Source organism: Rhodopseudomonas sp. (assembly GCF_013377015.1).
Classification (GTDB): domain Bacteria; phylum Pseudomonadota; class Alphaproteobacteria; order Rhizobiales; family Xanthobacteraceae; genus JARJEH01.
Genome location: NZ_JACABA010000004.1, coordinates 138,336 through 195,405, shown reverse-complemented (window position 1 = coordinate 195,405; position 57,070 = coordinate 138,336). Strand labels below are relative to the sequence as shown.

53 protein-coding genes (1 of these 53 running past the window's edge) are annotated in these 57,070 nt (G+C 65.0%); 21 read left to right on the top strand and 32 right to left on the bottom strand.

What is annotated here, in order from left to right; translation table 11 throughout:
- Nucleotides 1–307 carry the end of a malate synthase G gene (locus HXX15_RS18355; RefSeq protein ID WP_296517816.1) on the top strand. It extends 1,871 nt beyond the left edge of the window, so the window shows 307 of its 2,178 coding nt (coding positions 1,872–2,178); its start codon lies beyond the left edge, outside the window; it ends in the stop codon at nucleotides 305–307.
- Nucleotides 308–385: 78 nt separating this feature from the next.
- On the opposite strand, the gene HXX15_RS18350 is transcribed toward HXX15_RS18355, so the two are convergent.
- A complete protein-coding gene (locus HXX15_RS18350; protein ID WP_296517815.1) occupies nucleotides 386–541 on the bottom strand; it encodes a Thivi_2564 family membrane protein in 156 nt (51 codons plus the stop codon).
- A gap of 201 nt (nucleotides 542–742) precedes the next feature.
- Here HXX15_RS18350 and HXX15_RS18345 point away from each other — a divergent pair, with 201 nt between their 5' ends.
- Entirely contained in the window at nucleotides 743–2,836 is a 2,094-nt protein-coding gene (locus HXX15_RS18345) for a HAMP domain-containing methyl-accepting chemotaxis protein (protein WP_296517814.1), read from the top strand.
- Nucleotide 2,837: 1 nt separating this feature from the next.
- Here HXX15_RS18345 and HXX15_RS18340 read toward each other — a convergent pair whose 3' ends face one another.
- Nucleotides 2,838–3,497, bottom strand: coding sequence for a DUF2865 domain-containing protein (locus tag HXX15_RS18340; RefSeq protein ID WP_296517813.1), 660 nt, complete (start codon nucleotides 3,495–3,497; stop codon nucleotides 2,838–2,840).
- A 24-nt stretch (nucleotides 3,498–3,521) separates the two neighbouring features.
- A complete protein-coding gene (locus HXX15_RS18335) occupies nucleotides 3,522–4,277 on the bottom strand; it encodes a L,D-transpeptidase (RefSeq protein WP_296517812.1) in 756 nt (251 codons plus the stop codon).
- A gap of 192 nt (nucleotides 4,278–4,469) precedes the next feature.
- On the opposite strand from HXX15_RS18335, the gene HXX15_RS18330 reads away from it, so the two are divergent.
- Nucleotides 4,470–5,558: an AI-2E family transporter gene (locus tag HXX15_RS18330; protein ID WP_296517811.1), complete on the top strand. Its 1,089-nt coding sequence runs from the start codon at nucleotides 4,470–4,472 to the stop codon at nucleotides 5,556–5,558.
- 48 nt (nucleotides 5,559–5,606) lie between these two features.
- On the opposite strand, the gene HXX15_RS18325 is transcribed toward HXX15_RS18330, so the two are convergent.
- Both HXX15_RS18325 and HXX15_RS18320 read right to left on the bottom strand, forming a co-directional pair.
- A complete protein-coding gene (locus tag HXX15_RS18325) occupies nucleotides 5,607–5,984 on the bottom strand; it encodes a hypothetical protein (RefSeq protein WP_296517809.1) in 378 nt (125 codons plus the stop codon).
- A gap of 304 nt (nucleotides 5,985–6,288) precedes the next feature.
- Entirely contained in the window at nucleotides 6,289–7,095 is an 807-nt protein-coding gene (locus tag HXX15_RS18320; RefSeq protein WP_296517808.1) for a response regulator, read from the bottom strand.
- A 216-nt stretch (nucleotides 7,096–7,311) separates the two neighbouring features.
- Here HXX15_RS18320 and HXX15_RS18315 point away from each other — a divergent pair, with 216 nt between their 5' ends.
- Together HXX15_RS18315 and HXX15_RS18310 are read left to right on the top strand one after the other, a co-directional pair.
- Complete coding sequence (locus tag HXX15_RS18315; protein ID WP_296517807.1) at nucleotides 7,312–7,533, top strand: NepR family anti-sigma factor; 222 nt, start codon at nucleotides 7,312–7,314, stop codon at nucleotides 7,531–7,533.
- Between the two features lie 3 nt (nucleotides 7,534–7,536).
- A complete protein-coding gene (locus HXX15_RS18310) occupies nucleotides 7,537–8,082 on the top strand; it encodes a sigma-70 family RNA polymerase sigma factor (RefSeq protein WP_296517806.1) in 546 nt (181 codons plus the stop codon).
- A 117-nt stretch (nucleotides 8,083–8,199) separates the two neighbouring features.
- Here the strand turns inward: HXX15_RS18310 and HXX15_RS18305 are convergent, their stop codons facing one another.
- From HXX15_RS18305 to HXX15_RS18295, 3 genes are all read right to left on the bottom strand, one after another.
- Nucleotides 8,200–9,855, bottom strand: coding sequence for an HWE histidine kinase domain-containing protein (locus HXX15_RS18305; protein WP_296517805.1), 1,656 nt, complete (start codon nucleotides 9,853–9,855; stop codon nucleotides 8,200–8,202).
- A 256-nt stretch (nucleotides 9,856–10,111) separates the two neighbouring features.
- Complete coding sequence (gene ureG / locus HXX15_RS18300; RefSeq protein ID WP_296517804.1) at nucleotides 10,112–10,744, bottom strand: urease accessory protein UreG; 633 nt, start codon at nucleotides 10,742–10,744, stop codon at nucleotides 10,112–10,114.
- Nucleotides 10,745–10,904: 160 nt separating this feature from the next.
- Nucleotides 10,905–11,249, bottom strand: a complete 345-nt coding sequence (locus HXX15_RS18295) for a hypothetical protein (RefSeq protein ID WP_296517803.1) — start codon at nucleotides 11,247–11,249, stop codon at nucleotides 10,905–10,907.
- Between the two features lie 76 nt (nucleotides 11,250–11,325).
- Here HXX15_RS18295 and HXX15_RS18290 point away from each other — a divergent pair, with 76 nt between their 5' ends.
- Both HXX15_RS18290 and HXX15_RS18285 read left to right on the top strand, forming a co-directional pair.
- Complete coding sequence (locus HXX15_RS18290; protein WP_296517802.1) at nucleotides 11,326–11,724, top strand: hypothetical protein; 399 nt, start codon at nucleotides 11,326–11,328, stop codon at nucleotides 11,722–11,724.
- A gap of 390 nt (nucleotides 11,725–12,114) precedes the next feature.
- Complete coding sequence (locus HXX15_RS18285) at nucleotides 12,115–12,348, top strand: hypothetical protein (RefSeq protein WP_296517801.1); 234 nt, start codon at nucleotides 12,115–12,117, stop codon at nucleotides 12,346–12,348.
- Nucleotides 12,349–12,421: 73 nt separating this feature from the next.
- Here HXX15_RS18285 and HXX15_RS18280 read toward each other — a convergent pair whose 3' ends face one another.
- The gene (locus HXX15_RS18280) at nucleotides 12,422–14,533 is read right to left on the bottom strand and encodes a molybdopterin oxidoreductase family protein (protein WP_296517800.1); all 2,112 of its coding nucleotides are present in this window, start codon (nucleotides 14,531–14,533) and stop codon (nucleotides 12,422–12,424) included.
- A gap of 149 nt (nucleotides 14,534–14,682) precedes the next feature.
- On the opposite strand from HXX15_RS18280, the gene HXX15_RS18275 reads away from it, so the two are divergent.
- Nucleotides 14,683–15,000, top strand: coding sequence for a hypothetical protein (locus HXX15_RS18275; RefSeq protein ID WP_296517799.1), 318 nt, complete (start codon nucleotides 14,683–14,685; stop codon nucleotides 14,998–15,000).
- A gap of 45 nt (nucleotides 15,001–15,045) precedes the next feature.
- On the opposite strand, the gene HXX15_RS18270 is transcribed toward HXX15_RS18275, so the two are convergent.
- The 3 genes from HXX15_RS18270 to aadR form a co-directional block, all read right to left on the bottom strand.
- Entirely contained in the window at nucleotides 15,046–15,189 is a 144-nt protein-coding gene (locus tag HXX15_RS18270) for a hypothetical protein (RefSeq protein ID WP_296517798.1), read from the bottom strand.
- A gap of 118 nt (nucleotides 15,190–15,307) precedes the next feature.
- Nucleotides 15,308–16,543, bottom strand: a complete 1,236-nt coding sequence (locus HXX15_RS18265) for a cyclic nucleotide-gated ion channel (protein WP_296517796.1) — start codon at nucleotides 16,541–16,543, stop codon at nucleotides 15,308–15,310.
- Nucleotides 16,544–16,590: 47 nt separating this feature from the next.
- Nucleotides 16,591–17,307, bottom strand: coding sequence for a transcriptional activatory protein AadR (gene aadR, locus HXX15_RS18260; protein ID WP_296517794.1), 717 nt, complete (start codon nucleotides 17,305–17,307; stop codon nucleotides 16,591–16,593).
- A gap of 231 nt (nucleotides 17,308–17,538) precedes the next feature.
- On the opposite strand from aadR, the gene HXX15_RS18255 reads away from it, so the two are divergent.
- Entirely contained in the window at nucleotides 17,539–17,853 is a 315-nt protein-coding gene (locus HXX15_RS18255) for a cytochrome c (RefSeq protein WP_296517793.1), read from the top strand.
- Here HXX15_RS18255 and HXX15_RS18250 read toward each other — a convergent pair.
- The 3 genes from HXX15_RS18250 to HXX15_RS18240 are packed head-to-tail and all read right to left on the bottom strand — an operon-like array spanning nucleotide 17,816 to nucleotide 20,916.
- Complete coding sequence (locus tag HXX15_RS18250; RefSeq protein WP_296517792.1) at nucleotides 17,816–18,994, bottom strand: MlaD family protein; 1,179 nt, start codon at nucleotides 18,992–18,994, stop codon at nucleotides 17,816–17,818. The two genes, HXX15_RS18255 and HXX15_RS18250, sit on opposite strands and share 38 nt — an antisense overlap.
- A 3-nt stretch (nucleotides 18,995–18,997) precedes the next feature.
- A complete protein-coding gene (locus HXX15_RS18245; protein WP_296517791.1) occupies nucleotides 18,998–19,777 on the bottom strand; it encodes an ATP-binding cassette domain-containing protein in 780 nt (259 codons plus the stop codon).
- 2 nt (nucleotides 19,778–19,779) lie between these two features.
- Nucleotides 19,780–20,916: an MlaE family lipid ABC transporter permease subunit gene (locus tag HXX15_RS18240; RefSeq protein ID WP_296517790.1), complete on the bottom strand. Its 1,137-nt coding sequence runs from the start codon at nucleotides 20,914–20,916 to the stop codon at nucleotides 19,780–19,782.
- 179 nt (nucleotides 20,917–21,095) lie between these two features.
- Here HXX15_RS18240 and HXX15_RS18235 point away from each other — a divergent pair, with 179 nt between their 5' ends.
- Nucleotides 21,096–21,500: a hypothetical protein gene (locus HXX15_RS18235; RefSeq protein WP_296517788.1), complete on the top strand. Its 405-nt coding sequence runs from the start codon at nucleotides 21,096–21,098 to the stop codon at nucleotides 21,498–21,500.
- A gap of 35 nt (nucleotides 21,501–21,535) precedes the next feature.
- Here the strand turns inward: HXX15_RS18235 and HXX15_RS18230 are convergent, their stop codons facing one another.
- Together HXX15_RS18230 and HXX15_RS18225 are read right to left on the bottom strand one after the other, a co-directional pair.
- The gene (locus tag HXX15_RS18230; protein WP_296517787.1) at nucleotides 21,536–24,250 is read right to left on the bottom strand and encodes a bifunctional acetate--CoA ligase family protein/GNAT family N-acetyltransferase; all 2,715 of its coding nucleotides are present in this window, start codon (nucleotides 24,248–24,250) and stop codon (nucleotides 21,536–21,538) included.
- 155 nt (nucleotides 24,251–24,405) lie between these two features.
- Complete coding sequence (locus tag HXX15_RS18225) at nucleotides 24,406–24,837, bottom strand: CBS domain-containing protein (RefSeq protein ID WP_296517786.1); 432 nt, start codon at nucleotides 24,835–24,837, stop codon at nucleotides 24,406–24,408.
- A gap of 260 nt (nucleotides 24,838–25,097) precedes the next feature.
- On the opposite strand from HXX15_RS18225, the gene HXX15_RS18220 reads away from it, so the two are divergent.
- Nucleotides 25,098–26,666, top strand: a complete 1,569-nt coding sequence (locus HXX15_RS18220) for a bifunctional aminoglycoside phosphotransferase/ATP-binding protein (RefSeq protein ID WP_296517785.1) — start codon at nucleotides 25,098–25,100, stop codon at nucleotides 26,664–26,666.
- Here HXX15_RS18220 and HXX15_RS18215 read toward each other — a convergent pair.
- Nucleotides 26,648–28,426 carry an alpha/beta fold hydrolase gene (locus HXX15_RS18215; protein WP_296517784.1) on the bottom strand — a complete coding sequence of 593 codons (1,779 nt, stop codon included), beginning with the start codon at nucleotides 28,424–28,426 and terminating at the stop codon, nucleotides 26,648–26,650. The genes HXX15_RS18220 and HXX15_RS18215 overlap by 19 nt on opposite strands.
- A gap of 213 nt (nucleotides 28,427–28,639) precedes the next feature.
- Between HXX15_RS18215 and mgtA the strand changes: the two genes are divergently transcribed.
- The gene (mgtA, locus tag HXX15_RS18210) at nucleotides 28,640–31,165 is read left to right on the top strand and encodes a magnesium-translocating P-type ATPase (RefSeq protein ID WP_296517783.1); all 2,526 of its coding nucleotides are present in this window, start codon (nucleotides 28,640–28,642) and stop codon (nucleotides 31,163–31,165) included.
- 4 nt (nucleotides 31,166–31,169) lie between these two features.
- Here mgtA and HXX15_RS18205 read toward each other — a convergent pair whose 3' ends face one another.
- Entirely contained in the window at nucleotides 31,170–32,000 is an 831-nt protein-coding gene (locus HXX15_RS18205; RefSeq protein WP_296517782.1) for a universal stress protein, read from the bottom strand.
- A 177-nt stretch (nucleotides 32,001–32,177) separates the two neighbouring features.
- Here HXX15_RS18205 and HXX15_RS18200 point away from each other — a divergent pair, with 177 nt between their 5' ends.
- The 7 genes from HXX15_RS18200 (at nucleotide 32,178) to HXX15_RS18170 (ending at nucleotide 39,073) form a co-directional block, all read left to right on the top strand.
- Nucleotides 32,178–33,011, top strand: coding sequence for a universal stress protein (locus HXX15_RS18200; protein WP_296517781.1), 834 nt, complete (start codon nucleotides 32,178–32,180; stop codon nucleotides 33,009–33,011).
- A gap of 97 nt (nucleotides 33,012–33,108) precedes the next feature.
- Entirely contained in the window at nucleotides 33,109–33,840 is a 732-nt protein-coding gene (locus HXX15_RS18195) for a CBS domain-containing protein (protein WP_296517780.1), read from the top strand.
- Between the two features lie 176 nt (nucleotides 33,841–34,016).
- The gene (fixL, locus tag HXX15_RS18190; protein ID WP_296517779.1) at nucleotides 34,017–35,552 is read left to right on the top strand and encodes a sensor protein FixL; all 1,536 of its coding nucleotides are present in this window, start codon (nucleotides 34,017–34,019) and stop codon (nucleotides 35,550–35,552) included.
- A complete protein-coding gene (fixJ, locus tag HXX15_RS18185) occupies nucleotides 35,542–36,159 on the top strand; it encodes a response regulator FixJ (RefSeq protein ID WP_296517778.1) in 618 nt (205 codons plus the stop codon). The genes fixL and fixJ overlap by 11 nt, the downstream gene beginning before the upstream one ends.
- A gap of 84 nt (nucleotides 36,160–36,243) precedes the next feature.
- On the top strand, nucleotides 36,244–36,636 hold the full coding sequence (locus HXX15_RS18180; RefSeq protein ID WP_296517777.1) for a response regulator: 393 nt from the start codon (nucleotides 36,244–36,246) through the stop codon (nucleotides 36,634–36,636).
- A gap of 209 nt (nucleotides 36,637–36,845) precedes the next feature.
- The gene (locus HXX15_RS18175) at nucleotides 36,846–37,535 is read left to right on the top strand and encodes a helix-turn-helix domain-containing protein (RefSeq protein ID WP_296517775.1); all 690 of its coding nucleotides are present in this window, start codon (nucleotides 36,846–36,848) and stop codon (nucleotides 37,533–37,535) included.
- A 230-nt stretch (nucleotides 37,536–37,765) separates the two neighbouring features.
- Nucleotides 37,766–39,073 (top strand): PLP-dependent transferase, encoded by a 1,308-nt coding sequence (locus HXX15_RS18170; RefSeq protein WP_296517774.1) that lies wholly within the window; start codon nucleotides 37,766–37,768, stop codon nucleotides 39,071–39,073.
- Between the two features lie 24 nt (nucleotides 39,074–39,097).
- Here HXX15_RS18170 and HXX15_RS18165 read toward each other — a convergent pair whose 3' ends face one another.
- From HXX15_RS18165 to HXX15_RS18105, 13 genes are read right to left on the bottom strand one after another with little or no spacing between them, the layout of a single operon-like run.
- The gene (locus HXX15_RS18165; RefSeq protein ID WP_296517773.1) at nucleotides 39,098–40,465 is read right to left on the bottom strand and encodes a proton-conducting transporter membrane subunit; all 1,368 of its coding nucleotides are present in this window, start codon (nucleotides 40,463–40,465) and stop codon (nucleotides 39,098–39,100) included.
- Nucleotides 40,462–41,904, bottom strand: coding sequence for an NADH-quinone oxidoreductase subunit M (locus HXX15_RS18160; RefSeq protein ID WP_296517772.1), 1,443 nt, complete (start codon nucleotides 41,902–41,904; stop codon nucleotides 40,462–40,464). The genes HXX15_RS18165 and HXX15_RS18160 overlap by 4 nt, the downstream gene beginning before the upstream one ends.
- Nucleotides 41,895–43,952, bottom strand: coding sequence for a proton-conducting transporter membrane subunit (locus HXX15_RS18155; RefSeq protein ID WP_296517770.1), 2,058 nt, complete (start codon nucleotides 43,950–43,952; stop codon nucleotides 41,895–41,897). Before HXX15_RS18155 ends, HXX15_RS18160 begins: the two co-directional genes overlap by 10 nt.
- 2 nt (nucleotides 43,953–43,954) lie before the next feature.
- On the bottom strand, nucleotides 43,955–44,263 hold the full coding sequence (gene nuoK / locus HXX15_RS18150) for an NADH-quinone oxidoreductase subunit NuoK (RefSeq protein WP_296517769.1): 309 nt from the start codon (nucleotides 44,261–44,263) through the stop codon (nucleotides 43,955–43,957).
- On the bottom strand, nucleotides 44,260–44,763 hold the full coding sequence (locus HXX15_RS18145) for an NADH-quinone oxidoreductase subunit J (protein WP_296517907.1): 504 nt from the start codon (nucleotides 44,761–44,763) through the stop codon (nucleotides 44,260–44,262). The genes nuoK and HXX15_RS18145 overlap by 4 nt, the downstream gene beginning before the upstream one ends.
- A complete protein-coding gene (gene nuoI, locus HXX15_RS18140) occupies nucleotides 44,760–45,275 on the bottom strand; it encodes an NADH-quinone oxidoreductase subunit NuoI (protein WP_296517767.1) in 516 nt (171 codons plus the stop codon). Before nuoI ends, HXX15_RS18145 begins: the two co-directional genes overlap by 4 nt.
- A complete protein-coding gene (nuoH, locus tag HXX15_RS18135; protein ID WP_296517765.1) occupies nucleotides 45,272–46,231 on the bottom strand; it encodes an NADH-quinone oxidoreductase subunit NuoH in 960 nt (319 codons plus the stop codon). The genes nuoI and nuoH overlap by 4 nt, the downstream gene beginning before the upstream one ends.
- Nucleotides 46,228–48,858 (bottom strand): NADH-quinone oxidoreductase subunit NuoG, encoded by a 2,631-nt coding sequence (gene nuoG, locus HXX15_RS18130; RefSeq protein ID WP_296517764.1) that lies wholly within the window; start codon nucleotides 48,856–48,858, stop codon nucleotides 46,228–46,230. Before nuoG ends, nuoH begins: the two co-directional genes overlap by 4 nt.
- Nucleotides 48,855–50,141 carry an NADH-ubiquinone oxidoreductase-F iron-sulfur binding region domain-containing protein gene (locus HXX15_RS18125; protein ID WP_296517762.1) on the bottom strand — a complete coding sequence of 429 codons (1,287 nt, stop codon included), beginning with the start codon at nucleotides 50,139–50,141 and terminating at the stop codon, nucleotides 48,855–48,857. The genes nuoG and HXX15_RS18125 overlap by 4 nt, the downstream gene beginning before the upstream one ends.
- Entirely contained in the window at nucleotides 50,138–50,611 is a 474-nt protein-coding gene (nuoE, locus tag HXX15_RS18120; RefSeq protein WP_296517761.1) for an NADH-quinone oxidoreductase subunit NuoE, read from the bottom strand. Before nuoE ends, HXX15_RS18125 begins: the two co-directional genes overlap by 4 nt.
- Complete coding sequence (gene nuoC, locus HXX15_RS18115; protein WP_296517760.1) at nucleotides 50,608–52,353, bottom strand: NADH-quinone oxidoreductase subunit C/D; 1,746 nt, start codon at nucleotides 52,351–52,353, stop codon at nucleotides 50,608–50,610. Before nuoC ends, nuoE begins: the two co-directional genes overlap by 4 nt.
- Nucleotides 52,350–52,967, bottom strand: a complete 618-nt coding sequence (locus HXX15_RS18110) for an NADH-quinone oxidoreductase subunit B family protein (protein ID WP_296517758.1) — start codon at nucleotides 52,965–52,967, stop codon at nucleotides 52,350–52,352. Before HXX15_RS18110 ends, nuoC begins: the two co-directional genes overlap by 4 nt.
- Nucleotides 52,964–53,353 carry an NADH-quinone oxidoreductase subunit A gene (locus HXX15_RS18105; RefSeq protein WP_296517756.1) on the bottom strand — a complete coding sequence of 130 codons (390 nt, stop codon included), beginning with the start codon at nucleotides 53,351–53,353 and terminating at the stop codon, nucleotides 52,964–52,966. The genes HXX15_RS18110 and HXX15_RS18105 overlap by 4 nt, the downstream gene beginning before the upstream one ends.
- A gap of 369 nt (nucleotides 53,354–53,722) precedes the next feature.
- On the opposite strand from HXX15_RS18105, the gene HXX15_RS18100 reads away from it, so the two are divergent.
- Both HXX15_RS18100 and HXX15_RS18095 read left to right on the top strand, forming a co-directional pair.
- Nucleotides 53,723–55,531, top strand: coding sequence for a glucan ABC transporter ATP-binding protein/ permease (locus HXX15_RS18100; protein WP_296517755.1), 1,809 nt, complete (start codon nucleotides 53,723–53,725; stop codon nucleotides 55,529–55,531).
- Nucleotides 55,532–55,766: 235 nt separating this feature from the next.
- A partial coding sequence (locus HXX15_RS18095) for a D-alanyl-D-alanine carboxypeptidase family protein (RefSeq protein WP_296517906.1) occupies nucleotides 55,767–57,070 on the top strand: 1,304 nt, incomplete at its 3' end.

Here is a 57,070-nt window from a genome sequence, read left to right as displayed (position 1 = left end):
CGGGCTGATGGAAGACCGCGCCACGCTGCGCATTTCCAGCCAGCATCTGGCGAACTGGCTGCACCACGGCGTGGTCACCCACGACCAGGTCCTGGAATCGCTGAAGCGGATGGCGGTGGTGGTCGACAAGCAGAACGCCGACGATCCGTTGTACCGGCCGATGGCGCCGGATTTCGACGGCGTGGCGTTCGAGGCGGCCTGCGACCTGATCTTCAAGGGCCGCGAGCAGCCGAACGGCTATACCGAGTTCATCCTGCACATCCGCCGCCGCGAGGCCAAGGCGGCGCATCTGCAGGACCTGAAGTAGGCGATCAATGCGGTTTCGCTGCTAATCACGGGGCCCCGGCAATTTGCCGGGGCCTTTTTCTTGAGCGTCAGGAAGGGCTCAGAACACCGCGAGATATTTCAACAGCGAAATGATGCCGATCACGATCACAATGGCGCGCGCGATCTGTTTGGCGCGGCCATCCATCGGCAACAGGCCGATCAAATAGAGCACCAGGATAACGACAAGAAACGTAATCAGAATACCAATCAGCATGGGGGAATCCCTCGGAGATGTGAGTTCGGTTAGGGCAACAAGAGCACCGGCTGCGTCATATTGAACGCACGATGGAACATTAGGTTCCGTATTCGGAACTCGCTCATTCCGGATTTCAGGTAGAAATACCGGGCCGGCCACCCACAGCTGAAATGTTTACCAATAATCCCTTACCCTCAACGAAACCATTGAGGAAATCCCATGCTGAACCGCCTGACCGTCGCCACGCTGCTCAAAACCGTGATCGCGATCATGTCCAGTTGCGTGGTGCTGATCCTACTCTCGAGCGCCTGGGACTCCTGGAGCCGGCTCGGCGAGGCAAAGCGCATCTTGGTGGTGGCGGAAGCCTCGTCGAACCTGTTCAAGGCGATGAACAATCTGCGCACCGACAGGTCGACCACGTCGCGCCTGCTCAATTCCGACCAGCCGATGGACGCCGCGATCGAGACATACCTCCGCGGCCTGCGCGACGTCGAAATGCCGGCGATGGCTACGGCGCTCACGCAGCTGGGCGATTTCGACTTCCCGGAACAGAAAACCCTGGTGCCCGAGCTGGCTCGCCTGTTCAGCACCCTGACCGCGCAACAGAAGGAATTCTGGAACGAGGTCGGCAAGCCGAAGGCTTCACGCCGCGCGTCGCTGAGCACCGAATATATGGACACCACAACGGCGCTGGTGGCGACGCTCGATAAACTGTCCGGGCGGCTGGCCGCCAACGTCAATCATGCCGATGCGGAGATCGACCAATTGCTGGCGATCAAGCAAACCGCCTGGCTGCTTCGCAGCACCGCCGGCGAAGGTTCGCTGCTGATCTCGAACGGCCTCGCCGCGGGCAAAGTCGCGCCGGAAGCCAAGCAGGCCTACACCAGATTGTTGGGCGGCACCGAAACCGCATGGAATGCGCTGGAATTGGCGCAATCCGGCATGCGGCTGCCGGCTCCGCTGGTCGAAGCGATGGCTGCGACCAAGGCGGCCTATTTCGATCCGTCCTACCTCGCGCTGCGCGATCGACTGCTGGACGCGTTGATGACGGGCGCAAAACCGGAACTGACCGCGAACCAGTGGAGCCCGCTGACGGTGGAGCGGATGTCAAAGGCGGTCAACGTCGCGGACGCGGCACTCGATGCAGCCAAGGCGCACGCCGGCGCCCAGAGTTCCGACGCCTGGCGCGCGCTGATCCTTCGGGTGATCTTTCTCGCCGTCGCAATAGCGCTGGCCGTCGGAAGCGTGATCGCCATCAGCCGCCGCGTCATCACCCCGCTGCACAAGATTCGCGACGCGATGTTGAAAGTGGCGTCGGGCGACCTCGCGGTGACGATCGGCTATGTCGAGCGAAGCGATGAAATCGGCTCGCTCGCCGGGGCGCTCGGCACCTTCAAGCAGCAGGCCGAAGCCAAGGAGCAAACCGAGCAGCTGGAGCGCGTGCGCAACGTCGAGGCCGCCAAGCGGCAACAGTCGGTCGATGGCTACATCGGCGCGTTTGAAGGCCAGGTCCGGCAAACGCTCGAACTGCTCGGAGACGCCGCCAGCCAGATGCGCACCACGTCGGAAGGCATGTCGGAAGTATCGAGCCAGGCCAATGACAGCATTCGCATCGCCGCGCGGGCATCGGGAGACGCATCGGCCAGCGTGCAGAGCGTCGCCTCGGCCTCGGAGCAGCTGAGCGCGTCGATCAACGATATCAGCCGGCAGGCCTCGCACGCCTCGGAAATCGCCAGCCGCGCGGTCAGCCAGGCGCAGGAGACCGACGGAACCGTGCAGGGCCTCGCCAAGACCGCGAACCGGATCGGCGAGGTCGTCGGGCTGATCAACGACATCGCGTCGCAGACCAACCTGCTGGCGCTGAACGCGACCATCGAGGCGGCGCGCGCCGGCGAATCCGGTCGCGGCTTCGCCGTGGTGGCCAGCGAGGTCAAATCGCTCGCCAGCCAGACCGCCAAGGCGACCGAGGATATTTCCGAACAGATCGCCGATATGCAGAAGGTGGCGAACGAGGCGATCGACGCTATCAAGGCGATCGGCGGCATCATCGGCGAAGTCAACGAGGTGGCGACAGCGATCGCCGCCGCGGTGGAACAACAAGGCGCCGCGACCCAGGAGATCACCCGCAACACCCAACAGGCCGCGCAGGGCACCAAAAACGTTTCCGATAACATCGGCAGCGTGACGGCCGGCGCAGACGCCACCGGCGCGGCGGCGGAAAACGTCAAACAGGCGTCTCAGACGCTGGGCACCCAAGCCCAGCAACTGCGCCATCAGGTCGATGACTTCCTCGACAAGATCAGGGCGGCTTAACTCAGTCGGACGCCACCACCGGCACCCGCTCGGAGCCGGCACGGATCGGGCCGGATACCCGCGACAGTTTCAGTTCGCGGTCGCCGCCGGTCCCGCCACGCGCCACCATCAGGCCATCCTGCGTGGCGATCATGTCACCCTTGTGCACCGTCGGATCGTCGTCGAGCGGGACCTTGGCGAGACCGAATTGGTCCTTGCCGTTGCAGGTGCAGCCGGCGACGATCTCGCTGCGATATTTGAACGCGTTGGGCAATTCCGAATAGCGCTTGCCGCTCTTGGTCACCGCATTGTCGATCGTCCCGCCGCCATAGACCACCTTGGTCTCGCTGGCTGGGCAGAAACTGTTGCAGGATCCCGCCTTGCTCTGACCGCCGGTGGCGGAGAGCGGGAAGTAACGGCCGTCGCAAGTTCGCACGCAATAGGCCTGGCTGCCGCCGGACGCGACGCTGCGGACGGGTGGCGACGAAACGGCGGGCCGCTCCACCACGCCGCGTTCATCGGCATAAGGCAAGGTGACCATCGGCGGCGCCTCGGCGCGCTGCGGCGCGACCAGCCCGCCAAACAGCGCGCTGAAGAAATCTTGCGCGTTCGCGGCCGGGCTGGCACCCGCGATCAGAAGCAGCGTCGCCGCACACATTCCGACTTGACTTGACCTGCGCATCTTTGGACCTCCGGTCCCGTCAGATTAGTAGATCGATGAATTCGATGGGTTCAATGCCTGCTGATCCGCCGACGAACGCGCTGGCGTCAAAGAGACTTGGCGAGGCGCTTCCGAACCACGGGCCTCGAAGCGTCGCGGCGCGGATTTCGGCAGCACCACGACCCTGGTGCCGACCTCGACCCGGCTGAACAGATCCTCGACATCGGCATTGGTCAGGCGGATGCAGCCTGACGAGACGAACTTGCCGATCGTCGACGGATCGTTGGTGCCGTGAATCCGGTACACGCTATTGCCGAGATACATCGCCCTGGCGCCGAGTGGATTGCCCGGCCCGCCGGCCATGAAGCGCGGCAGATAGGGCTGGCGCGCAATCATTTCCGCCGGCGGATGCCAATCCGGCCATTCCGCCTTGCGGGTGACGGTCTGCACACCGGACCAGGTGAAACCCTCGCGGCCGACGCCGACGCCGTAGCGAATGGCTCTGCCCTGACCGAGCACGTAGTACAGCGCCGTGTTGACGGTATCGATCACGATGGTGCCGGGCGCCTCGCGGCTGTCATAGGCGACGATGGCGCGGCGAAGCCGATCCGGGACGTCATTGTCGGCCGCGGGCGGCTCGAACGCCGAATTATCGGAATCGAACGGTTCGGCCTGCGGCTGTGCGGCATAGCCCAGCGTCTGCGCCGAGGCTTGGGTTGCCAGCACGGGGATGATCAGCAACGCCGCAGCGATCAGAAGCTTTGTACCTAGCGCGGAAGTGCTCGAAATAGTCCTTGCCATGGCCCCTGCCTCTTGCTGCGCATCGCGTTGATGTTTTTCGCCGGATCAACGCGATGCGTGACCAAGCGTTCCATCGGGCGGGGAGCAGCGGGTGCTATTCGCCCGCGACCGATTCCGGGAGGCGGAACTTTGGCAGCTCGGCCTAGTTGAGCAGCGCCGGACCGGCCTATCGCGCGTCAGCGCCGACCTTGGATGAATGAATTGCGTATGCTTCCCGTCGAGTCCGTCACCACGCCGCTTCCGGGCAGCACCCGGCGAATCGAAATCGTCGCTGTCGCCCTGGTCGGGTTGCTGGTGATCGTCATCGTTGCGGCGCTCTACGTCGCCAAGCCGTTCTTTCTTCCCATCGTGACGGCCTTCGTGGTGGGCACCATGCTGTCGCCAGCCGCGTCTTTCTTGGAGCAGCGCAAGATCCCACGCGCGGTCTCGGCGATCCTGATCGTGACCGTCGCGCTGGCCGGCGTCGCTTTCATTGTCGGCCTGATCTCGGCGCCGCTGGTGCAGTGGAGCAGCCGGCTCCCGGAACTGGGGTCGCTGCTGCGGGACAAGCTGCACGTGTTCGACGGTCCGGTGCAAATGTGGCGGCAGTTGCAGGTGACGCTGGGCGGCAGCGATGCGCTTCCGGCGGCGGCGATCGAGATGCCAAAGATCGACTGGATGCAGCCGACCTTCGAATTCCTGTCGCCTACCTTTACCGAGATCCTGCTGTTTCTCGCCACCCTGGTACTGTTCGTCGCAAGCTGGACGGACTTGCGCCGCGCCCTGGTGATGACCTTCGCCGGCCGCGACGCGCGATTGCGGATGCTGCGGATCCTGAACGAGATCGAGGGCAGCCTCGGCGGTTACCTGCTGACGGTGACGGTGATCAATCTCTGCTACGGCGCCGCCACCGGCGTGATCTGCGCGGTCGCTGGAATGCCCAACCCGGCCGGGCTCGGGGCGTTAGCCGCGACCTTGAATTTCTTCCCGATCATCGGACCGTTCGCGATGTTCGTGATCCTGACGGTGGTCGGAATTATCAGCTTTCCGACGTTGGGGGCCGGGCTGGTCGCGGCGCTGGCATTTGCCGGCCTGACCTTTGTCGAAGGCCACTTCATTACGCCGACCATCATCGGCCGCCGGCTGTCATTGAATGCGCTGGCGGTGTTCATCGCTCTGGCGTTCTGGACCTGGCTATGGGGACCGATGGGCGGCTTTCTGGCGTCGCCGCTGCTAATCGTCGCCCTGGTCCTCAAGGAACATTTGATGCCCGATGACGCGCCGAACCTGCCAGGCAATTAGCGCGCGCCGTCACACCGTCTTGATCGGGTGATCTGCTGTCCGCTCGCGTCAGGTGACGCAGCGGCCGGGTTGCAGCAGCTTGGCTACCTCGGTGAGCACGCTGACCGGCGGCTCGCAAGCCACCATGGCCCGCCTTGCGTTGACCGGCGGCATCAGAAGATCTTGACTGGGGCCGGCCTGGCCAACGGGTATCCGCACCACGATCGACTGATCCGCCAGATTGACCGAGACGGTCTGGCTGGGATGATGCTGACGGACTCCGTCGGCGCGGTCGGATTTGGCGGCGCGGTTGATGTCCTGCGTCGGCGACGGCTCTGTCCTCAGGCCGATCTGGGTGAGGTCGCCGCCGGCCGCCAGCTGCGCCGCGCCGAGCGTCGACGTGATGGCGATGACGCCGAGAATCATTCCCCGCAGAGTCTGTGACATAGTGGCTACCGCTGTTACGTCGCCGGACTGGCGATCTCACAAGCAACGATCGAACCGGCGGTCGGGTTCTCTCCTATCGCAATCAATTAGGCGTGTTGAAAAAATGCCGCCGCGGACGCGGAACGCATTTGCTGGACAGGCGTCTTATAGAAAGCCGGTCGGTCCCTCTGCCCCATATTGGCCGGCGATGCAGGGCGCAGCCGCGGTGATGCCGGCTGCGCCCTGTTTTTCGCGATCATCTGGAAATCAGCTCAAGCGAAAGCGGGACGGTCAAGCCGCCCCGCCGTGTCGTTGCTCGAGTCGTTCAGGAGACGGCGGCGTTGGGCGCGCGATTGCGCGAATTGCGCTGGAAGAACAGCGCCTGGCTCGCGACCGCCGACACCATCGCCGGCTGGAAAGGCTTCGAGATCAGGAACGCCGGCTCCGGCCGCTCGCCAGTCAGGAAGCGTTCCGGATAGGCGGTAATGAACACCACCGGCACTTCGAACAGTTTCAACAGCTCGTTGACGGCGTCGAGCCCGGAGCTGCCATCGGCCAGCTGGATGTCGGCCAGGATCAAGCCTGGCTTCTTGGTCTTGGCCAGCGCAATGGCGTCGGAATGGGTGCGCGCCACGCCGATCACGTTGTGGCCGAGATTCTTCACCAGGCTTTCCAGATCCATCGCGATGAAAGTTTCGTCCTCGATGATCAGCACGTCGGTGGCGATCTCCGCAGCCATCTCGCGGCCGGCGGTGTCGGTCAGCTTGCGGATTTCAGCCACGTCGGTGCGCAGGATGTAGGCGACTTCTTCTTCGGAAAAGCCCTCCAGCGACAGCAGCAGAAAAGCCTGACGCGGCAGTGGGGTGATGTTGGAGAGCCGGCGCTCGGACGGCATCGGCAGCGTTGCGACATGGGTATCGTCGTTCAGCGCGACCGAATTCCAGATCTGGGTGAACAGCCGAAACAGACCGGCGCGCGGGCCGTGCTGTTCGTCGAGCAACGACGGATCCTGCAGCAGGGCCTCCAGCATCGCTCCGACATAGGCATCGCCGGAGGCTTGGCTTCCGGTCAGGGCCCGGGCATAGCGGCGCAACAACGGCAAATGCTCAGCAACTAGCTGTGATCGTGACATCCCTACTCCATATAAAGTCGCGGCCAAAAAGCTGGGTGACCTTGGTTTTCCCCGACGTACGATGTCTACGCCCCAGCCCAACAAAAGTTCCATCGCTTCGGGAACTTTGCGGCCGGTTCTGAATTACCCGTGCAGAGACGCTGCAAAGGCCTCAAAAATCAAGCAAAATCCCCATTGTTTGAGGGGACGCCCCTTGGGGAAGACATTGGAACCGACATGAAAGATTTCAAGGCTCAGGCCAACAAGAAGTCCGCGCCCGGAAAGCAAGGCGGCCTCAACGCTGAGATTCAGTCGCGGATCGGGCATCAATTGCGCGCGATGTACGACGATGTGGTGCGCCAAGGTGTCCCCGACCGGTTCGCGGAACTGATCAAGAGGTTGGACGACCCCAAACCCGATTCCGGCGAGCCGGCCCCCAAAACCGATGGGAGGGATTGATTGATGCCCCTCACCGATTCACTCCGCGACGATATTCTGGCTGCGGTGCCGAGCCTGCGCGCTTTTGCGATTTCGCTGAGCGGCAATGGCGATCGCGCCGACGACCTGGTGCAGGAGACGCTGCTCCGCGCACTGGCCAATATCGACTCGTTTCAGCCCGGCTCCAACCTGCCGGCCTGGCTGTTCACCATCCTGCGCAATCTGTTCCGCTCGGATTATCGCAAGCGCCGGCGCGAGGTCGAGGATGCCGATGGCAACTACGCCAAGACGCTGAAGACGCAGCCGGGCCAGCACGCCCATCTGGAGTTCGAGGAATTCCGGGCCGCGCTCGAGAAATTGCCTCAGGATCAGCGCGAAGCCTTGATCCTGGTCGGTGCCTCGGGTTTCTCCTATGAAGACGCTGCCGCCATCTGCGGCTGCGCCGTCGGCACCATCAAGAGCCGCGTCAACCGCGCGCGATCGAAGCTGAGCGCGCTGCTCTACGTCGACGGAGCGGACGATTTCGGTCCGGACAACACCGTTCGGGCGGTGATCGGCAGCAACGGCTAAGCCTCGCATCGCGGCAAGAGAAAATAGCAAGGCGGCCCGCGGCGCGGGCCGCCTTTGTCATGAGCGCGAAGCTGTGGCGGGATCAGCCCGCCATTCGATTGCCGGCCTGCGCATCGATCAACCCCTGATCGGCGGTGCCGAAAGCCGGTCGGTGCGATCGCGCTCGGTCAGATCGACCACGGTCTCCATCGGCGCAGTCAATTCGTAGACGTAGCTGACATCGGTGAAATATCGCTTCGAGGCGCCGCCAAGCGCTTCCGGGGCGACGCGGTCGAGCAGGATAATTCCGAACTCGCTGTCGTCCCGCCGCGTCGCCGCGCTGGTGTTGAATTCCTCCCAACGGAAATGAAACGTCGCCTCAGCGCCTTCATTGGCGACTTCCCACCGCGCCACGATATGCGGATGCTTGCCGACCAGCGAAAGCCCCTCGTCGGAATGTGACGCCAGTTCGAAGAACAGCAGCGACAGGCTCTGCGCAGCGCGGGCGCTGACCGAAATATCGGGGCCAGTCACCGCGATCCGGTCGGCATGCGGAATCGCCCGCGACTCGAACAATCCCTTCAACTTGACGCCCTGCCACTGGCTCTCGCTCAGCAGCGAGACGACATTCGACATCGCGTGAATGCGGCCGATCAACAGCTCGCGGGCGACGTCGACGTCCGCACCATGGCGCAAGGTCCTGGTGACGATCGACTGGATCACCGCCAGGATGTTCTTCACTCGGTGATTCAACTCGTCGATCACCGCGGTCAACCGGCGCTCGAACCCAATCCGCACCTGGATTTCGCGGCGAAGCCGCAAATTGCTGTAGATAACGTAACCGAACAGCCCGCACACGATGCCGGTCAAGACAAGGCCGATCGCAGCCACGATCGCCGCGATCTGCTGCGCGCGCGGGAACGGATTGACCTTGGCGTAATAGGCCAGCGACCAGTCGCGGCCGCCGAACGTCACCGTGCGAACCACTGACGGCGGGATGCCTTCGGGATTCTCGGCGCGCACGGCCACCCTGCCTCGGTCATCGGCAAACAGTTCGGAAGCAGCACTGCGCGGATCCCGGAGCGCCACCGAAAACAGCGACAGATCGTCATTCGCCAACATCAACGGCCCGAGCTCATAGGAGAAGGTGACGAACCCGACCGGTTCGGTGGCCCCGTCCTGCAGCACCGGAGCGCACAACGCCACGCCGAGCGGACCGGCGGCGCGCAACAACGATAGCGGCGCCGACGCGATCGGCATCCCTTGGGCCATCGCGCGCGCGAACATCGGTCCCAGAACCGGATGATCGTCCAGCGACCGGCCGGGAAAGGCGCTGGTTTCGGCATTGCGGGGTTCGACGTCCATCACCAGGTCGATCGGCTTGTCGATCGACTTCAGGTCCAGCGGAATATTGTCGAAGTTGCGGATGGTGGAATCGGCAAATCCGGCGGTGCGCAATTCCGCACGCGCCGCTTGGATTTCATTCGGTTTCAACCGCGCGACCCAGCTTGTAGCGACGAAATCGGTCTTGAAGGCGTAGATCGAGGCGCGCAGCGGCTTCAGCATATCGGCCTTGATCACCGACGGCGTCCGGAACAGGCCGGACGCAACCCGTGATAGCAATTCGCGCTCGGTGAGCCGCTCCTGCACCAGGCTGGCGTGCACATCGATCGCCCGCGCCAGCGCGATTCCCTCGATTGTCTTTTCCTGATCATGCACCCGATAGGCCGCGAGGCCGGAGAGCAGCACCCCGACAATCGCCACCAAGCCGATGATGAAGCCCAGCCGAACCACGCGCTTACTCAGTCATGAGTTGGGAGCAAAGAAGCCGTCGCGGGCCAGCGAACCTGACCCAATCATGCGCGCGGCGCGACTCCGCGCTCGACCATGGAGAAGCGATCATCGAAACGCAACTTCGGCTGACTGTCGGCAAATGTAAGTATCCGCGTGGCGATCGGCCCCAGAGTGGATCAATCTCAAGCCGTGGATTAGGTTCCAGACGCGCGAAAAGAATCCTCAGGCCCTGGCCGACAGCTCCGCGAGCCACGGCTCAAGCTGGCAGCGCCCTGCCCTTCAGGCCGCCCTTGGCTTCGATGAATCCGATGATCCGGTCCAGCCCCTCGCTCTTCTTCAGATTGGTCATCACGAACGGGCGCTCGCCGCGCATCCGCTTGGCGTCGGTGTTCATCTTGTCCAGCGAAGCCCCGACATACGGCGCGAGGTCGATCTTGTTGATGACCAGCAGATCCGAACGGGTGATGCCCGGACCACCTTTCGAGGGAATCTTGTCGCCGGCCGCGACGTCGATCACATAGATGGTGAGGTCGGCCAATTCAGGCGAGAAGGTCGCGGCCAGATTGTCGCCGCCGGATTCGATCAGCACCATGTCGAGATTAGGGAATTTCGCCCGCATGTCGGCGACCGCAGCGAGATTCATCGAGGCATCTTCGCGGATAGCGGTATGCGGACAACCGCCGGTTTCGACGCCGGCGATACGATCCGGCGTCAACGAGCCCGACCGCACCAGGAATTCGGCGTCCCATTTGGTGTAGATGTCGTTGGTAATCGCGGCGATGTCGTAGCGCTCGCGCATGGTCTTGCAAAGCAGGTCCATCAACGCGGTCTTGCCGGACCCGACCGGGCCGCCGATGCCGACACGCAGAGGACCGTGATAGTCAGACATCGCAAGTTCCCACTGACGCAAGGCTGCAACTGCCACCACGAGGAGATTTGCACCGCGCCGCATCGCAACTAAGAACGATGCGCCAAAATATTGCAAGCCGCCCGGCTTCGGTGCAGCCCGCACTACCGCAGCGGCCGGCCGCACCATCGATCGGCAAAGATCAGGCCGCCTTGGCGACCTGCTCCTTCGCCGCGCCGTCCTTGGTCGCGGCATCTTTCGGCGATGCGTCCTTGGACAGCAGGTCCTTCTTCGGCTTCGCGGCGGGTGCCAGCGGTGACTTCTTCGTCGACTTGCCGTAGCGCGACAACAGCTCAAGTTCGGCTTCGAGCTCGGCCTGCCGCGCGGCAACCTTTTCAGCCAACTTGTCGGTTGCATTGTCCCGCAGCGCGGCCAATTCTTCGATGCTCAGCGAATCAAGATCGATCTTTGCCATCAGGGCTTCTCCTGTTTCTTTTTGGCTACCGGTTACCGCTGCGAGACGCAAGTTGTGAGCAAATTTATCCACCGCCCGCGTCGCGGCCTCATTCCGATTGACGCATGCAACATCCTTGGATCAGATTGATCGCTGGTGGGGACGAAGAATGAAACCTTGGAAACAACAGCGCGACGGAGTGATCGAGCGCGCCTTGGAAACTGTCGAGGATGTGATCGGCGCCAAGGCAACCCCGATTGATCTGCGTGCTCCGAGCAAGCCTGCTATGCAGCCAGCCCTCGTCGAACCAGCTGTCGCGGAGTCGTTCGCCATCGAAAGACTTGCGGTCGAGACTGCCGCCGCCGAAAGATCTGCGGCGATCGGACCCGGCAGCTTCGAGCGAGACAGCCAAGCCCGTTTGCGCGGGGAACGTGACGAGATCGTCCGGCGTGTCGCCGCGTTCAAGAACCTGCAGATCAAGATCAGGCTGGATCGCGAGCAGTATTGTAATGCTGTTTTGGCGAAAACGCGCGCAGTGCTCGGGCAGCAGGCCAAATCGCCGCGATGATGACGGCGCAGCGCGGCATCTGCCGGCGATCCGGTTAGCTTCACTACATCTTCAACACACGCAGCTTTGCCACACATCTCGCGCGAAGATCAGTTCGGGCACCCGACCGGCCACGCAACCGCGGTCAGCTGCAACGAATCGACCGATAACGCAATCAATCCGTTGACATAGTTGGGTCGATTTTGTGCATCAGGCTCACGCAATGCACTACACATAGCGCTCCAAGAGCGCTCCAAGACGAGATTTGAGGCGTTTTCGGCCAAAATCTCAACTAACAGCCCTTAAACTGTTGCTAACCGAGCCGCAGTGGCCGCTTCATTAGCCCAAAATTCCGAATTGTCGATCCCGAATGAGTATAGTAGAAGGACGCTTCAATAAAGGAGCGACTAAGTGGCCAAGAAAACCAAAGCGAAGACTGCAACGAAGACCGCGGCAAAATCCAAGGCGAAGACCAAGCCGAAGATTACTCGCCGGGAATATACCAAAGACGACGTCAAGGAGCTTCGCGCTCACTCCAAGGCGAAGACCCCTGTGATCAAGATCGCGAAGCTGACCAAGCGGACCGTCGGATCGCTGCGTCAGAAAGCCCTTAAGCTTGGTATCGGGCTCGGCCATCAGCGTTGAGCACCGGGCAGGGTTCGCCGTTTGAAGCGAAACGACTGCCGTCAGCCGATATCCGTTCCGGTATTCGGCCTGATTAGTCGGGTTTCGCGATCGGCGAATCTGCCTTCCTCGCCCAGACCCTGTTGTCATGAAACGCCGCGCCGCCATGCGGCGCGACGGGGTCTGCGCCGGTCAACACATTGATTCCCCAACCGCCCGCATGCGCGCGGTTGGGATGAATCGACTCGGCTATCAGGACGCCACGGCGCAAACCATCGCTCAGTCGGGCAGTCAACGTGGTTTCGCCGCGCTCGTTGCCGAGCGCGATAGCGTCGCCATCGACAACGCTGAGTTGTGCCGCATCCGCAGGATGCAGCAGCACCGTGGGAGCGCCTTCCCGCGCCTGCGATGACGACGTCTCATTGAAAGTGCTGTTGAGAAAGCTCCGCGCCGGACTGGTCGCCAGCCGGAACGGATACTGCGCGTCGGCTTCCTCGATCACCGCCCAGTGGTCGGGCAGTCCGGGCATCGCCCGCCACGGCCCCATAGGCTGGTTGCGCGGTACGTTGACGGTGCTCCAGTCGGCGCGGAAATGGAACTTGCCGTCGGCATGGGCAAAGCCGTCGAGATAGTGCGCCATGCGGAATTCCGGCTGCAGATCGCGCCACAACTCGGCTTCGAGCTGATCGATGCCGCCCCGGTTGCTGGCAAGGAGCGTCGCGTCGATGATCTCGCGCGACGTCATCTCGAACCCCGGATGCACGGCCTCGAGCCGCTGCGCCAGCGCCTGGATCACCTGGTGATTGCTGCGGCACTCGCCGGGCGGTTCGATCAAGCTGGCACCGACCGAGATGTGTTGCTGACCGCCGCCGTAATACAGGTCGTCATGTTCCAGGAACATCGTCGCCGGCAGCACGATATCGGCCATCTCCGCGGTCTCGGTCATGAACTGCTCGTGCACCGCCACAAATAGATCGTCGCGCACAAACCCTTCGCGAACGAGCCTCTGTTCCGGCGCCACACTCATCGGATTGGTGTTCTGGATCAGCATCGCCTGCACCGGCGGTCCGCCCACCAACGCCTCGGCGTCGCCGGTCAGGATCCGTCCGACCTTCGACTGATCGAGCGCGCGGGTGCGCGGATCGAGTCGGTCGAGGCCGTCGACCAGGGTCCGGTCGAATTCCCAGATCGCCGCGTTGTTGAAGAACGCGCCGCCGCCCTCGTATTGCCAGGCGCCGGTGACGGCCGGGATGCACAGCGCGGCGTGCATCTGCGCGGCGCCATTGCGGCTACGGGTGAAGCCGTAGCCGAGCCGGAAGAAGCTGCGCTTGGTCTCGCCGACGGCGCGGGCGAAATTCTCGATATCTTCGACCGGCACGCCGCTGATCGATGACGCCCATTCCGGGGTACGGGTCGCCAGATGGGCTTCGAGCTCGACGGGGCAGTCGGTGTATCGCGCCAGATAGTCGCGGTCGGCATAGCCGTCGCGAAACAATGCGTGCATCACGCCGCAGGCGAAGGCGCCATCGGTGCCGGGACGCAGGATGATCTTGATATCGGCCTGCTTCATGGTGTCGTTGTCGTAGATGTCGATCGCCGCGATCCGCGCGCCGCGCTCCTTGCGGGCGCGGGACGCATGCGTCATCACATTGACCTGGGTCGAGACCGCATTGGTGCCCCAGATCACCACCAGGTCGGACTTCGCCATTTCGCGCGGATCTACGCCGGCGACCTTGCCGGCTCCCGCCGCGTATCCGGCATGGGCGATGTTGGAGCAGATCGTCGAGTAGAAGCGGGAGTACTTCTTGACATGAGCCAACCGATTGGCGCCGCCGCGCATCACCAGGCCCATCGTTCCGGCATAGTGATACGGCCAGACCGCTTCCGCGCCGAACGCGCTTTCGGCGGCGTCAAACCGGGCGGCGATCTCGTCCAGCGCCTCATCCCACGAAATCCGACTGAATTGTCCCGAGCCCTTCGGCCCGGACCGGCGCAACGGATACAATAGCCGGTCGGGGTGATGAATCCGCTCGGCATAGCGCGCGACCTTGGCGCAGACCACGCCCGCCGTGTAGCTTTGCAGTTTCGAGCCCCGCACCCGCCCGATCGTGGCACCGTCGATGACTTCGACGTCCAGTGCGCAGGCCGACGGGCAGTCATGCGGACAGGTCGAGTGCCGGATGTCGATTTTCGTGTGCGGGTTCATCCGTTTAGCACTAGCATCAAGATGCGGCGCCGAGAATGGTATCCTGGTCAAGCGCCACGCTCTGGCGGGTTGTGACAGCGGTCCTGACCATAGGCAGTTTTTCAACGACCGCGAGATTGGCGGTCAGATCGATCAAATTGGGCAATTCCATGCATCAGGCGACACGATTTCAGTTCGAACGCACCGCGAAGGAGTTCGCCGAATGGCGGGCCGTCAACGAGGCCCAGCGGTCGCCTGCCGCCGCGTGGTGGTGGAGCCCGGCGCTGGCGGTGCTCGACGAGCAAGAGCCGATGCCACAGGCATTTTGCGACGATCTCGAGTTGGCGACAGGTTCGAGCTTCGCAGCCGCGGCACGCAAGCTGATCGAAGCGATCGCTGAGCAAACCGTGCTGCCCTGGCCGAGCCAATTCCCGCGCGAAAGCAAGTATCATTTCGAAGAGCCGCAGGAAACCGTCAGTTCCTCGTGAGCCAGCGCTGCAAGAGCAGAGGGCGGCGAGAACCGGCGCTGCAGATCAGAACAGCCGGGGCTCCCGCCGATTCGGGTCGAGTTCGCGGTGGCAGGGCTGATCCTGGAAATCGCCCACAATCATCACGCCGGCGAAAATAACGATCACGGACACCAAGGCTGCGGCGAGCAGCAGTAGATCGAGGGTCATGGCCGCCTCCTATCTTGCACCAAAATCATGGCGCACAAACCGGACGCGAATCGTTGACGAAGATCAAACCAGCCGCATCGCCAGCGCGACGCCGCCGCATGGTAACGGCAGGCCGCAACTACACCGGCTCCTTGGTCACCTCATCCTGTCCTTCGAGATCGGCGATCTCCAGATTGAGGCTGCGGCCGGTCCGGCCCTGAACGATCTGGTTGATCTTGGCCGCGATACTCGGCTCGCGGTTGATCAGAACCCGAAGATCGGCGGCGTCGAGCACCAGCAGCCGGGCCCGTGACACCGCCTTCACGGTCGCCGAACGCTCCACCCTTTTCAACACGGCGATCTCGCCGAAGAAATGCCCGGCCCCAAGCCGGATCCGGCGGCCGTTTTCTTCCGGTCCGAGTTCGATCTCGACGTCGCCCTCGGCGATGAAATACATCGCGGTGGCGGGCTCACCGCGGCGAAAGATGATATCGCCGGAATCGATCTGCCGGGCCTGCAACAGCTGCATGATATGGGCGATATCGGCAGCGGTCAGATGCGAGAACAGCGGGACCCGCGCCACCATGCTCCAGTTGACGATGAAATCGCGGCGGTGGATCACCTCGGAAAACGCGTTGGCGACGATGCCGACCGGAAGCGCGATCATGATCAGGCCGCCGATGATGGTGACCGAGGCGATCAGCTTACCGATCCCGGTCGCCGGCACCACGTCGCCATAGCCGATCGTCGCCAATGTCACCAATGCCCACCACATGGCATCCAGAATGGTGCCGAATTTGTCCGGCTGAACGTGGCCCTCAGCGATATGCATCGCGGTCGCGGACAACAGCGTCGCGCACAGCAGGATCACCAGGCAAGCGGTGAGCGCGCGGCGTTCACTCGCCAGCACCTCGAGCAGCGAGCGCATCCCGGACGAATAGCGCGCGAATTTCAAGACCCGGAGCATGCGCAGGATGATCAGCACGCGCAGATCATTGAACCCCAGCATCGCCACCCACAGCGGCATCACCGCGAGGCAATCGACAATGCCCTGCGGGCTGATCATGAACGACCAGCATGCCCCCAGGGGACGCATCTGCCGATACGGCAGATGCTCCGGCGCGATCCAGATCCGGATGTAATATTCGACGCTGAAGATCACGAGGCAGAAGAATTCGAGCCAGAAGAACAGGCTGCCGTATTCGGCCCGCAGCCGCGGGTCGGATTCCAGCACGGCAACCGCGATGCTGAACAGGATCAGGAAAACAATGAAGCGATTGACGATCAGGCCGACACGCGTGCTCTGCGCATGCGATTCGAGAATCTCGTAGATATACTGCCTAGCTCTGGCATGGAGCGGCCGTTGGTCGCGCATCGGTGGGCCTCAATTCAATCCCGCGGATGCGCCAGCGTGGAGGCGCCTCAGGCCGCGGCCAGCGCGTCGAAGCGTTTCGAATCCAGCACGCGAACGCCGTCGGGGACGATGACGATCAGTTTTTCCCGCTCCAGCTTGGTGAAGGTGCGGCTTACGGTTTCAATCGTGAGCCCAAGGAAATCGGCGATATCCTGGCGGCCCATCGGCAAGGTAACGGTTTTGGTCATGCCTTCAAGCCGGGCCAGTCGCTCACGCCAGCCAACCAGGAACGCCGCCACCTTTTCCTCGGCCGAACGGCGACCGAGCAGCAACATCTGATCCTGGGCAAGACCCAGTTCCCGCGTCGCAAACTCGTTCATCCGCATCAGCATCTGCGGCCTGTTCTCGATGAAGCGCATGAACGGCCCCCGAAAGAACTTGCACACGGTCAGAGGGCCAATCGCATCGGCCGAAAACGAATAGCGATTGGAGGGCGCCATTCCCAGAAAATCCCCCGGCAGCGCAAAGCCGATGATCTGGCGCCGGCCGTCGGGCAGCAATTTGTAGAGTCGGGCAATTCCCTCGGTCAGACTGTAGACCGAATCGACCATCTCGTCCTCGGAGAAGAGCGCCTCTTTCGGCCCGAAACGGACGTGTTGCGCCAGCCGTTCGAATTCCTGGTGCTCGGATTCGTTGAGTTGGCCGCAGATTGCGAGCGAGCGAACCGAGCAATGAGTTTCGCAGCGAAAGCCGTCGCATGAGTTCGGAAAAGCGAGGTGCGGCATTCATCACTCCTTACAGATTGTTAGAAGCACATTTCCTACCTGCCGCGTACTGCCGTCGGTGGACGTGAACGATGCGCCAGAAAGCTTAATATCTTCGCAAATCGTCAAGACAGCTTGACACAGATCAATGCTTTGCTTGACACATATTTATGCCGGTGGACAAGGCTACTTCGTGCTCAATATGCTGAAGTGGGGTTGATTCTCCCCTTTTTACCAACCAAAGCTGGCCCAATGCGCCTTGTTCCCGTCTGTCTGGCGATCACCCTGCTCATGATCAGTTCGGCAATTGCCGCGTCTCCCGCAGAGCGCCGCGGTCGGGCCTATGCGAAGGCTAACTGCGCCCGTTGCCATTCCATCGATCGAGACAGCGCCAGCCCGCTGGCACTTGCCCCGCCGTTCCGGACCCTGCACAAGCGCTATCCGATCGAAACCCTGGCCGAGGCGTTTGCGGAAGGGATCTATACCGGGCACGCCGAGATGCCGGCATTCGAGCTCGAACCAAAGCAGATCAACGACCTTTTGTCGTTCCTGAAGAGCCTGGAATAGCCGGCTTGGCATCGCCGCCGGGGCCCGCGGGCGCCGTCAAGGCGGCCACCGTCCAGAGAACTAACTCCTTAGCAATGCTATCAAATGCCTCGTTGAAGGCAGCCACCGCAGCAACCGGATCGGGCTTCTCGAACGGCTGGGCCTGCCGGAACAGTTTGGCGGCGACCACCCGCCCGTCCTTGCTCAAAATCTTGGCCGAGAAGGCGATCTCGGCACTCGGACCGGGCTCGCCCACCACCGCGAAGTTTCTGATATCGATCAGCAGCTGATCGTCGGATTGCACACCGTCCAGCGACCGCACCGGGGCATGAGCGATGTCGTAGTTCTCGAAGCTCTGGATCAGCTTCGCCTGCAACAGCTTGGGAATACTGTCGCTCCATTGCGCGCCCTCGAAGCCGGGATAGTCGAGGCCCGGCGCCAGCAGCACTTTCTGGGTGTCGAACAGCAGCACCGTGGTCGGGTCCGGAATCACCAGCTGGCCCTTGATCGTCTTGGCTGGAGCGGCGAAGCCCGATGCAGCGCGCAGGTTGTAGACTGCCTTGACGACGACCGGCTTGTCGGCGCCGGTCATCCGCTCGACCCCGCCAATGATGCCGTCGAGCTTGCCGGTATTGCCCGCCAGCCAGGCGGAGAAGGTCTTCAGATTGCCGACGGTTTCCTTCAGCGGCCCGGCATTGTCGCTCAGCACCGAATCAACCTTGCGCAGCGCATCGCGCGCCGCCTGGGTCATGCTTTGTCCGGCCCCGGGCTCGGCGACCAGCGTGGTGGCTATCGCCGACCCGGTCAGCGCCTCGCCGCCTTCCAGCGCGATCACCGGCACCCCAGTCAGCCCCTGGAAATCCAGCCCGACCTTGGTGTCAGGCCGCACCGGCGTATTGGTCGCCACCGCGACGGTGGCATTGACCCGGCGCGGATTGTCGGGCGCGAGCCCGAGCTCGGTGACCTCGCCGACGCGAATCCCGTTGAACAGCACCGCGGCGCCGACCAGCAGCCCGGGTACCGGGCCGCTGAACTGAACGTGATAGATCGTCCGCGCGCCGACACCGCTGGTGTTGTGCAGCCAGAACACGAAGCCGAACACCGCCAAGATGGCCGCCAGAACGAAGGCACCAACGATAACGAAAGGGGCGCGGGTTTCCATCTCTCAACTCGCCTTTGGTTGCAGCATCTGGGAGCGCTTGCCGTGGAAATAGGCTCGCACCCAGGGATGCTCGGATTGCAGCAGTTCGCGCATCGGGCCGATCGCGACGATCTTGCCGTCGGCCAGTACGGCGACGCGGTCGCAGACGGTATTGAGGCTCGCCAGATCGTGCGTCACCATGAAGACCGTCAGCCCCAGCGTCATTTGCAGCGTCTTGATCAACTCGTCGAAATCGCCGGCGGCGATCGGGTCGAGCCCCGACGTCGGCTCGTCGAGAAACACGATCGCGGGATCCAGCGCCAGCGCCCGCGCCAGCGCCACCCGCTTGGTCATGCCGCCAGACAATTGCGCCGGAAACTTATCCCAATCGTCCGGCGCGATCCCGACCATCTCCAGCTTGGCGGTGGCGATCTCATCGAGCAGCGTTTCCGACAGCGCGAGCATCTCCCGCAACGGAAACTGCACGTTCTGGCGCGCCGTCAGCGAGGAAAACAGCGCGCCCTGCTGGAACAGGATTCCCCACATCGCGGCCGCCGCGCGGGTCGTGCTGTCCAGCCCGCCGTCGACGCTGCGGCCCATCACGTCGATGCGGCCGCTTTGCTTGGGAATCAGGCCGATAATCGTCCGCATCAGCACCGACTTGCCGCCGCCGGAGGCGCCGACCAGGCCGAGGATTTCGCCGCGGCGAACGTCCAGCGACAGATGATCGATCACGGTCTGCTGGCCGAAACCGACCACGAGGTCCGCGACGCGGATGGCGTACTGCTCGGCGAGCGCGTCCATCGCTACATTCCGATCGAGGCGAAGAACACCGCGAACAGCCCGTCGAGAACGATCACCAGAAAGATCGATTTCACCACCGAGGTCGTGGTCTGCAAGCCGAGCGATTCGGCGCTGCCCTTGACCCGCAGACCCTCGCTGCAGGCGACGATGCCGATCACCAGCGCCATGAACGGCGCCTTGGTGATACCGACCTGGAAACTGGTCACCGAAACGGCGTCGTGCAGTCGGGCAACGAAGACCGCAGGCTGCATGCCGCCATAGAACCACGCGGTCAGGCAACCGCCATAGAGCGCGGCCATCGAGCCGATGAAGGTCAGGATCGGCAAGGCGATCACCAGCGCGAGGATGCGCGGCAGAATCAGGACCTCGACCGGATCGAGGCCCATGGTCGAGAGCGCATCGATCTCTTCGCGCATCTTCATCGACCCGAGCTCGGCCGTATAGGCGCTCCCGGAGCGTCCGGCGACCATGATCGCGACGATCAGCACGCCGATTTCGCGCAATACCAGGATTCCCACCATGTCGACCACATAGGAATCCGCGCCGAACTTGCGGAAATGGAAGATGCCCTGCTGCGCAATGATGGCGCCGATCAGGAAGGTGATCAGCGCAACAATCGGGATCGCCTGCCAGCCGACGCGGTAGACCTGATAGACCATCGACGTCAGCCGCAGCGATCGCGGCCGCCGCAGCACGCCGAGCAGCGTCATCGCCAGCGCGCCGAACATCTGCAGGAACACCGAAATGTCCTCGGTGGCGCTCCAGGCCGAGCGGCCGACCTCGTCGAGCCGCGCCAGAATCGGATTGGGCTTGGGCCGGCGCGTTGGGCCGCGTCGGTTGACCTGACGCACTTCGTCGATCAGGCCGGCATAATGCGCGGCGACGCCGACAAAACTCGCGTGGTGGCCGGCCTGCGTCGCATTGCGGGAGATCTTTTCAAGCAGCCAGGCGCCGATGGTGTCGATTTCATGCACCTCGGCCATGTCGATCTTGAGCGTTTTTGCGGTCTGCAGTTTCGGCGCGATGGTATCGAACAGCCGTTCAAGCGTCGCTGAATGTACCGCCGTCCAGGGGCCGCCCGGATGCAGTTCCAGACTATCGCCGTCGGTGACCGCGTTCAGCACGGGCAAGGAATTCACGGCCGGTCTCGCCCCGTGTCGAATGCCAGCATGCGAAGCTCCAATCTCTCTCGTCTTGTGGCCGGCCGGCCCGTCGCAAGCGAACAGCTTGCTTCGGCAACGGCGGTTGATGCAAATCAAATGTTACGGTCGCCCGCTGCGTAAGCTTTGCGCCCATAACGCCGATTGGACAACTCAGCATGACCAGGGCCTCGCCCATTCTCAACACCTCGTTGCCGTCGCGGTTCCGCCAGATTCGGCTGGAGCTTGCACGTGAGCCGGGGCATCCCGACGGCGAATCCGCGATCGCCTATGTGATCGTCGCGCCGCTCAGCGAGGATGACCGGATCGATGCGGAGATGTGGAAAAAACATCGCGAGGCGTGCCGGGTGGCGCGGCTGCGGCCGGACCAGGACGACAGCCTCGGCCATCTGATGCATCGCCCCGGCGGCAGCTGGGCGTTTCAATACGACCTCGCCGGCGACACCCCGGACGAGGCCGGCTACCACTTCGCCGACGAGCGGTTCGTGCAAGGCGAATATGTCTCGATCAACGAAGAAGGCACCATGCACACCTTCCGCGTGATGTCGGTCAGCCGGCTGTAGCGGCTTTCCGTCAGCTTACAAAGATTCGCTTTGCGTTATTGCGATTTGTAGGACTTATCGCCGAGCGGAAGCACCACTTTGCAAATCTCCGGCTCCGATCGGTCCGACCCGACCTCGAAGCCCAGCGCGCGGCACATCTTCAGCATCACGGTGTTTTCCCGCAGCACCTGGCCCTCGACATTCTTCAGCCCTTCAGACCGGGCGTATTCGATGATGAGCTGCATCAGCGCCCAGCCGAGCCCTCTGCCCTTGAGGTCGGAGCGCAGCAGGATCGCGTATTCCCCCGACTCGTAGATCGAGTCGGAATGGATACGGACAACGCCGACGGTCTCGTTGGTCTCTTCGTCGATGGCGATAAAGGCCATCGCGCGGGCATAGTCGATCTGAGTCAACCGCGCGATGAACGGATGGCTGAATTCCTTCATAGCCGCGAAGAAGCGCAATCGCAGATCTTCCTTGGTGACGCGTTGCAGGAATTCATGTAGCGCCGGTTCGTCGTCGGGGCGCATCGGCCGCGCCAGAATTCGCCAGCCGCCCTTGAGCACGAGATGGCGCTGCCATTGCGACGGATATGGCCGCACCGCGAAGGTGGCGTTGCCAGAGCCGGCGAATTTCCGCTCCGGTTTGCGCACCGCGACCCGCGCATCGAGCGCGACGACGCCGTTCTCGTCGGCGAGCAGCGGATTGATGTCGAGTTCGTGGATCTGCGGCAGGTCAGCGGCCATCTGCGACAGCTTGACCAGCGTCAGCGCCACCGCGTCCGGCTTCACTGCCGGCACATCGCGATAGGCGCGCAGCAGCCGCGCGACCCGGGTGCGCTCGATCAGGTCCGCGGCGAGCTTGAGATCGAGCGGCGGCAGCGCCAGCGCCTTGTCGTTGATGATCTCGACCCCGGTGCCGCCATGGCCGAACGCGATCACCGGGCCGAAGGTGGGATCGTCGGCGATGCCGAGAATCAGTTCGCGCGCCTTCGGCCGCAGCAGCATCGGCTGCACGATCACGCCCTCGAGCCGCGCGTCGGGGCGCAGCTGCTTGGCTCGCGCCAACACCTGATCGACGGCCGCGCGCACCGCTTCCGCGCTGGTGAGATTGAGCGCGACGCCGCCGACGTCGGATTTGTGGGTGATATCGCGCGATAGCACTTTCACCACCAACGTGACCCCCTGCGCCAGGAACGGCGCGGCCCACGCCACCGCCTGATCGGCATCGGCCGCGGCCAGCGTCGGCACCATCGCGATCTGGTAGGCCGCGAACAGCCCGCTGATCTCGAGCGGATCGAGCCAGGTACGTCCCTCGGCGACCGCCCGCTCGACGATCGCGCTCGCGGCATCGGTGTCGGGCTCGAACTCCTTCGGCAGGCTCGGCGGCACGTCGGTCAGCGCCTGCGCCGCCTCGCGATACTTCACCAGGTGCATCAGGCTGCGGACCGCGTCGTCCTCGGTCAGATAGTTCGGGATTCCGGCAGCGTCGAAGATATTCGAGACGGCATCGTCGGCGCCGACCCAGACCGCGAACACCGGCTTGAACAGCATCCGCTTGGCGCGATCGTCATTGACCAGCTTGGTCACCGCGCCGGCGATGTCGCCCGGCGCCGCCAGCGCGGTCTGCACGTTCATCACCAGGATCGCGTCATTGTCAGGATCGGCAAGCAGCACCCCGAGCGCCGCGGCGTAGCGCTCGGCGTCGGCGTCGCCGGCGATATCGACCGGGTTCGATCCGGACCAGGTCGAAGGCAACACGTCATCGAGCTGCTTGCGCGCCGATGCCGACAGCGTCGCGGCGATCCCGCCGAGCTCGACCAGCCGGTCGACCGCGAGAATGCCGATACCGCCGCCATTGGTCAGGATCGCCAGCCGCTTGCCGCGCGGCGCGCTGACCCGGCCCAGCGTCTCGGCGCAATCGAACAATTCGCGCAGATCGTACACCCGAAGCATGCCCGCGCGGCGGAACGCGGCGTCGTACACCGCGTCCGATCCGGCCAGCGCCCCGGTATGAGTCGCGGCCGCCTTGGCGCCTTGCGCCATCCGCCCGGATTTCACCACCACGACCGGCTTGATCCGCGCCGCGGCGCGCGCCGCCGACATGAACTTGCGCGCGTCCTTGACCGCCTCGATGTAGAGCAGGATCGCGCGGGTATCGATGTCGCCGGCGTAGTAGTCCAGCATGTCGGCGATGTCGACGTCGAGCTGGTCGCCGATCGACACGATGCCGGAGAATCCGATTCGCTTCTCCGCCGCCCAGTCCACCATGCCGGCGGCGATCGCGCCGGATTGCGAGATCAGCGCCAGATGGCCGCGACGCGGCATGTGCGCGGCGAAGCTGGCGTTCAGCTGCGCGCCGGGCACCATGATGCCGAGGCAGTTCGGACCGATCAGCCGCATCCCGTGCTCGCGCGCAGCATGGTTGGCGGCTTCGGCGAACGAGCCTTCGCCCCGCCCCATCTCCGACCCGATGATGATGGCACCCGCGACGCCAAGCCCGCCGGCCTCGGTGACGATTTTCGGCACCATCGACGCCGGCGCGGTGATGATCAGCAGATCGGGCACGAAGCCGAGATCGCCGAGGCGGTCCACCGCCGCGACGCCGTCGATCTCGCGATAATGCGGGTTGACGACGCCGATCTGGCCGGCAAACCCCGCCGCGCGAAGATTGCCGAGCACCGCCCGACCGAGCGAGGCCGGGCGCGGACTGGCGCCAACCACCGCCACCGCGCGCGGCGCAAGCAGGTTGCTCAATCGATAGGTCGACATGTCACCTCGGCACAGCGCAATCCGCGGCCGGATTCAGCCGTCGATCCTCAGTGTCTGCAAGGTTCTCTGTACGACAAAGAGCGCGACTAATCCAACACCGCACTTGGGAGAGGGCGCGTCATTGGGACGCCGGAAACGCCGGTCGGATGCGGTACCTATTGATGCGCCTTGGTGAAGCTCGCCAGCGCCCGCATCACATCCTCGCGCGAGATGATGCCGGCCAGTTTGCGATCGGCATCGAGCACCGGAATGCTTCTGGTCTGGTGCTCGACCATCAGTTGCAGCACCCGTGTCAGCTTGGTGTCGGCGTGAACGTAGATGAAATCCGGCGTCATGACGTCGCCGACCGTCCGATTCATCAGATCGTCATAATGCGGAAGCATCTGAGTCGGATGAAATGCGAAGCATTTCAGAAAATCATATTTCGTTACCAGGCCGATAACGCGGGAATCTTCCTCGACCGGATAGGCGTTGTAGTCATCGCGTTCGAACATGTCCTCGAGATCGCGCATGGAAAGATCGCGCGAGATGGTCTTAACCGAGCGCGTCATATGGCCAGCAACGGTCGCTTCCAGAAATTTGTACAAGTCAGTATCCATTCGATTGCGGTGTCGTCCGGCCCCGCTGCAACTCGATGCATTCCGATACAATCTTGCAAGGCGCCATTTCGAGGCAACTTGACCGCACCTTTTCGGAATTGATTTGATCAAGGTCAAACTGGCGCGGGTTTTGAGCGCGCCTTGTATTCTTGGCAACAATGCCCATGATCGCGGCACGCCGAGCGGCTTGGTCGGCGCAATTTTGCACATTTCTGATCATTAACGCGGCCCTCGCGAGCATTCCGACCATGCCAGATTTCACCGCACACAACAGTGCATCGCAGCAAGAGGTGTTCGCGTTTCTCGGCGATCCGGCGACCCACGGCGGCAAGGCGGTCGATCGGATCGATACCCATGGCGCCGCGGTGTTTCTCGCTGGCGATCGCGCGCTGAAGGTCAAGCGCGCGGTGCGGTTTCCGTTTCTCGATTACTCAACGCTGAGTAAGCGCAAGGAGGCCTGCGAACAGGAACTCACTGTCAACCGGCGATTTGCGCCACAGATCTATCGCCGCGTGGTCGCGATCACCCGAACGGCGGATGGATCACTGCAGCTCGGCGGCGACGGCGCAATCGTCGAATGGGCGCTGGAGATGACGCGGTTCGACGAGCGGCAGACCGTCGATCACCTGGCCGCGGCGGGGCCAATCGAATTCGGCTTGGTCGCCGCGATTGCCGAGGCGATCGCCGCATCGCACAAGGCAGCGCCCGAAGCCGAGACCGCTCCCTGGGTCGCGTCAATTCCGTCGATCATCGCCGGCAACAGCAACGCCTTTCGGGCCGCGGGCGGCTTCGACGCCGAGCAGGTCGCGGCGCTCGACCGGCTCAGCTTGGCCGCGTTCGAACGGATCCGGCCACTGCTGCAGCGGCGCGGACAGCAGGGCTTCGTCCGGCATTGCCATGGCGACCTGCATCTGGCCAACATCGCGCTGATCAATCACCGGCCGGTGCTGTTCGACGCGATCGAATTCGATCCAAAGATCGCGTCGATCGACGTGCTGTACGACCTCGCCTTCCCGCTGATGGATTTCATCCACAACCAGCGCCGCGACGCCGCCAATCTCCTGCTCAACCGCTATCTCGCCATCACGTCCGACGCCAATCTCGATGCGCTTGCGGCACTGCCGTTGCTGATGTCGATGCGCGCCGGCATCCGCGCCAATGTGATGCTGTCGCGGCCGGCGCGCGACGCCGCTGCAGCACAGGCGATCCGGCGCGAGGCCGACGGCTATTTCGCGCTGGCGTTGCGGCTGATATCGCCGCCGCCGCCGCGGCTGATCGCGGTCGGCGGGCTTTCGGGCACCGGCAAATCGGTGCTGGCCCGCGCGCTCGCCGGATTGGTCGAGCCTGCTCCCGGCGCGGTGCTGCTGCGCTCGGACGTGGCGCGCAAGCAACACTTTGGGGTCAACGAGACCGACCGGCTGCCGGAACACGCTTATCGGCCGGACGTTACGGCGACGGTGTATCGTACGCTCGCCGAACGGGCGCAGCTTGTGCTGGCGCAGGGCCACTCCGCGATCGTCGACGCGGTGTTCGCCCGGCCGGACGAGCGCAAGGCGATCGCCGCCGTCGCGACCAAGATGAAGGTGCCGTTCGACGGCGTATTTCTGGCGACCGATCTGGCGACCCGGATCGAGCGCGTCAGCCGCCGCACCGCTGACGCTTCCGACGCCACGCCTGAGATCGTCAAACGCCAGCAGGACTACGACCCGGGATCGATCGACTGGACCATCGTCGATGCCTCGGGCTCTCCGCAACAGACCCTGCAACGCGCCACCGCCGCGCTCGCGCTCGACGCCGGTCAGGCCTGCAGGACGTAGCTGCCGGGCGCATCCGACAGCTCGGCCGGATTGGTGCCGGGCAGTCCCATCGGCGGCGGGGCGCGCAGTTCGCCCGCCCTTGCCGTCAGCCAGTGAACCCACTCGGTCCACCACGAACCCTCAGCATGCGGCGCGAGCTTGAGCCAGTCGTCCGGACCGACATAGGGCCCGTCGGCGAGTTTCTCCATCACCTGATAGCTGCGCCCCGGAACGCCGGGCGGCGAGACGATACCGGCATTGTGGCCGCCGCCGGTCAACAGATAGGTGATGTCGGCGTCGACCAGCAGATGAATCTTGTGGGTCGAGCGCCACGGCGCGACGTGGTCGCGCAGCGTGCCGACCACGAACATCGGCGTATGAATATCCGACAGCGCGATCGGCCTGCCGTCGACCATGTAGCGGCCTTCGGCCAGGTCGTCGTTGAGGAACAGCTTGCGCAGATATTCCGAATGCATCCGGTACGGCATCCGGGTGGCGTCGGCGTTCCACGCCATCAGGTCGTTCGGCTCGGCGCGCTCGCCCATCAGGTAGTCGCGGATGATCCGTGACCACACCAGGTCGTTCGAGCGCAGGATCTGGAACGCGCCCGCCATCTGCGTGGTGTCGAGCACGCCGCGCTTCCACATCATGTCTTCCAGAAACGCCACCTGGCTCTCGTTGATGAACAGCGTCAGTTCGCCGGCCTCGGTGAAGTCGGTCTGCGCCGCCAGCAGGGTGATCGACTTCAACGGACTGTTGCCGTCGCGCGACATCGCGGCCGCGGCGATCGACAGCAGCGTGCCGCCGAGGCAATAGCCGACGGCGTGGATGGGCATGTCCGGAATGATCTTGGCGACCGTCGCGACCGCGGCGTCGATGCCGAGGATGCGATAGTCCTCGAGCGAGAGATTGCGGTCCTTGGCGACCGGATTGCGCCAGGAAATCATGAACACCGTGAAGCCGTTTTCGGTCAGGAACTTGACCATCGAATTGTGCGGCGACAGATCGAGAATGTAGTACTTCATGATCCACGCCGGCACGATCAGGATCGGCTCCGGATGCACCTGCCCGGTCGCCGGCGCATACTGGATCAGTTCGATCAGATCGTTGCGGTAGACTACCTTGCCCGGCGTCACCGCGACGTCCTTGCCGACCTTGAAATCGCCGGGCGGCTTGGCCTTGCCCTGCGTCGGCGCCTGCTGAAAGTCGCTCCACCAGTTCTGAAACCCGTGCAGGAAATTCGCGCCGCCCGTCTCGATCGATCTGCGAATCACCTCCGGGTTGCTGACCGCGAAATTCGACGGCGCGAAGACGTCGAGCAGCTGCCGTCCGGAGAATTCGACGATCTTCTCGTTCTGCTGCGACACGCCGCGAACGCCGGTGGTGGCGTCGTGCCACCATTGCTGGGTCAGCAGAAACCCCTGGGCCAGCAGATTGAACGGCTGCAGCGACCAATCCTGGGCGTCGAAGCGCCGATCCTGCGGCTGCGGCGCGATCAACGACCAGGCGGGCGCGGAATGAACCGCGGCCTCCGCCAATTGCGCCGCCCCGCGTAGCGCTTCCTGCGCGATGTCGAGCCGGCGCGCCGGCGCGCTGATCAGGTGAGCCATCCAGTCGGCATAGGCCAGCGTCAGCGCCGTCGGCGACAGCCCGCCGGTCAGCGGTGCAAGGAACGCATGCAAGGCGCGATCGCTATCGTCGGCCCCAGGCGGCTCGATCGTCTCAAGCTGGGGTTCCGGCCTGGAAACGAGCGCCGTCGATGATTTGGTGTCCAGGCTCATCGTCTTGTGCTCCAATGTGCCACGGCAGGTCGCCGCCAGCCCGATCTGGACATCGCCGTGACTGAATCCAAGGCACCGTAGGCCGCGTTCGGTTTCCCCGATATGAAGATGTGGTCATCGAGCGGCAATAGAGCCGTGGAACAAAGCCTCAAAAAGCATCGCATCCGGCCGCCGCGCGACGTTGATGCCGATCAATACGGAAAAGAAACCATCGTGGAAGAAAAATTCTCGTTCTGGTTGCAGCCGACCGACGCATTGCTCGCCGACCTTCACAGCCGGCGCGAGGGGCTGAGCGTCAGCGACGCCGCGGCGCGGATCAAGCAATACGGTCCGAACGCGTTTCACGCGGCGATCAAGCAGAGCCTGCTGAGCAAGATCGGCAAGCGGATTCTCAATCCGCTGATCGCGATCCTGCTGGTCGCGGCCGCGATCTCCAGCATCAGCGGCGACCTCGGCAGCTTCGTGATCATCCTGACGGTGATCACGATCTCGATCACGCTCGACATCGTGCAGGAGCACCACGCCGAGGTCGCGGTCGAAACCCTGCGCCGCTCGGTCGCGGTGAAGGCCGATGTCCGTCGCGGCGGCGCGCTGGTCGCAGTCCCCGTCGAGGATATCGTGCCCGGCGACATCATCGAGCTGCGTACCGGCGATCTGGTGCCCGCCGACGGCATCATCCTCGATGCGCACAATCTGCAGGTCAATGAATCGCTGATGACCGGGGAAGCCTTCCCCTCCGCCAAGAGCGAGGCGCCGTGCAGCAATCCGGCTCCCTCCGACGCCACCAACGCGCTGTTCGCCGGCACCTCGGTGGTCGGCGGCAACGCCCTGATGCTGGTGGTGGCGACCGGGCAGCGCACCCGGTTCGGCGGCATCGCGATCGCGTTGTCGGCGGCCGAGCCGGAAACCGCGCTGGAGAAAGGCGTCCACAGCCTTGGCGTGCTGATCCTGAAGCTTACCGTGTTCCTGACGCTGTTCGTGCTGTTCGCGCATCTGGTCGCCGGCCGGCCGCCGATCGATTCCTTCCTGTTCGCGGTGGCGCTGGCCGTGGGGCTGACCCCCGAGCTGCTGCCGATGGTGATGACGGTGACGCTGGCCCGCGGCGCGCTGCGGATGGCGGAGAAGAAGGTCATCGTGAAGCGGCTATCGTCGATCCACGATCTTGGCGCGATGGACGTCCTCTGTACCGACAAGACCGGGACGCTGACGCAAGCCGTGGTGACGCTGGTCGAGCATATCGGCATCGACGGCCAGAGCAGCGACCGGCTGCTGATGCTGGCGGCGCTGAACAGCAAATTCGAAACCGGGGTCCGCAGCCCGCTCGATGTCGCCATCCTCGCCCATCCCGACCAGCCGCCGACCGATGCGTGGATCCGCCGCGGCGAAGTGCCGTTCGATTTCGAGCGCCGCTGCGTCTCGGTGCTGGCCGGCAACGGCAATGATTCGTGGCTGATCACCAAGGGCGCCCCGGAGGCGATCCTGTCCCGCGCCATCGCGATCGAGGGCAAGGACGGCAAACCGCTGCCGCTCGACGCCGCGGCGCGCGCCGCGCTCGATGCGTTGCAGAACAAGCAGGTGACGCAGGGTTTTCGGCTGCTCGCGCTCGCCGTCAAGCCGATGCCGGCGGGTACCACCGAGGTCAGCCTCACCGACGAGACCGATCTCACACTGGTCGGGTTCTGCGTGTTTTCCGATCCGCCGAAGCTGGACGCCGCCGCGGCGATCGCGACGCTGCAGGGCCTCGGGGTTCGACTCAAGGTGATTTCCGGGGATCACGCTGAGGTCGTCCGGCACGTCGCGACCGCGGTCGGCCTCAACGGCGATCGTCTGCTGAGCGGCGACGAGATCTCGGATCTAACCGAGACCGCGCTGGCGGCGCGGATCGAGAATGTCGACCTGTTCGCGCGGGTCGATCCGGATCAGAAGACCAGGATCATCAAGGCGCTGCAGCGCCGCGGCCATGTCGTCGGCTTCATGGGCGATGGCATTAACGACGCCCCGGCGATCCGCGCCGCGCATGTCGGCCTGTCGGTCGAAGGTGCCACCGACATCGCCCGCGCCGCCGCCGACATGATCATGCTGGCGCCCGATCTCGGCGTGCTCGCGGAGGGCGTCAAAGAAGGCCGCCGAACCTTCGCCAACATCCTGAAATACGTGCGGATGGGCACCAGTTCGAATTTCGGCAACATGCTGTCGATGGCGCTGGCCTCGATCGTGCTGCCATTCCTGCCGCTGCTGCCGATGCAGATCCTGCTCAACAACCTGCTGTACGATCTGTCCGAAATCGGTATCCCGTTCGACAGCGTCGATGCCGACGACGTTGATCACCCCCACACGTGGGACATCAAGAGCATCCTGCGCTTCACCATCGTGATGGGCGCGGTGTCGTCGCTGTTCGATATCGCGACATTCACGATCCTGCTCAAGGTGTTCAACGCCGACGCTGCGACGTTCCAGACCGCCTGGTTTCTGGAATCGATCGCGACTCAGATCCTGGTGATCTTCTTGATCCGGTCGCGCGGCCATTTCTGGTCGAGCCGGCCGCACTGGATTCTGGTCGCCACCTCGCTCGGTGCGCTAGGCTTCACGGTGGCGCTGGTGCTGAGTCCGCTGCGCAAGATATTCGGATTCGTCACCATCGAGGCGCAGCTCGGGCTTTCGATCTGCGCGATCGTGGCGCTGTATCTGGTCTGCGCCGAGATCGCCAAGCGCTTGGCGATGGCCCGACTGCGCGCCTGATTCGTCAGCGCGACAGCAGTACGGAGTGAGTGGTCTGCTCGACCAGGTGCTTGGTAACGCCGCCCAGAATCCATTCGCGAAACCGCGAATGGCCGTAGGCGCCGGCGACGATGACGCTGGCTTCGGCTTCGGCGGCGGCGCTGTCGAGCTGCGCGGCGATGTGTCCGGTGGTCTCCGGGACTACTCCGGCTGCGATGATGTGGTGGCGCGACAGCCAGTCGACCACGTCATGGATGCCGGCGAGCACCGCATCCCGGTCGGCGTCCTCCTCGACGATCCCGGCGACGGTGACATGGCTTGCCTGCCGCAACAACGGCAGTGCGTCCACGATCGCCCGCCTGGCTTCCAGATTGTCCTTCCAGGCCACCAGAACGCTGGATAGGTCGACCCGGCTGACGACCTCGGGAACGATCAGCAACGGCCGGCCGAGCTGCATCACCAAGTCGGCGGGATCAGCCTGCGTGAAAGGATCGGTCAGCGGCCCCGGCACGCCGGTGCCGCTGACCACGAGATCCGCGGCGCGCGCCTGCTGGACGACATGCCTGGCCGGCATTTCCACCGCGGCGCGCCATTCCAACTCTCGGCAATGACCGCCCATTGATCGGCGGAATTCGGCTTCCAGCTCACCAATGCGCTGCCGGATTGCTGCTATGCCCTGGTCGAGCAGCTGCTGCGCCAGCTCGCCGGACGTATAGTAAAGTGGCGGGCTGAACTCCGAGGCGGCGACGCCGATCACCCGGGACTGGTACCGCTCGGCCAGTTCCGCGGTGACCGCGAGACGGGAGGCGTTGGGTTGATCGAATGCCAGGCTGACCATCACAGTCGCGTATGTCATCTATTCCTCCACGATGATCGATTTGCGCCTTTGTATGCCTGCGGCTCTGGGCTTGCGCGATTAATATTATTGCTGCACCGGATGTCGGGCCGCAGGATGAGATAGATCAAAGTCCCGTCGTGCTTCGGCATTATAGTTATAGTATATCCATCAAACCGACGAATGCGGGAGCCTGCAATGCTGAATGATATCGTCGTCCATGTTCCGGCCGATCGGGCTGCGGATGGCATCATCGACTGCGCCGTATCAGTGGCGAAGGCGTTCGATGCGCATCTGGACGGCATTGTCTGCACCTACCAGCCGATTAATCCGGCGATTGTGGTCGGAGCCTCCGCGGCCTATTATGCTGCAGCGACGCAATATAATACGGATAGCGACGAAGCCGCCGCGCGGCTTGATCAGTTCGAGATCGCGGCCAGGGCAGCTGGGATTTCGCACGGCGCCAGAAGCGTTTGCGACAGCCCGGTGATGGCCAATGAGGCGCTGTCGGAGATGTCCCGGCTCTACGATCTCAGCGTGGTGCCGCAGCCCGACCGCAGCAAGCCGGGCCATCACGACCCTCTGCCCGAAGCCGTGCTGTTCAGTTCCGGCCGGCCGATGCTGATGGTTCCCTATATCCACACCGGCCCGCTCAAGATCGAACGCGTGCTGATCTGCTGGGATGGCGGACGGCCGGCAGCCCGCGCGGTTCATGACGCGATGCCGTTCCTGCGCAAGGCGCAGGCGATCGACGTCGTCGCCGTCAACGAGGACGAGGAGGCGGTTGGCGAGGCGTCGTCGGAAGCGCTGCTCGCGCATCTGCTGCGCCACGATCTCAGCGCCACCGCGCATCGCTTCACCTCGGCGCCGTCCAACATCCACAACTCGATCCTGTCGATGGCCGCCGACAACAGTACCGATCTGCTGGTGATGGGCGGTTACGGCCACTCGCGGCTGCGCGAATTCATCCTCGGCGGCGTCACCCGCGGGGTGTTCAAATCGCTGACGATCCCGGCGCTGATTTCGCACTGAGACCAACCAACGCGCGCCGGATGTTGACTTGCGTCAACCGCCGGGCGCACCGTCGCAAATAGCTTTGCGGCCAGACAATGCCGAATGGGAGATCGATATGCGCGCGCATCAAATCATGACCCGGCAGGTGGTGACGATCGGAACCGCTGCCTCGATCGTCGATGCGGCCAACGCCATGCTGGACAATCACGTCAGCGGGCTTCCGGTGGTCGACGACGCCGGCAAGCTGATCGGCATCGTTTCGGAAGGCGACTTCATCCGCCGCGCCGAAATCGGCACCCAACGCAAGCGCGGCCGCTGGCTGCGGCTGCTGCTCGGCCCCGGCAAGTCGGCCGCCGATTTCGTCCATGAGCACGGCCGTAAGGTCGGCGAGATCATGACCGGCCATCCACATACCGTAACCGAGGATACCCCGCTCGAAACCATCGTTCATCTGATGGAAAAGAACCACGTCAAGCGCCTGCCGGTGATGCGCGGCGACCAGATCGTCGGCATCGTCACCCGCAAGAACCTGCTGCGCGCCGTCGCCGATCTGGCGCGCGAGGTGCCGGACCCGACCGCAGACGACGACAAGGTCCGCGAGCGCATCATCGCCGCGATCGAGAACAACGACTGGCGGCCGTTCGGGCTCAGCGTGCTGGTACGCGACGGCGTCGTGCACCTCAACGGCGTCATCACCGAGGAACGATCGCGGCAAGCCGCCATCGTCGCCGCGGAGAACGTCTGCGGGGTCAAGGAAGTTCACGACCATCTATGCTGGGTCGACACCATGTCGGGCTTCTATCTCAACTCCCCGGAAGACGATCCCGCCCACAAGAAAGCCGGCTGACACCCTCCGCGTTCGACCATCGGCGGTATCGATTCGCCCGAGCGGCGCCGCCGAATCGCCTTCTTTTGTCCGGTACCGAGCACATCCAGGATCGCCTCGATCGATCCGCCGCGGCTCTGTTGCGGTTCGGAATGTCGTTGTGATATGAACGACATGATCAGCAGCGAAGGCGGAGCGTGAGCGGTACAGTCCAATCGTCTTCCGATGCCTCGACGCGCGAACAGCGTTTGCAACAGGGCATCGATCGTTCTGGCGTTGGGAGCTGGGAGCTCAATCTGTCGACGCAGGAACTGGTCTGCTCCGCGTCCGCACGCAATCTGTTCGGCCTTTCAAGCGAGCTCTCCGCCAACTACGAGCTGTTTCTGTCGCTAGTCGACGCGGAGGACCGTGACCGCGTCGCGCGAGAGGTGAAACAAGCGATCGAGTCGGAACAGAGTTTCGACATGCAATTCCGGGTCGGCGACCAGACCCGGCCGAGCCGCTGGCTGCGCATACGAGGCGGCGTGGTTCGGCTCGAGCCCGGCACTCGCGGCTATCTCTGCGGCATCGTGTTCAACATCGACGAGCAGATCGAGCTCGAATCGGAACTGCGCATGCAGCAAGGCCAGCTGCGCTCGATTCTGGACACCGTGCCGGACGCGATGATCCTGATCGACGGCCACGGCATCATGCGGTTCTTCTCCAGCGCCGCCGAGCGGATGTTCGGCTTTTCCGAGGGCGAGGCGATCGGCCGCAACGTCCGCGAACTGATGCCGCCGACCGATGCGGCGCGCCACGATGGCCATCTCGATCGCTATCGTTCCACCGGCGAGCGGCACATCATCGGCATCGGGCGGATCGTCACCGGCCAGCGCCGCGACGGCACCACCTTCCCGATCCACCTGTCGATCGGCGAAATGCTGTCCGGTGGCAAACCCTATTTCACCGGCTTCATCCGCGACCTCACCGAATATCAGCAGACCCAGGCCCGGCTGCACGAATTGCAATCGGAACTGGTCCACGTCTCGCGGCTGAGCGCGATGGGCGAAATGGCCTCCGCGCTCGCCCACGAGCTGAACCAGCCGCTGTCGGCGATCAGCAACTACATGAAGGGTTCGCGCCGGCTGCTCGCGGGCAGCCGCGACCCCAATACGACGAAAATCGAGACCGCGATGGATCGCGCCGCCGAGCAGGCGCTGCGCGCCGGCCAGATCATCCGCCGGCTGCGCGACTTCGTCTCGCGGGGCGAATCCGAGAAACGAGTCGAAAGTCTGGCCAAGCTGATCGAGGAGGCCGGCGCGTTGGGCTTGACCGGCGCCCGGGAGCAAGGCGTATTGCTGCGATTCAATCTGGATCCCGCCAACGACCTGGTGCTGGTCGATCGGGTCCAGATCCAGCAGGTTCTGGTCAATCTGTTTCGCAACGCGCTGGAGGCCATGGCGCAGTCGCCGAAAAAGGAGCTTTCCGCGTCGAACGTCAGAATCGCGGACGACATGATCGAGGTCGCGGTGTCGGACAGCGGCAGCGGCATCCATGACGACGTCAAATCGAGCCTGTTTCAGACCTTTTTCACCACCAAGGAAACCGGCATGGGAGTCGGTCTGTCGATCAGTCGTTCCATCATCGAAGCCCATGGCGGCCGGATGTGGGCGGAATCCAACAGCGCCGGCGGCGCGACGTTTCGCTTCACGCTGCCGGTCGCCGCAAGCGAGGACTTGACCGATGCCTCGTAAGGGAAATGTGTACGTCATCGACGACGATCCAGCGATGCGGGATTCCCTCGACTTCCTGCTCGATTCCAGCGGCTTCAACGTCAAGGTGTTCGAATCCGCGCTGGCGTTCCTCGATGCGCTGTCGGCCGCCGAATCCGGCTGCATCCTTTCCGACGTGCGGATGCCCGGCATCGACGGCATCGATCTGCTGAAGCGATTGAAGGCACTGGGTAGCAGACTTCCGGTACTGATCATGACCGGCCACGGCGACGTTCCGCTCGCGGTGGAAGCGATGAAACTCGGCGCGATCGATTTCATCGAAAAGCCGTTCGAAGACGACCGGCTGATTGGAATGATCGAAGCCGCGCTCGGGCAGGCGGAACGCGGCGCCAAGACCGAGGCGGTGGCGCAGGATATCGCGGCGCGGGTCGAATCGCTCAGTCCGCGCGAACGGCAGGTGATGGACGGCCTGGTCGCAGGGCTGTCGAACAAGGTGCTCGCCCGCGACTTCGACATCAGCCCCCGCACTATCGAGGTGTACCGGGCCAATGTGATGACCAAGATGCAGGCCTCGAGCCTCTCGGAACTGGTCCGGCTGGCGATGCGCGCCGGTGCAATCAAAGATTGAGCTGGATCAAGCCGCGGCCCCCTGCGGTTTATAGACTTCCGGCATCCTCAATTTGCAGCTCATCCGGGTGCATGGGATTCCGTGATGTCCGCTACGCCTCCAAAATCCGTGATCTACGTGGTCGATGACGATCAGGGCGTGCTCGGGTCGTTGCGCTTTCTGCTGGAAACCGATGGCTTCGAGGTGCGAACCTTCCGCAGCGGGGCGGCACTGTTGGATTCGGTCGCCGAGAGCCGGGTCGATTGCATCGTGATCGACTACAAGATGCCAGGCATGAATGGAATCGATCTCGCCAATCGCTTGCGCGAGTGCAACGTCCAGGCCCCGGTGGTGATGATCACCGGCTATCCCGACGAGAGCATCTCGAATCGCGCCGCGGCGGCCGGCGTCCGCCATGTGGTGTTGAAGCCGCATCTGGAGGACAGCCTGGTCATCCACATCCGCGGGGCGATGCAGGAGAACGGCGCCTCGGCGTAGCGGTCCGGATTCGGCTGCGACAACACGCCAGAATCGCCTGCCTTAGCAATATCTTACCGCCAAACCTTGGGGTCCTGGCGGATCTCATGCCGGGCCGCCCACCTCCGCAAAACTACTTAGGTAAACCTCCTTAAGATAAGAGGCTAAATACCTCCGCCCGAAGATCTTGATTAGAAAGCTGCCATCCGATCGCAATGTGGAGATGGCAGATGTTGAACCAGTCGCTCAGGTCCCAAACGCCCGCCGTCAAGGCTCCGAGCAACAGCTGTTCTCCAGCGGACCAGTTCTACGTGGTCACTGGACATGCCGGTCTGGTCGCAACAGAATTTTCCTACAAGAAAGAAGAAGAGATCTACGGCGAAGACGAGCCGTCGGAGTATGTCTATCAGGTGGTTTCCGGCGCAGTCCGCAGCTACAAGCTGTTATCCGACGGACGGCGCCAGATCGGTGCATTCTACCTTCCTGGCGACGTGTTCGGCCTGGAATCCGGTCCGACGCATCGTCTGACCGCCGAAGCGATCATCGACACCAGCGTCCGCCTGTTGAAGCGCCGCAGCCTCGAACAGGCCGCCGGAACCGACGTCAACGTCGCCCGCAGCCTCTGGGCCATGACGGCCGGCGAATTGCGCCACGCCGAAGACCACATGCTGCTGCTGGGTCGCAAAAACGCGATGGAGCGCGTCGCCAACTTCCTGCTTGAGATGGACCGCCGCCTCGCGGTCACCGGCATGATGGCATTGCCGATGTGCCGCCGCGATATCGGTGACTATCTCGGCCTCACCCTGGAGACGGTCTCGCGTGCGCTGTCGCAGCTGCAGAGCCAGGGCATTCTCGGATTTTCGGGTGCCCGCCAGATCGAGCTTCGCAATCGCCAGCACCTGCGCAACATGGATGCCTGAGATTCGATGCGAGCCGCGGCAGCAGATTGCTGATGCCGCAGCACATTTGACCGACGAGCGTCCGGTGAGCTTTCTGCCGTAAAATATTGCATCTGGATTTTGTGCATCGCGCGAAAGACTGCGCTGCCGGCGAAGCCTGTTCGGGAATGAGTTTGTTATTTTCGCGCGCCGGTTGACTTGCCGCCGCCGGTTCGCCGTGATTGCCCGCTCAACGATCAAAGGGCGCAATCATGACCAAGAAGCTTCATCCCGAAACCCTGGCGCTGCATGCCGGCTGGCGCGCCGATCCGACCACTGGTTCGGTCGCGGTGCCGATGTTCCAGACCACGTCATACCAGTTCCACAACACCGAACATGCGGCGAACCTGTTCGCGTTGAAGGAACTCGGCAATATCTACACAAGGATCGGCAACCCGACCAATGACGTGCTGGAGCAGCGCGTTGCTGCGCTGGAAGGCGGCGTCGCCGCGCTCGCGGTCTCGTCGGGTCAGGCGGCTTCCGCATTTTCGATCCAGAATCTCGCCCGGGTCGGCGACAACATCGTCAGCTCGACCGATCTCTATGGCGGTACCTGGAATCTGTTCGCCAACACGCTGAAGGACCAGGGCATTGAAGTGCGCTTCGTCGATCCCGCCGATCCGGAAGCCTTCGCCCGCGCCACCGACGACCGCACCCGCGCCTATTACGCCGAAACCCTGCCGAATCCGAAGCTCGCGGTGTTTCCGATCGCCGAAGTTGCTGCAATCGGACGCAAGCTCGGGATTCCGCTGATCGTCGACAACACCGCCGCGCCCTTGCTGGTGAAGCCGCTCGAACATGGCGCCGCCATCGTCGTCTATTCGGCGACGAAATATCTCGGCGGCCACGGCACCTCGATCGGCGGCGTCATCGTCGATGGCGGCAATTTCGACTGGGCGGCGTTTCCGCAGCGCCAGCCGGCGCTGAACACGCCGGACCCGAGCTATCACGGCGCGGTCTGGGTCGAGGCGGTGAAAGCGATCGGCCCGGTCGCTTATATCATCAAGGCCCGCACCACGCTGCTGCGCGACATCGGCTCGGCGCTATCGCCGTTCAATGCGTTCCAGATCATCCAGGGGCTGGAGACGCTGCCGCTGCGGATCGAGCGCCACGTCCAGAACGCGCAGGCGGTCGCCGATTTCCTGGCCAAGCGCCCGGAGGTCACTCGGGTGATTCACCCGTCGCAGCAGACCGGTCTCGCCCGCGAGCGCGCCGACAAGTATCTCAACGGCAAGTTCGGCGGGCTGGTCGGCTTTGAACTCGCCGGCGGCAAGGAGGCAGGACGCAAGTTCATCGACGCGCTGCAACTCTTGTATCACGTCGCCAATATCGGCGACGCGCGCAGCTTGGCGATCCATCCGGCCTCGACCACGCATTCGCAGCTCTCGATCGAGGACCAGATCGCCACCGGCGTGTCGGACGGTTACGTCCGGCTCTCGGTCGGCATCGAGCATATCGACGACATCATCGCCGATCTGGAAAACGGATTGTCCGCCGGACGTCTCGCCGCGGCTGCGTGAGACTTCGAAGCAGCAACGTCCGCGCTATCGCAGCGATAGCGCGGACGTTGCGATGTTGATCAGTATATCGGGGGCGACGCCGAACAACACGATCAGCGCCGCGCACAGCAGCAGCAGCGCACGATCGGGCAGCGCCAGCGGCTCGGCTTCCCCGCTGGAAGATCCGATGAACGGCGCGGTGAAGAACCTTGCATAGTAATAGAAGCCGAGCCCCGAGCCGGCCACCACAATTCCGAGCAAGGTCCAGCCGCTGGTCTCGACCAGCGTTCTCAACAGATAGAGCTTGGCGATGAATCCGCCCGCCGCCGGCAGACCCGCCAGCGACAGCAGCGCCAGCGCCAGCGCGGCCGCTTCCAGCGGGCGGCGGCGCACCAGGCCGTGCAGGTCGGGAAGCGTCGGCGCCTGACCGAGCAGCGCCGAGGCGCACAGCGCACCAATCAGCGCCGGCGCGTAGATGGCGAGATAGAACAGCACCGCCTCGCCGGCGCGCGGCGCACCCGAGGCCAGCAGCACGGCGATGTAGCCGGAATGCGCGATGGTCGAATAGCCGAGCATCCGCGGCAGCGCCGGCTGCCGCAGCGCCAGCAGATTGCCGACCAGGATCGAGGCGGCGCCAAGTGCGGCGAGGCCCGTGCTCCACAGCGGCTCCGGCAGTTGCGCGGCGCCGTTCAGCCGCAGGATCGCGATCGCCACCGCGCCCTTCGACACCACGCCCGCCAGCGCCGCGGCGCCCGCAGGCGCGCCCTCGAAGGCATCGGGCGTCCACATGTGAAACGGCGCCAGCGAGAATTTGAACGCCAGCCCGGCGAGCAGCAACGCGGTGCCGAGCGCGAACAGCGCGCCATGCCCGCGCCAGCCGGCGAAGGCGAGCGCGCCAGTCTCCGCGAAGATCAGCGATACGCCGAGCAGCAGCGCCGCCGTCGCCAGCCCGCTCATAACCAGAAACTTGTAGCTGGCTTCGAGCCCCGGCCGCGACAACCGGAATGCGAACAGTGCGATCAGCGACAGGCTGATGATCTCGATGCCGAGAAACAGCGTCGCGGCATGGCCCGCGGCCGCGAGCGTGGCGGCACCGAGCGCCACCAGCACCAACAGCGACGGCGCTTCCTTCCCGACCGCGCCGGTGCGCAGAAACGCCAACGCCGCGAGCGCCGACAGGCTGGCATAGGCGACACCGAACCGCGCCGGCCCGTCATCGACGTACAAGGCGCCGATCGACGCCGGCGGCACCCCGGCGCGCAGCACCACCAGCATGGCCGCGAGCGCCAGACTGAACGCCGCGGCGGCGCGCACGATCTCCGCCCGCGCCAGCGGCGCCAGCATCATCGCCAACACCGCGCCGCATGCGAGCGCCGCGATCGGCGAAAGCGCGGCTAGCTGGGCTGCGTTCATGGCAGATGCGGCAGCGCGGCTTTGATCGCCGGCTCGAGCAGACCGATCAGACTTTGCGGATAGAGCCCCACCATCAGCGTGCCGGCGGCGAGCACCAGCACCGCGCCATATTCTCGCGGGCCGAGATCGCGCGTCCCGTCGGTCGGCCGCGCCACGCCGAACACCAGCCCTTTCAACAGCCGTGTGGCGTAGATCACCGAGATCACCAGTGTCGACAGCGCCGCCAGCGCAAAGATCCAGGTGACCTGAAAGATGCCGACCACCACCAGCGCCTCGCCGGCGAAATTCGCGGTGCCCGGCAGCGCCAGCAACGCGGCGCAGAACAGCGAGAACGCGGCGGCGAATCGCGGCGCTGTCTGCTGCAGCCCGCCGAGTTCGCGCAGGTCGCGGGTGTTGGTGCGCTCATACAGCGCGCCGATCAGCAGGAACAGCGCCGAGGCCGAGAACGAATGCGCGATCATCTCGACCGCGGCGCCGGCCAGCGCGTATTGCACGCCGGCGCAGATGCCCATCAGGATGATGCACATATGGGCGATCGAGGTGTAGGCGACCAGCCGCTTGGCGTCGTTCTGGCCGCAAGCAACCAGGCCGCCATACAGCGCGCCGACCGCGCCGAGCGCGATGCCATACGGCGCCACCACCATGGCGCCGTCCGGAAACAGCATCGGCGAGAACCGGAACAACCCGTAGGCGCCGGTCTTCAGCAGCAGCCCCGCCAGCAGGATCGAGCCCGCGGTCGGCGCCAGCGTATGCGCCTCCGGCAGCCAGGCATGGAACGGCGGCACCGACAGCTTGACCATGAAGGCCAGCGAAAAGCCGAGCAGCATCCAGACCTGCACCGGCGTCGACAGCTTCATCTTGGCGAGTTCGAAGGCGTTGAAGGTCATGTGGTCGGCCATCGACGCCAGCGCGAACGCCGCGGCCAGCAGGCCGAAGCCGGCGACCGCGTTGAAGATCAGGAATTTCAGCGCCGCGCCTTCCTTGTCGCCGTGGCCCCAGACCGCGATCAGGGTGAAGCTCGGGATCAGCATCGCTTCCCAGAAGAAGGCGAAGATCAAGAGGTCGAACGAGATGAAGACGCCGACAGTGGCGCCGACGGTCCAGCACAGGCAGGCGTGAAACAGCCCGGAATCGGTACGGATCTCTTGCCACGAGGCGGTGACGCAGATGATCCCGAGCACCGCGGCGATGCCGACCAGCGCCGCCGACAGGCCGTCGATCGCCAGATCGATCGAGATCCCGAACGACGGCACCCATGGATATTCGAACCGCGCGTACCAGCGCGCGTCCGGCGCGCCGGCGACAATCGCAAACAGCATGACCAGCATCAAGGCGAAGGTCGCGATCGAGACCCAGCGCTCGGCCTCGCCGCGACCGGCGACGACAAAGGCGATCACGCCACCGACGAGCGGCAGCAGCAGGAGCGCAATCAGCGCCATGATGTCCCCCAGGCAAACAACAGAAGTCCCGCGCAGCCGAGCGCAATACCGAGCGAGTGATCCCGCAGCCGGCCGGTCTGGACCCGTCGCGCCCCGGCCCAGATCTCGCCCAGCGTGCCGGCAAAATGCATCCACGCCTGATCGATCCGGTCCGGATAGAACCGCGCCACGAAATCCCGGACGAACACCCGCGCGAACCGCGTCAGCAGCCGGCCGAGCGGATCGCCGCCGACGAAGCGCACCAGGTCCGGATCGCGATCGGCGCTCTCCGGTTTCTCCCCGGTGCCGCCGAAGACTCGTCCGAGCGGATCGTCGGACACCCGCTCGACCACGTCAATGATCGGCGTCAGATCGGCGGGCTTGCGCAGGTCATGCGGCTCGCGTGCCTCGGCATTGCCGAGCACCTTGGTGATGCGTCGGAAATTCCGCACCAGCAGCAGATAGTACAGCGTGTCGACGCGAAAAATGCGCAGATGCCGCAGCCTGGCGCTGATCTGCGCGAAGGCTTGCGGGTCGCCAGCCAGCTGCCGCGCCAGCACGGCGCCGAGAATTGGCACCGCCGCGCCCAGCAGCGTCGCCAGCACCGGCAATTCATGCGGCGCGCCGCCGGCGAATGCGATCAGCGCATCGACAGAGAGCCCACCGACCACCGCGACGAACGCCAAAGCAAACAGCGGCACCAGCGTCGCCAGCCCGCCCCAGGGCGGCGCGGCGATATCGCCGGTCGCGGTGGCGGCGATGAACACCACCCGAAACGCGTAGGTGCCGGTCAGCACCGCGGCGAGCGCGGCCAGGATCCACAACGGCGCTCCCCAAGCGCCGCTGGTCAGCGCCGCCGCCAGCACCGCTTCCTTCGAATACCATCCGGCGGTGACCACCGGCAGGCCGGCGAGCGACGCGGCGCCGATCGCAAAGCTCCAGAATGCCAACGGCTGCCGATCGCGGGAGCCGTGCAACGCCGCAATCGCGGTCGAACCGCCAGCGGCGTGGCTCATCACCCCGGCGCTGAGAAACAGCAGCGACTTGAACGCGGCGTGGATGGCGAAATGCGCCAGCGCCACCGCTGGCGCGCCGACGCCGAGCGCCAGCACCATGAAGCCGATCTGGCTCATGGTGGAGAATGCCAGCATCTTCTTGACGTCGCGCTGGATCACCGCCGCGAGCGCCGCGAGCGCCGCGGTCGCTATGCCGATCGCGGCCACGCCGGCGGAGATTTCCGGCGCCGCGGCGAATAGTGGCGCCAGCCGCACCAGCAGAATCACGCCGGCCGCCACCATGGTGGCGGAATGCAGTAGCGCTGACACCGGCGTCGGACCCGCCATCGCGCTTGGCAGCCAAGTGTGGAACGGAATCTGCGCCGACTTGCCGAGCGCGCCGAGTGCGATCAGTCCGGCGATCGGCGCCAACTGCCAGGCGTCGATCTGTTTGACTGCCGCCAGCATGCCGTCGAACCTTGTGGTGCCGGCCTGTAGAAACAGCAGCATCAGTCCGGCGAGCAGAAAAGTGTCGGCGACGCGGGTCGTCACCAGCGCCTTGCGCCCCGCCGCGATCGCCTTTGGCAATTTGGCGTAATAGGCGATCAGCATGAAGCTGCACAGGCCGATGATCTCCCAGCCGAGGAACAGCAGCAGCGCGTCGGCCGCGAGCACCACCGCCAGCATCCCGGCGAGAAACAGGTTCATCTGCGCGAAATAGCGACGCAGATCGGGCACCGGCTCGGCGGCCATGTAGGCGCCGGAATAGATCAGCACCAGCGCGCCGACCAGGGCCACGGTGATGCCGGCGACCACGCTCAACGGGTCGAGCGACATCGCGATCTGCGCCACGAAGGCGCCAACGTCGATCGACAGGATCGGCACGATGGTGGGCACGTCACAGCCGCCGCCGACACAGGACATCACCACAGGCGCCAGCAGCAGCGCCGGCAATCCGCCGGCGACGATGCCGATCGTCATGATCGCGCCGCGCGACAATGTCACCGGCGCCAAAGCCAGGATCAGGAAGCCGAGCAAGGCCGGCGCGGGGACGAAGGGGAGCATGGCGGCCATGGTCATCCCTTCAACCGGCTGATGGCGTCGCTGTCGTCGCTACCTGCGGCGCGACGGATCCGCAGGAACAGCGCCAGCCCGACGGCGACCTCGGCGGCGGCCAGCGTCAACGTCAGGATGAACATGCCCTGCCCCTGCGCGTCGGCGTGATAGGCGCCGGCGGCGATGAAGCCGAGCGCCGGGCCGCTCAGCGCCACTTCCAGCGCCACCAGCTGGAACAGTATGCCGCGCCGCGCCAGCACACCGAACAGGCCGATCGCAAACAGGCCGGCGGCCACGATCAGGATGCCGGTGAGCGCCGTGCTGGTCATCGGCGATCTCCCCGCACCCGGTCGCTGCGCCCGATATGGCGCACGCCGATCAGGCCTGCGAGCAGCAGCAGCGACGCCAGTTCGATCGCCAGCGCCCAGGGGCCGAACAGCAACCGGCCGACCGCTTGCGCCGACACCGGCGCGGCGATTCCAGGCGCGACCTCGCCGAGCCCGAACAGGAACGGCGCGATCACCAAAACGGACATGATCGCCGGCAGCGGCCAGGCACGGTTCAGCGCGGCGCGTTCGCGCGCCATCGCCTCGGGCGCGGTCGGCAGCGTCATCACCACGAACACGAACAGCACCACGATCGCGCCGGCATAGATCATGATCAGCAGCACCGCGGCGAACGCGGCGCCGAGCGCGAAGAACGACACCGCTAGCGCCAGCAGCGTCACCACCAGATACAGCAGCGCATGCACGGCGTTCGGCCGCGTCACCGACAGGCTGGCCGCGATCAGCGCGAACGCTCCGGCATAGATGGCGAGCAGCGGGCTCAGGGCAGCAATCCTTTCAAATCCACCGGCGGCGACTCGTGGTCGGCTTCACCCTTGTCCTTGCCGGCGATCGCCTTGCCGGCCACCGACCAGTAGCGATAGCCGCGCACCTTGCCTTCGCCGGCGATCAGCAAATCGTGTTTCTCGTAGACCAGCGCGTCGCGGCGCCACTCGCCGAGTTCGAAATCCGGCGTCAGCTGGATCGCCGATGTCGGGCAGGCGTCCTCGCACAGCCCACAGAAGATGCAGCGGGCGAAATTGATCCGGAAATGGTCCGGATACCAGCGGCCGTCCTCGGCTACGGCCTTCGACAGATCGATGCAGGCGACCGGGCATACCGCCGCGCACAGGCTGCAGGCGACGCAGCGCTCCTTGCCGTCGGGGTCGCGGGTCAGCACGATGCGGCCGCGGCTGCGCGGCGGCAGCTTCGGCATCTCCTCGGGATAGAGTTGCGTTTCGGTCTTGGCCGCGAGCTTGCGGCCGACCCTCAGCAGCGCTCCGAGCCAGCCGATCATGACGCGCTCCTCGCCACCACGATCACGCCGGTCAGCAGCAGATTGAGCAGCGCCAGCGGCAGCGCGATCTTCCAGGCGAAATTCAGCAACTGGTCGTAGCGCGGCCGCGGCAGCGTGGCGCGGATCCAAACGAACACCACCGCGATCACGCCGGTTTTCAACCCGAACCAGACCGCGCCGGGCAGAAACGGGCCGTGCCAGCCGCCGAAGAACAGCGTCACCGCCAGCGCCGACACCAGCAGCACCGCGAGATATTCGCCTAGAAAGAACAGCCCGAACGACATCCCGGAATATTCGGTGAGATAGCCGGCGACCAGATCGTTTTCGGATTCCGGCAGGTCGAACGGCAGCCGGTGCGCGGCGGCGACGCCGGCGATGCAGAACAGCGCCGCGCCGAGCGGCTGCAGCACCACGAACCAGACGTCGCGCTGCGCCTCGACGATAGCCGTCATCGACAGCGAGCCCGCCAGCATCACCACGCCCATCAGCGACAGCCCGAGAAACGCCTCATAGGCCAGCATTTGCGCCGCCGCCCGCATGCCGCCCATCAGCGCGTAGCGGCTGTGCGACGCCCAGGCGCCGAGCACCACGGCGTAGACAGTGAGGCCCATCATGCCGAGCAGAAACATCACGCCGACATCGACGGCGGCGAGCGTCAGCCCATCGCCGAACACCACCACGCCGAAGCCGGCCAGGATCGGCGTCGCGCCGACCGCGGGGGCGAGGTAGTAGGCCCCAGGATCGGCGCCGGGCGGCGGCCGATCCTCCTTGGTGAGAATCTTCACCGTGTCGGCAACCCATTGCAGGAAGCCGAACGGGCCGACCCGGTTCGGCCCGAGCCGCTCCTGCACGAAGGCCAGCAGCCGCCGCTCCACCCAGGTGAAGGTGCCGGCGACCACCAGCAGCACCATGATCATGGTGACCGAGATGGTCGCGGTGATCAGCATCCCGATCATGATGCGGCCTCGATCGTGACCCGGCGCAACGCTCCGCGCGGCACGACCGTGCCGACGCTGACCGCGACCACGCCGCGCGCCAGACCGGCGTCGAGCGACAACCTCGTCCCGCAGGGCCGGCCGTCGATCAGCACCGCGGCGCCGGCGGCGAGGCCTAGCGTGGCGGCATCGTCGGGATGCAGCATCAGCCGCGGCGCCGGCGCGCGCGCCGCGAGCAGCGCGCTGGCGCGGCTCAGCTCCCAGCCGGAAAACGCATCGTGCAGCGGCACCAGCAGCAGTCCGTCGACGCCGATCGGATCGCTCGCAGCCGCTGGCGGCAGCGCGCCCTCGCCGGCCTCGAACAGCAGCGTGCCGGGATCGCCGCCGCGCAACGGTCCGCCGATCTCCTGCGCGAACCGCGTCACCGCATTGGCGGAATGCAGGCCCGGCATTTTGTAGCTGGTGATCAGCGCCGGCGGAACCTGGGTGCCGCGCGAGCCCTTGATGCCGAAAGTCAGCGGCGAATCCGGATCCTGCGGCGGCGCAGCGTCGGCGAACTGGCCGGCGCGATCGTCGGCGGTGCGGCCCGACAGCGGACGCGGCGCGCGTGTCACCTTGCCGCCGCTCATCACGAAGCCGGCGTTCGGCGCCGCGGTGGCGATGCCGACCAGATCGCGACGCTCGGCGACGATATCCTCGATCAGCGCATCGAGGCTGTGCCAGTCGCCGGCGCCGAACGCCGCGATCCGGCGCCACGCCGACGGCATCGCTGGGTTCGGCGGCACGGCGGCGAAGAAGCGTTGCGCCCTGCCCTCGTAATTGACGAAGGTGCCGGCGGCTTCGCTGAACGCTGCGACCGGCAGCGCGATAGCGGCGCGCGCGGTTATCTCAGTGTTGAGTGCATCCAGCGCCACCACGGTCTTGGCGGCGGCGAACAGCCGCTCGACGCCGGCGCGCGGCGCGCGTTCGAACAGATCGTTCTCCAGCACGATCGCGGTCATCGCCTGTCCGCTCTCGAGCAGCGCCGCCGCCGATTCGATGCCGTCGCCACCGAGCAGCGCCAGGCCAACGCTGTTGGCCTCCGGTGCGATCAGCGCGATGCGGGCGCGGCTACCCAGCGCCGCTGCGATCGCGGCCGCAGCCTCGATGATGGCGGCGGCACCGAGCGACGCGCCGGCAATGATCAGCGGGCACTTCGCGGATGCGAGCACATCGGCGATATCTTTGACCTGTCCTTCGGCGGCTAGTCCTTCAGCGACATTGCCGCGCATCGCCGCCGCCACCGCGACGCCGAACGCCGCGATCGCCTCCGCATCGAGCCGCAGCGACAGTGTCGCGATGTCGTCCAGCGGATCGGGCGCCGACGTCGCCAGCACGATCGGGGAGCGGCGGCCTTCGCCGGCGGTGTGGACCGCCTGGTCGAGCCAGTGCGGCACGCCCTTCTGCGCGGCCAATTCGCGCTCGGCGGCGCGCGCGGTCTGCCGCAACGCCAACGCCATTCTCGGCGCCGCATTGGTGAGATCCTCGCCCAGCACCAGCACCGCGTCGGCCGCCTCGATCTCGGCCAGCGAGGCGATCTTTGCAGGGCCCGCGCGCAGGATCGCGATCATCCGCCGCAGCAGCTTGACTTCAGCGTCGGAGACGCCGGCGAAGAACCGCTCCGGCCCGACCAGCCGCTGCAGCGCGTAGTTGGATTCCAGCGAGGCGCGCGGCGAGCCGATCCCGATCGCCCCCGCCGCGATCGCCGCATGCGCCGCCGCCGTGGCGTCATGCTCGGACGCAGCGACGCCGCCGAGCAGCGGCACGGCCAGCCGCTGCGGCGACACCACATGCAGCGGACCGTATCGGCCACGGTCGCACAAGAAGTAACCGTTGAGCGCGCCGTGATAGCGGTTCTGCGCCCGCCGCACCCTTCCGTCGCGCTCGTCAACCAGAAGATTGCAGCCGACCGCGCAATGCGGGCAGATTGACGGCGTCGCGCGCATGTCCCATTTGCGGGCGTAGTCCGCCGACCAGCCCTTGTCGTTGAACACCCCGGTCGGGCAGACCTCGGCGAGATTGCCGGCGAACGGGCTTTCCAACACGCCATCCTCGGCGCGGCCGAAATACACATTGTTGTGGGCGCCGAACGCGTCGAGGTCGCGGCCGCCCGCATAGTCGCGATAGAACCGGGTGCAGCGATAGCAGGCGATGCAGCGGTTCATCTCGTGGGTCACGAGCGGCCCGAGATCCTGGTTGCGATGGGTGCGCTTGGTGAAGCGATAGCGGCGGACGTGATGGCCGGTGGCGATGGTCATGTCCTGCAGATGGCAGGAGCCGGCCTCCTCGCAGGTCGGGCAATCATGCGGATGATTGGTCATCAGCCATTCGATCACCCGAGCGCGGAAATTCGCGGCCTCCGGATCGGCGACCGCGACGCGCTGGCCCTCCGCGATCGACGTCATGCAGGCCATCACGATCCGCCCCTTGGTATCGTCGGGGCCGGCATAGACGCGCACCGCGCATTGCCGGCAGGCGCCGGTCGAGCCGAGCGCGCCGTGCCAGCAGAAATACGGCACGTCGATGCCGTAGGACAGGCACACCGACAACAGATCGTCGCCGATCCGCGCCTCGACTTGCCGTCCGTCGATGGTGATGGTGGTGCTCATGCGCGCCCCACCGGACAATGGCCGTCGAGATGCGCGGCGAATACATCGCCGAAGCGTTGCAGCCCGCTCTTCAGCGGCGTCATCGCGCCGGCCATCAGATCGCAGAAGCTGCGGCCGGAGGGGCCGGCGAGATCGACGTGCATGTGCAGCAGCTCGATATCCTCGCGCCGCCCCTGCCCCCCTTCCAGCGCGTCGAGCAATTTCGACACCCAGGGCAGACCGTCGCGGCACGGCGTGCACAGCCCGCAGCTTTCGCGGGCGTAGAATCGCGCGTGACGGCCGATCGCCGCCACCGGACAGGTGCGATCGTCGAGCACGATCAGCGCGCCGGTGCCGAGCGCGCTGCCGACTTTCTTCAGATGCGCGAAGTCCATCGGCACGTCGAGTTCGGCGGCTTCGAGAAATCCGGTGGCGCCGCCGCCGGGCTGGAACGCCAGCAGTGCGCGGCCGTCGCGGATGCCGCCGGCGCGCTCGATCAGCTCGCGCGCGGTGGTCCCCATCGGCGCCTCGATGAGCTGCGGACGCGCGACGCAGCCGGACACGCCATACAGCTTGGTGCCGCCTTCGTCGGTGCGCGACAGGCCGCGAAACCAGTCGGCGCCGCGCTCGACGATCGCGGGCACCGCCGACAGCGTCTCGACATTGTTGACCGTGGTCGGCCGGCCCCACAACCCGCTCACCGCCGGATAGGGCGGCCGATGCCGCGGCACCGGGCGCTCGCCCTCGATCGCGGCGATCAGCGCGGTTTCCTCGCCGACGATGTAGCGGCCGGCGGACGCGTGGACGCGCATGGTCAGGTCGAATCCGGAGCCGAGAATATTTCGGCCGAGCAGCCCGGCCGCTTCGGCCTCGGCGATGGCGCGGGTCAGCGCCACCGCCGCCGCGCGATATTCGTCGCGCACCAGCGCGATCACCTCGGTGGCGCCGACTGCATAGGCGGCGATGATCGCGCCCTCGATCAGCTGATGCGGCAGCGCTTCCATCAGCAGCCGGTCCTTGAACGAGCCGGGCTCGGTCTCATCGCCATTGACGCAGAGATAGCGCGCGCCGGCGCCGGCCTTCGCGGCGCCCTCGCGCATTAAGCGCCATTTGGTGCCAGTGAGAAATCCGGCGCCGCCGCGCCCGCGCAATGCGGCGGCCTCGACCATCGCCACGATGGCGTCGGGGCTGTGCCGGCTCAGCGCCTGCGGCAGCGCCTGATAGCCGCCGATACGCTGCCATTTGGCGAAGCTGTGCGGCGAACGATCGGCGCGGGCGCGGCCGGTCAGCGGCGTTTCGCTCATGGCGCGCCTCCGATCAGCGCGGTGAGATCATCGGCGCTGAGCGGGCCGACCAGCGTGCGATCCGGCCCGACCAGCGCCGCCGGCGCGCGGTCGCAGCCGCCGACGCAGCAGATGTTGATCAGCGTGAACTTGCCGTCCGGCGTAGTCTCGCCGAAGCCGATGCCGAGTTTCTGCATGACCGCATCGCGCACCGCGTCGGCGCCGCCGAGGTAGCAGCTCAGGCCGTCGCACAGCAGGATCACGGTCTCGCCGACCGGAGAGCGGAAGATCTGGCTGTAGAAAGTGGCGAGGCTGTCGATCTCCGCGGTGGTAACGCCGAGCGTCAAAGCGGCTTCGGCCAGATTCGCATCCGAGACATAGCCCTCGGCCTGCTGCACCAGTTTCAGCGCTTCCAGCATCGCGGCCTTCGGCCCGCCGTGCGCGGCGGCGGCCTCGACGATCGCGGATTTGGTGGCCGGGCTCAGGGTCATCGGTCGACGTCCGACATCACGTAGTCGATGCTGCCGAGATAAGCGACGAGATCGGCCACCATCATCCCGGGCGCCACCGCCGAGATCATCTGCAGATGCGGAAATGACGGCGTGCGAATCCGCGTGCGGTAGCTCGCGGTCTCGCCGTCGGAGATCAGCGAGAATTGCGTCAGTCCGCGCACCGTTTCGACCTGGCCGGTGGCCTCGCCGACGGGCACGACCGGCCCCCAGCTGGTGCCGACGAAATGATGGATCATGCTCTCGATGTCGTGCAGCATGCGCTCGCGCGGCGGCGGCGTGGTCAGCGGATGATCGGCCTTGATCGGCCCCGCCGGCATGTTGTCGACGCATTGCCGGATGATCCGCAGCGACTGGCGCATTTCCTCGACCCGCACTTTGGTGCGGTCGAAGCAATCGCCGCGCACGCCGACCGGCACGTCGAATTCGAAATTCTCGAAGCCGCAATAGGGCCGCGCCTTGCGCAGGTCCCAGCCCAAGCCGGTGGCGCGCAGCCCCGGCCCGGTGACGCCCCAGTCCAGCGCCACCGCGGTGTCGTATTCGGCGACGCCGACGGTGCGGGCGCGAAAAATCTCGTTGCGCAACACCATGCCGTCATAATCGTCGAGCCGCGACGGCATCCAGTCGAGGAAGTCGCGGACCATCTGCTCCCAGCCGACCGGCAAGTCCATCGACAAGCCGCCGATCCGGAAGAAGCACGGATGCATCCGCGCGCCGGTGATCGCCTCGATCACCCGATAGGCGTGCTCGCGGTCGGTGAACATGTAGAACACCGGCGACATCGCGCCGGTGTCCTGCGCCATGGTGCCGTAGAACAGCAGGTGATTCATGATGCGGAAGAATTCCGACAGCATCACCCGCACCATCATGGCGCGATCCGGCACGGTGATGCCGCAGAGTTTTTCCACCGCCTGCAGATACGGTAGTTCGCCCATCACCCCGCCGAGGTAATCGACCCGGTCGGTGTAGGGCAGGAAGCTGTGCCAGTTCTGCCGCTCCGCCATCTTCTCGGCGCCGCGGTGATGAAAGCCGATGTCGGGCCTTGCCGCGACGATCTCCTCGCCGTCGAGCGCCAGCACGACGCGAAACACGCCATGCGTCGCCATGCTGTGCGGGCCATAGTTCAGGATCATCAATTCGACGCCGTCGCGCTGGGTCGGCAGCCCGAATGCCTGCGGATTGGCCGCCAGCGCATGTTCCTTGGCATCGAACAGAGCGGCGGTCATGTTGAACGGCGCGCGTTCGGTGGCGCGGCCGGGCTGGTCCTTGCGCATCGGATGGCCTTCCCAACCGGGCGGCAGCAGGATGCGCAGATGGTGCGGCCGGCCGACGAACTCGACGCCGAACATGTCGAATGCTTCGCGCTCGTACCATTCGGCGTTGGGAAACACGCCGGCGATCGATTGCGCGCGCGGATAATCGGCTTCGAGCGGCACCTTGAGCCGAATGTCGGCGTTGCGGTCATGCGAGATCAGGTGGCTGGCGACGGTGACACCCGACGGCGGCTGACCGTCGCGGTGCTGCCGCGCGGTCTCGTCGATCGCCCACAGATCAGCGAGCATCCGGAATGGCTGCTCGATCTCGTGCTTCAGGAACCGATGCACTGCCGGCGCGGCGTCGGTCGCGATCCACAACGTCGGAAACGAGTCGCGCGTGACCTGCTCGGCCAGTACCGCGGGCCCGAACCGCGCGCGGAGGTCGCTGACGACTCCGGCCGCGCTCACAACGTCTCCGGCGGGTCGAGCAGCGTCTGCGCCATGCGGACGTCGCGGCGCTCGTCGCGCCGTCGCGGCGCGTCGAAACCGAGCCCGGCACTGTTGCCGACGGTGACACCGAGCGGCCGCCGCTCGGTGCCGACCTGCTGCTGCAGCATGATCAGCGCATCGAGCATCGCTTCCGGCCGCGGCGGGCAGCCGGGAATATAGACGTCGACCGGAATGAAGCGATCGACGCCCTGCACCACCGAATAGATGTCGTACATGCCGCCCGAATTGGCGCAGGCGCCCATCGAGATCACCCAGCGCGGCGCTCGCATCTGTTCGTACAACCGCAGCAGCGGCGCCGCCATCTTGTGAAACACGGTGCCGGACACCACTAAGAGATCGGCCTGCCGCGGCGAGGCGCGGATCACCTCGGCGCCGAACCGGGCCTGGTCGTAGACCGGCGTCAGCACCGTGACCTGCTCGACGTAGCAGCACGACAGCCCGAAATTGAACGGCCACAGGCTGTTCTTGCGCGACCACGCCGTCAGGTCTTCAAGACGCGTGAACAAATTGCTGCGCGCCATATGCTCTTCGACCGAGACCTGCTCGACCGGGCCTTGCGGGGAAAAGCTCATTTGCGCCGCCTCGTCGACCAGTCGAGCGCGCCGTCGACCCATAGATAAACCAGCGCCAGCAGCAGCACGCCGATGAACACCGCGGCTTCGATCAGGCCGAGCCAGCCGGTGTCGCGGGCCGCCACCGCCCAGGCAAACAGGATCGCCGCCTCCATGTCGAAAATCACGAACAACGCCGCGATCAGGAAATACGGCGCGTTCAGCGGCCCCTGCGGCGGCGCCGCCGGCAGCACGCCGCCTTCGTACGGAACGTCGGCGCGGGCGCCCGCTCGCCTTTCGCGTAGCCAGGCCGCGACCGCGATGATCGCCGCGACGATCCCGGCCGACAGCGCGACGTGAATGCCGAGCGCGGCATCGGGATTGATGGGAAAGATCAGGTCACCCACGGCAAGGCTCCAAGTGAACGGCGCAACGGGCTCGCGATCGGTCCCAGGTTCGGTTCGTGTTGCGCATGGTGATCATGTCACTCCACCCGTCAAGGGCGCTTGACAGAGATCAAGACCAGGATACCTGCATGGCAGAAATGTTGCTTTGAGTTCCGATAGTTGGAACCCGGCGCGGAACGCCGCGAAGACCCGCCGCAGCCTATATTTCGAGGAGAAATGCGGCCGCCCGGCCGCCCGATTCGCTCCCCGCCCCGGCTGCGGCACGTTGCCGCCCGGCGTCACGTCCACGCCGCCAGGCCGATGGAACCGAATTCCTCTGTGCCGTGAAATGTTCTAACGATAGCCAAATCCGCATCACCAGGGCCGGCCATGTCGCTGTTTCGCCTCTATACCCGCGTCCTCGAACTGCTCGGCAAGGAAGCGCGGCTGGGCTGGATCCTCGCCGCCGCCAATCTGTTGCTGGCCGCTGCACAATTCGCCGAACCGGTGCTGTTCGGCCGCATCATCGACGTGTTGTCCGGCAATCTCTCCACTGGTGCATTGGAAGCGACGGTCGCATCGCCCTGGCCGCTGCTCGGCGCCTGGGTCGCGTTCGGCCTGTTCACAATCGGGTGCGGCGCCGCGGTCGCACTGCACGCCGACCGGCTGGCGCATCGCCAGCGTCAGGCGGTGCTGACCAGCTATTTCGAACACATCATGCAATTGCCGCTGACGTTTCACACCGGCACCCATTCCGGCCGGCTGATGAAAGTGATGCTGAACGGCACCGATGCGCTGTGGCGGCTGTGGCTCGGTTTCTTCCGCGAACACTTCGCTGCGATCATGTCGCTGGTCGTGCTGCTGCCGCTGTCGGTCTACATCAACTGGCGGCTGGCGAGCCTGCTGTTCATTCTCTGCGTGGTGTTCACCGTGCTGACGACGCTGGTGGTGCGCAAGACCTACGGCATGCAGAACGAGGTCGAGGAGCATTACGGCAACCTGTCGGCGCGCGCCTCCGACGCGCTCGGCAACGTCGCGCTGGTACAAAGCTTCGTGCGGATCGACGCCGAGGTGCAGAGCCTGCGCTTCGTCGCCGACAAGCTGCTGGCGGCGCAGATGCCGGTGCTGTCGTGGTGGGCGCTGGTCACCGTGATCACCCGGGCCTCGACCACCATCACCGTGCTGGCGATCTTCAGCGTCGGCATCCTGCTGCATCAGCAGGGCCTGACCAGCGTCGGCGAGATCGTGATGTTCGTCTCCTTCGCCACGATGCTGATCCAGAAACTCGAACAGGTGGTCGCCTTCATCAACAACGTATTCATGGAAGCGCCCCGGCTGCAGGAATTCTTCAACGTGCTCGACGCGGTGCCGGCGGTGCGCGACCGACCCGACGCGATCGACACCGGTCGGCTGTCGGGGCTGGTCGAATTCAACGATGTGTCGTTTTCCTATGACGGCAAGCGGCCGGCGGTCGAAGACCTGTCGTTCACCGCGCTGCCGGGCCAGACCATCGCGCTGGTCGGCGCCACCGGCGCCGGCAAATCCACCGCGATCGCGCTGCTGCATCGCGCGTTCGATCCGCAATCCGGCCATATCAAGGTCGACGGCATGGACGTCCGTGGATTGACGCTGTCGGCGCTGCGCCGAAATATCGGCGTGGTGTTTCAGGAAGCGCTGCTGTTCAACCGTTCGATCGCCGACAATCTGCGGGTCGGCAAGCCGAACGCCACCGACGAGGAAATGCGGATCGCCGCGGCGCGGGCGCAGGCGCTGGAGTTCATCGAACGCAGCGAGCAGAAATTCGAAACCAATGCGGGCGAGCGCGGCCGGATGCTGTCCGGCGGCGAGCGGCAGCGACTGTCGATCGCGCGCGCGCTGCTGAAGGATCCACCGATCCTGATCCTCGACGAGGCAACAAGCGCGCTTGACGCTGTCACCGAGGCCAAGGTCAACCTCGCGCTCGACGAGGTGATGAAGGGCCGCACCACCTTCGTGATCGCGCACCGGCTGTCGACGATCCGGCATGCCACCCGGATCCTGGTATTCGACAACGGCCGGGTGATCGAAAGCGGAACTTTCGATGAACTGGTGGCGCACCGCGGCCATTTCGCCGAACTGGCGCGGGCACAGTTCATGGTCGAGGAGAATGCGCGGGCCGAGATGACCGCGACGCCGGAAAGCGCGCCTGTCAAGACCTGAGCAAGGTCGAACTTTGGCCCCTTTCATCCCCGAATAGTTTTCCCAAGCTCTGTTCTGAGAGCGCAAGCCGGTATAGGTTCGCCCTTGCTGTGCCCAAGTGTGGCCGGACGCGCTTGAACCCGAACGTCAACCGACAAGACCTCCGTCGTGCGAGGTCTCAAAGGACCGGAATCGGATTGTGCATTTCCTCCCCACGCTGACTCGCAGTTCGTCGTTCAGATCGCAACTCGCCTGGATCATTGTCGTCGCGGCGCTGATCGCGACGGTCGTCGTGCCGCGATCGGCTCGCGCCGAAGCGCTGCTGCTGATCGAGGCCGAAACCGGCAAGGTGCTGCAGTCGGAGAACGCCACCTACCCGTGGTATCCGGCATCGGTGACCAAGATGATGACCGCCTACGTCACCCTCACCGCGGTGAAGGAAGGACGGCTTACGCTCGACACCTTGCTCACGGTATCGCCGGTCGCGGCGGCGCAGTCGCCGTCCAAGATGGGCTTCCGACCCGGCACCCAGGTCACCGTCGACAACGCGCTGAAGATGATGATGGTAAAATCGGCCAACGACATGGCCGTGGTACTGGCCGAAGGCGTCGGCGGCTCGATCGACGGGTTCTCCGCGCAGATGAACCGGGCCGCCGCAAGGCTCGGCATGACCCAGACCAGCTACGTCAACCCGAACGGGTTGCCGGCCGAAGGCCAGATTACCTCGGCCCGTGACCTCGGGATCCTGGCGCGCGCGATCATCCGCGACCTGCCGGAATACGAGTACTTCGTGCATATTCCGGCGATCAAGTTCGGGCGCCGGGTAACCCATAATTTCAACCGGCTGATCGGCCGCTATCCCGGCGCCGACGGATTCAAGACCGGGTTCATCTGCGCCTCCGGCTACAATCTGGTCGCCAGTGCGACCCGCAACGGCCGGCGCCTGATCGCGGTGGTGCTCGGCGCGTCGTCGGGCCAGGACCGCGCCGTGAAGGCGGCGCAGATGCTCGAGCGCGGCTTTGCCAACAATTCGCTGTCCTGGCTGATGCCGGCGCTCGGCACCGTCGACAATCTGGCGCCGATCGCCGCCGCGCCGCCGAATCTGCGCGACGAGATGTGCGGCGGCAAGCGCAAGCGGCCGTCTAGCGACGAAGCGCCCGAGGACGAGAACGTCGCCAATGCCGGCTCGCCGGCGCTGGCCTTCTTCACCGCCGGCCTGCAGCCGCCGGTGCTGCGGCCGGTCGACATGATCGCGGCTGCGCCGGAGGCGACCGAACCCGTGGTGGTTTACACCGGACCGAAGCGGACCGGCGCCGCGTTGGCTGCCGCGATCGACGACGATGCGGAAAAGCAGGTGCGCAAGCCCGGCAAGAAGAAGCGCGTGGCCAAGAAGCCCGACACCAAGCCCGACACCAAGCCGCAGACCGAGGCCAAGGAATCCAAATCGGGCGACAAGTCCGACCCCCGGGTCTCGGTGACGGTCGACACCAAGAGCGCCAAGCCGCCCGCCAAACCGGCCGGCGCGAAGAAGCCGGCCGAGACCGCCGCCACGGCCACGCC

Coding starts and splice junctions, on each gene's coding strand:
- HXX15_RS18350 (WP_296517815.1), bottom strand. CDS start 541: ATGCTGATTGGTATTCTGATTACGTTTCTTGTCGTTATCCTGGTGCTC.
- HXX15_RS18345 (WP_296517814.1), top strand. CDS start 743: ATGCTGAACCGCCTGACCGTCGCCACGCTGCTCAAAACCGTGATCGCG.
- HXX15_RS18340 (WP_296517813.1), bottom strand. CDS start 3,497: ATGCGCAGGTCAAGTCAAGTCGGAATGTGTGCGGCGACGCTGCTTCTG.
- HXX15_RS18335 (WP_296517812.1), bottom strand. CDS start 4,277: ATGGCAAGGACTATTTCGAGCACTTCCGCGCTAGGTACAAAGCTTCTG.
- HXX15_RS18330 (WP_296517811.1), top strand. CDS start 4,470: ATGAATGAATTGCGTATGCTTCCCGTCGAGTCCGTCACCACGCCGCTT.
- HXX15_RS18325 (WP_296517809.1), bottom strand. CDS start 5,984: ATGTCACAGACTCTGCGGGGAATGATTCTCGGCGTCATCGCCATCACG.
- HXX15_RS18320 (WP_296517808.1), bottom strand. CDS start 7,095: ATGTCACGATCACAGCTAGTTGCTGAGCATTTGCCGTTGTTGCGCCGC.
- HXX15_RS18315 (WP_296517807.1), top strand. CDS start 7,312: ATGAAAGATTTCAAGGCTCAGGCCAACAAGAAGTCCGCGCCCGGAAAG.
- HXX15_RS18310 (WP_296517806.1), top strand. CDS start 7,537: ATGCCCCTCACCGATTCACTCCGCGACGATATTCTGGCTGCGGTGCCG.
- ureG (WP_296517804.1), bottom strand. CDS start 10,744: ATGTCTGACTATCACGGTCCTCTGCGTGTCGGCATCGGCGGCCCGGTC.
- HXX15_RS18290 (WP_296517802.1), top strand. CDS start 11,326: ATGAAACCTTGGAAACAACAGCGCGACGGAGTGATCGAGCGCGCCTTG.
- HXX15_RS18280 (WP_296517800.1), bottom strand. CDS start 14,533: ATGAACCCGCACACGAAAATCGACATCCGGCACTCGACCTGTCCGCAT.
- HXX15_RS18275 (WP_296517799.1), top strand. CDS start 14,683: ATGCATCAGGCGACACGATTTCAGTTCGAACGCACCGCGAAGGAGTTC.
- HXX15_RS18270 (WP_296517798.1), bottom strand. CDS start 15,189: ATGACCCTCGATCTACTGCTGCTCGCCGCAGCCTTGGTGTCCGTGATC.
- HXX15_RS18265 (WP_296517796.1), bottom strand. CDS start 16,543: ATGCGCGACCAACGGCCGCTCCATGCCAGAGCTAGGCAGTATATCTAC.
- aadR (WP_296517794.1), bottom strand. CDS start 17,307: ATGCCGCACCTCGCTTTTCCGAACTCATGCGACGGCTTTCGCTGCGAA.
- HXX15_RS18255 (WP_296517793.1), top strand. CDS start 17,539: ATGCGCCTTGTTCCCGTCTGTCTGGCGATCACCCTGCTCATGATCAGT.
- HXX15_RS18250 (WP_296517792.1), bottom strand. CDS start 18,994: ATGGAAACCCGCGCCCCTTTCGTTATCGTTGGTGCCTTCGTTCTGGCG.
- HXX15_RS18245 (WP_296517791.1), bottom strand. CDS start 19,777: ATGGACGCGCTCGCCGAGCAGTACGCCATCCGCGTCGCGGACCTCGTG.
- HXX15_RS18235 (WP_296517788.1), top strand. CDS start 21,096: ATGACCAGGGCCTCGCCCATTCTCAACACCTCGTTGCCGTCGCGGTTC.
- HXX15_RS18230 (WP_296517787.1), bottom strand. CDS start 24,250: ATGTCGACCTATCGATTGAGCAACCTGCTTGCGCCGCGCGCGGTGGCG.
- HXX15_RS18220 (WP_296517785.1), top strand. CDS start 25,098: ATGCCAGATTTCACCGCACACAACAGTGCATCGCAGCAAGAGGTGTTC.
- HXX15_RS18215 (WP_296517784.1), bottom strand. CDS start 28,426: ATGAGCCTGGACACCAAATCATCGACGGCGCTCGTTTCCAGGCCGGAA.
- HXX15_RS18205 (WP_296517782.1), bottom strand. CDS start 32,000: ATGACATACGCGACTGTGATGGTCAGCCTGGCATTCGATCAACCCAAC.
- HXX15_RS18200 (WP_296517781.1), top strand. CDS start 32,178: ATGCTGAATGATATCGTCGTCCATGTTCCGGCCGATCGGGCTGCGGAT.
- HXX15_RS18195 (WP_296517780.1), top strand. CDS start 33,109: ATGCGCGCGCATCAAATCATGACCCGGCAGGTGGTGACGATCGGAACC.
- fixJ (WP_296517778.1), top strand. CDS start 35,542: ATGCCTCGTAAGGGAAATGTGTACGTCATCGACGACGATCCAGCGATG.
- HXX15_RS18180 (WP_296517777.1), top strand. CDS start 36,244: ATGTCCGCTACGCCTCCAAAATCCGTGATCTACGTGGTCGATGACGAT.
- HXX15_RS18175 (WP_296517775.1), top strand. CDS start 36,846: ATGTTGAACCAGTCGCTCAGGTCCCAAACGCCCGCCGTCAAGGCTCCG.
- HXX15_RS18170 (WP_296517774.1), top strand. CDS start 37,766: ATGACCAAGAAGCTTCATCCCGAAACCCTGGCGCTGCATGCCGGCTGG.
- HXX15_RS18165 (WP_296517773.1), bottom strand. CDS start 40,465: ATGAACGCAGCCCAGCTAGCCGCGCTTTCGCCGATCGCGGCGCTCGCA.
- HXX15_RS18160 (WP_296517772.1), bottom strand. CDS start 41,904: ATGGCGCTGATTGCGCTCCTGCTGCTGCCGCTCGTCGGTGGCGTGATC.
- HXX15_RS18155 (WP_296517770.1), bottom strand. CDS start 43,952: ATGGCCGCCATGCTCCCCTTCGTCCCCGCGCCGGCCTTGCTCGGCTTC.
- nuoK (WP_296517769.1), bottom strand. CDS start 44,263: ATGACCAGCACGGCGCTCACCGGCATCCTGATCGTGGCCGCCGGCCTG.
- nuoI (WP_296517767.1), bottom strand. CDS start 45,275: ATGATCGGCTGGCTCGGAGCGCTGCTGAGGGTCGGCCGCAAGCTCGCG.
- nuoH (WP_296517765.1), bottom strand. CDS start 46,231: ATGATCGGGATGCTGATCACCGCGACCATCTCGGTCACCATGATCATG.
- nuoG (WP_296517764.1), bottom strand. CDS start 48,858: ATGAGCACCACCATCACCATCGACGGACGGCAAGTCGAGGCGCGGATC.
- HXX15_RS18125 (WP_296517762.1), bottom strand. CDS start 50,141: ATGAGCGAAACGCCGCTGACCGGCCGCGCCCGCGCCGATCGTTCGCCG.
- nuoE (WP_296517761.1), bottom strand. CDS start 50,611: ATGACCCTGAGCCCGGCCACCAAATCCGCGATCGTCGAGGCCGCCGCC.
- HXX15_RS18110 (WP_296517758.1), bottom strand. CDS start 52,967: ATGAGCTTTTCCCCGCAAGGCCCGGTCGAGCAGGTCTCGGTCGAAGAG.
- HXX15_RS18100 (WP_296517755.1), top strand. CDS start 53,723: ATGTCGCTGTTTCGCCTCTATACCCGCGTCCTCGAACTGCTCGGCAAG.